We start from the raw sequence: 57,671 nt of genomic DNA on the forward strand, positions 1-57,671 counted from the left end.
CTGGTCGCCACCCGCCTCGTCGCCCACTGGACCGCGGTGGGCGACCTCGTGGACGACGGGCTGCCCAACGGCAGCCTCGACCCGACCGAGAAGACGGTGTCCGTGCCGGCCGCCGAGGGTCGGCACGCGTACACGCACTCGACGATCACGGCGTCGGACGGCTCTTCGGTCGTCGAGGCGTACCGCGTCCAGGGCATGGGGCACGCGTGGCCGGGACCGGACGGCGACGGCCGCTACACCGATCACGCCGGCCCCGACGCCAGCGCGATCGTGTGGGAGTTCGCCAAGCGCCACCCGATGCGATGAGCCCGGCCGCCCGGACGGTGCCCCTCGGCACCTTCTGGCCCGGAGCCGCGCACCCTTTCGCGCCACCGTGCTACGCCGAGCGGGCCGTTCCCGAACTGACCTGCCGCATCACCCACCTCGTCAACTCCGGCAACGCGGTGGTCCTCACCGGACACAGCCACGGCTCCGTCCTGCTCGCCGCGACCGTGCCGCAACTGCCGGCACGGGTCACCGACCGGATCGCACTGCTGACCCACGGTTCCCCGCTGCGCCGGTTGTACGCCCGGCTCTTCCCCGCCTGCATCAGCGACGAGGTCATTCACGAGATCGCCGACCGGGTCGGCTGGCGGTGGGTGAACCTGTGGCGCGACAACGACCTCCGCCGACGGGCGCTTGCACACCGAGGTCAGTCACCTGCTCTCAGGGCATTGAGCACGGCGGTCACCTCGGGGCGCGACGCGGCCGCTCGCCGGACCCCGGCGGTGATGCGCCGGGTCAGCGGCGGGTTCAGCGGTCGGGTCACCACCCGGTATCGCGGGTCCACCGCCAGCTTCGGCAGCATGGTGATCGAGCGGCCATTCTCCACGTGCCGCAGCGCCAGCATGTAGTTGTTGAACCGACAGATCACCACGGGCTCGAAGCCGGCCTCCCGGCACAGCCGGGTGGACAGCTCGGACATGTACGAGCCCGCGACGTCGAACGTCCAGCGCTGCTGCGCGCACGCCTCCAGGTCGACCGATTCGGCGCTGGCCAGCGGATGCTCCGGGGGCAGCACCAGCACCACCGGGTCGGTGGCGAGCGGCACCAGGTAAATCTCCGGGGAGAGCTCGGCGCCAGCGAAATCGGCGGTCGTGATGATCAGGTCGACGTCGCCGCGACGCAGCGCCGGCATGCTCTCGTGCGGCTCCAACTCCAGCAACACCACGCTCACGTCCGGGTGTCGGGTCGCAAGACGGGCAAGCGCCGGTTCGGCGAGGGCTTGCACGGCGCTCTGGAACGCGGCCACGGTGACCGTGCCGGCCGGCTCCTCGGCGAGGTGGCGCAGCTCTGCCTCGGCCGCGTCCATGGCCGCGAGGATCTCCCGAGCCCGGCCGGCAAGCAACATTCCAGCCGCGGTGAGCCGCACCCGCCGCCCGGTGCGTTCCAGCAACGCGGTGCGGGTCTCCCGTTCCAGCGTGGCCAGCTGCTGCGACACCGCCGACGGGCTCAGGTTGCCGCGCTGCGCAACGGCCCGAACAGTGCCGAACGTCGCCAGGTCGGCGAGCAGGCGCAGCCGCCAGGGATTCAGCGTCATGACCCCCGACTGTACGGCTCCGCTTAACAGCGACAGCGAAAATGTGCGATGGACGTACCTATCCGGGACTGCCTAGCGTCGGTCCATGGCTGATTCGTTCTGGTCCGACGCCGATCGTCACCTGGTCCGCTACAGCGGCGCTGGCACCTTCGTACGTGAGATCATCGACCGCGCCGAGGGCAGTTTCGTCTTCACCGCCGACGGCCGCCGCCTGCTCGACTTCACCTCGGGGCAGATGAGCGCGATCCTCGGCCACTCCCACCCGGCGGTCGTAGCCACGATCCAACGGCAGGCAGCCACCCTCGACCACCTGTTCAGTGGCATGCTGAGCCGGCCCGTGGTCGAACTGGCCCGCCGCCTCGCCGGCTCGCTGCCCGCGCCGCTGGAGAAGGTCCTCCTGCTCACCACCGGCGCGGAGTCCAACGAGGCGGCGATCCGAATGGCGAAGCTGGTCACCGGCCGGCACGAGATCATCTCGTTCGCCCGGTCGTGGCACGGGATGACCCAGGCTGCGGCGAGCGCCACCTACAGCTCGGGGCGCAAGGGGTACGGGCCCGCGGCGCCCGGCAACTTCGCGATCCCCACGCCGAACGCGTACCGGCCCGACTTCACCCTGCCCAGCGGCGAGCTGGACTGGCGGCATCAGTTGGAGTTCGCGTTCGAGCTGTTCGACGCCCAGTCGGTGGGCAGCCTGGCGGCGTGCATCGTCGAACCGATCCTCAGCTCCGGCGGGGTGATCGACCTGCCGCCGGGATACCTCGCGGCGCTGCGCGACAAGGTGCACGAGCGGGGCGGGCTGCTGATCCTCGACGAAGCGCAGACCGGCCTGTGCCGCACCGGAGAGTGGTACGCGTTCCAGCGTGACGGCGTCGTGCCGGACATCCTGACCCTGTCCAAGACGCTCGGCGCCGGCCTGCCGCTGGCCGCCGTGGTGACCAGCCCGGAGATCGAGCACACGGCGCACGAGCGCGGTTTCCTCTTCTTCACCACGCACGTCTCGGACCCGCTGGTGGCCGCGGTCGGCAACACGGTCCTGGACGTGCTGGAAGCCGACCGGCTCGACGAACAGGCGGCGCACCTGGGCTCGTACCTGCGCAAGGGCCTTGAGGAGATCAGCCAGCGCCACCCGGTGGTCGGCGACGTGCGCGGCCGCGGTCTGCTGGTCGGACTCGAACTGGTCAGCGACCGGGAGTCGAAACGACCGGCCGACGCGCTGGGCGCCGCAGTGACAGGACGTTGCCTGGAGCTGGGCCTGCACATGAACGTGGTGCAGCTGCCGGCCATGGGCGGCGTCTTCCGCATCGCGCCGGCGCTCACCTCCAGCCACGCGGAGCTGGACCTGGGCCTGGAAATCCTCGACCACGCGCTCGCCGACGTGGCGCCGCGGTTCACACCCTGACACTCCAGCCGGGGCTCGTGACGACGACAACGCGTCGCGCGTGCTGTTTCCGGTCAGGAATAGGCGCTGAGCTGCACAGATACGACCGAGCGATGATCGCCTCTTGTCACTGGTTGCCAACCGCAGGCATGGGGTTGGTGTCGGTGGGGGGAGGCGCGGCTAGACGGTCATCGGCGCGGCCTGCGGTTGCCCGTTGGATGGCGCCTGGTCGTATGCGTGGCGGCGAACGCCGCGCGTCAGTAGGTAGCCGATCATCCAGAACTCACCGATCGTCGCGGGAGCGACCAGAACGTCGGCGATGGCCTGTGCGTCAGGGGCGAGGTATCCGATGAATGCGCTCAGCAGGTATCCGATGCCGCCACCGACGAGGATCCAGCCGAGCGGGCGGGGCATCCAGTTCGAGCGGAGCACGCAGCGTCCCATGGGGATGAGCCAGAGGCCGAAGAACAACGCTCCGACGCCCCACAGGTTGCCGCTGGTCTGGTAAAGAAGTTGGACGGTGGCCGCCGCGTCGCCGACCGGATCGAGCGCGAGGTCGACGGCCGTGGCGAGCAGTGCCGCGCTGACGAGGACCACGACCGCGTTGATGAGACCGAAGGCGGCGATGGCGCTGGCGGCAAGCCGGTCCGCGGTGCGGAACAGTCGATAGAACCATGCGGCGGCGAGGGCCTGGCTGATGACGATGAGCAGCTCGAAGGCGACTCCGACGCGCGCCAGTGATTCGTGCTGGACCAGGTTGGCGAGCGTCGCGTTGGGGTCCTCGGCGCTGAAGAGTCGCGGCCGGATGAGCAGAAAGCCCAGTGCGCCAGCGAAGGCGAGGGCGAGGTAGAGCAGCCCGGTCACGCGGGCCGTACGGATAAGCGCGGGCATGGTGGCTCCTTCGGGGCCGTACCGCCGTGGTGGTGGTCGCGCTCCGACCATCAACCTTACGACGTAAGGCAACCATACGATGTAAGGTGCTGGCAAGAGGTGGTGGGGCAGGTGGCAGCGAAGGCAGTTCGGCAACCGCTCAGCCGCGAGCGCGTCCTGGCGGCGGCGGTTGCCCTTGCGGACGCTGAGGGGGTCAAGGCGCTGACGATGCGTCGGCTCGCTGCCGATCTCGGTGTCGAGGCCATGTCGCTCTACCACCATCTGCCCGCCAAGGAGGCGCTCCTCGACGGCGTCGTGGAGACCGTGGTCGCCGAGATCGGTGCGGCGGCGGTTGGTGGCAACGCCACGAACGGTGGGGACGAGGACTGGCGGACGCGGCTGCGCCGGCAGTTCCTCGCGGCGCGTCAGATCATGCTGCGTCACCCGTGGATGCCCGGGCTGTTGGGCTCGCGTCGCACCATCCCCGTCGGTCTGTACGCCTATTACGACGGGATCGTGGGCACCCTGCTCGGCGCAGGGTTCTCGCACCGCCTCGCGCATCGGGCGATGCACGCGTTCGGCAGCCTGCCGCTCGGGTTCGCGCAGGAGATCTTCAGCCCGTCGTCGGCTGGCGGGAGCATGGAGGACGACGTTGCGGAGGCGGACCTGGCCGCGATGGCCGAGGCGCTACCGCACCTGACGGCCATGGTGGCCACCGAGATCCACGACGTCACCGACCCCACCCTCGGTTGGTGCGACGGCCAGACCGAGTTCGAGTTCACCCTCGACCTGATCCTGGGCGGGCTGGAACGCCTCCGCGCCTGAGCACGAACCGCCGGCGGCCGAGGCGTGGAAGGCGAACCCGCCGCCACGACTCGGCTGCTCGCATGCTGCGGCGGACCGGCGACATCGGCCGGTGGCCCGATCAGTAGTCGTTGACGTTAACCGACCCGCGATGCTCGCTGGACCTCATGAAGAACGCCTACGCTACTCGACCACCGGTCGCGGTGAAGTCCGATACGGCTGCGGCGCCTCAGTTCGCCATGACCGCCGGAAATGGTCACGCACATCGTAATTGTTGGCGAAGTATCGCAAAAGCTCATCGTGACGGAACTGGTAGGCGATTCCAGCGACGCGAACAAATCCGAGCCCACACATTCGCTGCAGAAATCGAGCAGGGGCGAGCGGTAGCCGGAACGCCGAGGCGACGATCATAGCGACGTAGCGCCGCCATAGCGCGCAAGCAACCGTCTCGCCGACAACCGCGCAGTAGAGCAATGCCAGAGGGACACCCAACAGCACACCCCATTGCAGGCTGAAGCCCCATGCCAGGATCGGAAACATGACGGCGGCCGATAGTCGCGACACCGTCCGCTCCCGGCGCAGGACGCCCAACGGGCCGACGATTTCGGGTCTGGTGTCCGTCGCCAGAGTCTGGCCGAAGCCGACTGTCAAACCGATCGCAAGCCAGGCAGTGACGAAACTTATCAATGCTATCCACGGGCCTAGCACTAGCCATGCCGCCACCGCAATGACCAGTGCGGTGGCGGTCTGACGCAGCGAGAACCTCAGGTCGGTCAGCCGTGACCAGTCCGGCGTAGCGGCCGGCATCCACGGCTTCGTGCTTGTTCGTATGAGCATGGCCGACCAGACGGCGGCGCCGAACAGAAGTCCACCACGTGCTATCCAACCACGATCCCACAGAAACATGGCCGCCCAGACGAACCCTGGAACAGACAGCAGCACGCACAAGATGAAATCCGTGGCCAACGCTGCCCGCCCGGCGACCGGCCAAAGCCGGTGCAGAATAATGTCGCGCGCAGGCAACGTGCGCCCTGCCACGACCCTCTGCGAAGACCGATTTAGCTCTAGGTACTTAGCGTAATGCGACAACCACCACAGGTCGAGCACGTTTCGCAGTCGTATCGGAAGTGCTGCCCGGACGGTGCCGACGGATTCCACATAGTTCGCTACCAAGGACGCGGCATTGGCAGTCTCTCCCGTCGTGACCAACGTGCGGCCAGGGTCAGTGCGATGCGTAGCCAGGCGATTCCTGGCCAGTTCCGCGATGAGGCTCAACTGCCAGGGGCTGGCGAGCAGAGCTCCGCGGCCTTCATCCTGCAGTGACGTCGCCAGGTCGAGCGCCTGGGCGAAAACGTCCGCGCCGCCAATGGACCGGGACAGATACCTTGTCGCCTCGGCATAGCCGACGGGTCGGATGGTGTACACCTGCAGGGTGTAATGGTCGCGCAGATTCTGATCGAGGGCACTCCAAGTGGCTCGCCGGCAGGTGGCCAGAAAGCGGGCCGGCTCCTCGCGCAACCGCCACTCGGCGAGTTGGCGCAGCAGTCGCTCGGCAGGCTCAACGGTCGTCTCATCGATGCACAGCTCGTCAATGCCGTCGAGCACCGGGAAGATTCGGCCCGACTCGATGAGGTCTTGGGCTGAGCCACGGGATACGTTGAACTCGGTCGCAATGAACTTTGGAAGCCAGGCGTCGATCTCTTCGCCATCAATCCAGCGGCCAGCCGGGACTACCAGCGGCACGACCGCAGGATCCTGTTTCAGGATCTCCAGGGCAACCTGCAGCGCGGTGTACGACTTCCCGCGACCGGGATGGCCCAGAAGCACAGCACGCTGAGGTCCGCGTAGTGCCGCCTGCGCAAGCGCCTCCAGCTGCACATCCGATGACTCACCGGCGCTCCGGTAACTCAGTGCGATGTGTTCCGATGTACGTCGAAGCTGCCGGAGCCGGGCACTGAGTTCACGGAGGAGCTCCGATCTGAGCTGCTCGATCACGGCGGCTGGCTTATCCCGACGCACCAAGCCAATCAACTGCTGCACCAGAAAGGCGAGGAGGCTGACGGCGCCCAGAATTGTGCCAAGGTATCCAGCTTTGTTGCTCAACGTCTTGTCGGCCATGTAGGCAGGCACGAACGTCGCAGTCGTCACCACGACAATAGCGCTCAGCAGCGTGACCAGGGCACCAGCTGTCCAGCGCAAAACCCGACGCCGGCTACCCGGTCTCATCGACGTGCTCCTTCTGCTGGCCAGGACGGTGTGACCACAGCCAAGCGCATCAGAACAGCGACTTTGGTCGAGCAAAGCTCGCGTTGCTGGTCCTGATTAGAACGCGGAACAGACGTGGTCCGGTCACGACCGCTGCGAGACTCCCACCAGTCACGTCTTGACGGCGCAGAGGCGCTCCGACGCCGCAGCAGTCCCAGCCAAGCCCTCCGCCGCAACAGGGGAGATCGCCAAAGCCGCCACAGGCGAAAGCCGCCAATTCGCCTCGCCAGCCCAGTCCCAACCACCAGCACAGGCTACCGATAGCGATCAACCGACTACAGAGCCGAACGTCCACATCAGACATCCCTTCGTAGTCAGATACCGGGCCGATTCAGGGCGTCATCAAGGGCGACTACGGGCAGTTCCGTTGGATGAGCCGGTACGGGGTGGACGAGACCGACCGAGCGTTATCTGCGACAGAACAGTGCACTGGATCATGCGGTCGATCCTTCGTGTCGCGTGCTCGGTGAGCCGCTGTGCGACGATCGGTCCGTGGTCCGCCGGGAGAGCTCGCGAGAAGGCACCTTCGAGTGCCGGCTCTGTCGACTTCGATTCGGTCCCATCCGTCATGCCAATGCTGTCAGTGGCGCTACTGGCGGCCTGGACCGGAAGAAGGCGACATGTCCGACAACCTGCGGCTCAGCGCAGTCACTCTGGACAGTTCGGATGCCATCCGCTTGGCGAAGTTCTACGCCGACATCGCCGGCGGGACGATGACGCAGATCGGCGATGAGTGGGCATGCGTGCAGAGCCCGGCCGGGCGGCTCAATTTCCAGACCGTGCCTGGATACACGCCTCCAACCTGGCCCGACCCCACCGCGTCGATCATGATGCACCTCGACTTCATGGTCGAGGACCGAGACGCCGCCGAGGCGCGCGTGCTCGCCGCTGGCGCAACGAAATACGACTTCCAGCCCAATAGCGAACAATGCTTCGTCTACGCTGACCCGGCCGGCCACCCCTTCTGCCTGACCACCTGGGAAGCCCCGATGGTCTGACAAGAACCCTGCGCGCCGCGATTGCCGCAGTGTTGTCGACATCCGCACATCGACAGGTCCAAACACCCAACCGCGCGTCACTGGTTGGCCACCCGTTAGGCAGGTGCAGCACGCAGCGGTCGAGGCGGATGGTGACACGCCGGCCGGCGAGGTGGTAGCGCCGGCCAGACAATCCACGTTCGGCATCGGCCACGCCGCCGGGTTCCGTGGCAGCGTCTCGGGTCGTTCATGCTTGCCGCTAGGTTCTGGTTCTCAGACCAGGGCGGGTGATGACGTGAGCGACGTGCAAACCGTCTATCGTGCGATGCTGCGCGACGATATTGCCCCCGCTCTACGCGTCCTCGGCTTCAAGGGATCGGGCTCGCGGTACAGCCTGCCGGACCCGGGGTTGCCGGCAGCACCGGCGCGAGGAGCTCGAGTCCTCGGACCTGTTGCGGACTCCTCCGCTCCCGACGCCCTACGCCGAGGGTGACCCGACCCGTGCCGGCCGGCGGACCCGGGCCGGCGGGGCGGGCAGAGCCCTGCGGTCGACCTTGCCGTTGGCGGTGGCGGGCAACTCGGGCAGCACCACGTGGCGCAGCGGCACCATGTGGTCGGGAAGCTGCTCGGCCAGGAACGCCCGCAGCTCCGCCTCGCTCACGTCGCCCGCGTCGGCGTGCCGCTCGGTCACCACGTACGCCACCAGGGTCGGGGCCGCACCCAGGTCGTCGCGGAGCAGCACCACGCTGTTCGCGACGAGCGGGTGACTGTTCAGCACCGACTCGATCTCGCCGAGTTCCACCCGCTGCCCACGGATCTTCACCTGCGTGTCGATGCGCCCGCCGTAGTTCAGGTACCCCTGTGGTGACCACCAGGCCAGGTCGCCGGTGCGGTACACCCGCTGGGGACGCCCGGCGACGTGCACGGTGCCGAACCGCTCGGCGGTCAGGTCGGGCCGTCCGGCGTACCCCCGGGCCAGGCAGTCGCCGCCGACCATCAGTTCCCCGGGTACGCCGAGCGGGGCCAGCGCACCGTCGTCGTTCAGCACGTATGCCGTGACGTTGGTGATGGGCCTGCCGATCGGGACGGTGGGGTCCGGTTCGGGTCGGCGACACGGCCAGGCGGTGACGTCGATGGCGGCCTCGGTGGGGCCGTACAGGTTGTCCACCCGCACCGTCGGCAGGGTGGCGGTGAGCTTGTTGACGAGCTTCGGCGGCAGGGCCTCCCCGCTACAGATCACCCGGCGCAGGGCTGCGCACGCGGCGACCCCGGGCTCCTCGACGAACAGGGCGAGCATCGACGGCACGAAGTGCACTGTGGTCACCGCCTCGCGGGCGATGACGGCGGCCATCTCCTGCGGGTCGCGGTGCGCCTGGGCCTCGGCCGTGACCAGCGTCGCGCCGGCCAGGAAGGCCCAGAGCAGTTCCCACACCGACACGTCGAAGGTGTACGGCGTCTTCTGCAGCACCACGTCGCCGGGCCCGATGCGGTACTCCTCCTGCATCCACGCCAGCCGGTTGGCCAGCGACAGATGGGTCATCTGCACACCCTTCGGCGTCCCGGTCGACCCGGAGGTGAAGATGACGTACGACAGCCCGTCCACCACCTCCTCCGGCGCGCGGTAGCCACGCCAGTCGACGGGCAAGGCGGGTAGGTCGGCACCGGCCAGTGGTCGCACCGGAACGGCCGGGGCTCCGCCGGTGCCGAGCGCGGCCCGTCCCTCCTCGTCGGCGAGCGCCAGCGCGGCGTCGGCGGTGGTGAGCATCAGGTCCAGCCGGGCCCTCGGATGGGACGGGTCCAGCGGCAGGTACGCCGCTCCGGCCAGCAGGACACCGAGCACCGCGACGACCATCTCCGGGCTCCGCTCGGTGCACAGGGCGACGACCGAGCCGGGGCCCACGCCCTCGGTGCGCAGTCGCCCGGCCAGCGCCGCTGCCTCGTCGAGCAGGTCCCGGTAGCTGCGGTCGCGTCCCCCGCCGCGCAGCGCGACGGCGTCCGGGGTGCGCTCCGCCTGCCGGCAGATCGCCTCGTGCACGGGTGTCCGGGGGGCGGGCGTCGGCGCGGGGTTGAAGCCGAGCAGCGTGGCCCGCTCCCGGGGACCGACGAGCGCCGCCTCGCGCACCGGGCGGTCGGGATGGTCGGTGAGCCATCCGCTCAGGGTGTCCAGTCGTTCCTGGAGGTGGGTGGGGTGCCAGTGGTCGCCGGCGAGCCAGACCGGCACCGGGCCCACCGTTCCCACCGCCCCGCCCCGAGGGCCGGGTGTCACCAGCACCACGTCCACCGGGGACAGCTCGGGTGACGGTGTCCGCGTCTGCGCGCGTACCTCTGTCAGTGTGGTGTCCGGGTGCACGCGCAGCGTGTGGTCGCCGTGCGGGCCGCGCACCGTTACCGACGTCGCGCCGGAGAGGCGGTGGGCGAGCACGGCCGCCACTGCTGCGGCGTGTGCCAGGTCGGTGTGGTCGGTCATGCGGTCACCAGCTCGGCCAGGACGCGCGGCGTGGGTCGCGCGGACAGTTTCTCCATCGGGATGCGGACGGCGAAGCGGCGCTGCACCTGGTTGACCATGCGGATGAACAGCAGGGACTCACCGCCGACGGTGAAGAAGTCGGTGTCCGGCCCGATGTCGGGCGAGCCGAGCAACCGGCCCCACAGCTCCACGATCTCGCCCACCACCGTGCTCTCCCCGGTAGCCGCGGGAGGCGGCAACGGTTCGGCGGTGTCCGGGGCCGGTGGCGGTGTCGCCTCCAGCCAGTGGCGGGTACGGGCGAACGGGTACGTGGGCAGCGCCACCCGTCGCGCCGGGGTGTCGCCGCGCACCGCCGACCAGTCCACCGCCACCCCGGCCGTCCACAGCCCGCCGAGTGCGGCGAGGACATCGGCGGCGTCGGCCCGCGGCGTCGGTCGCGGCTGTATGGCGAACCCGGGCACCCGCCGCCCCTGCGGTGTCTGCCGGGCCATGCCGGTCAGCGCGGTGCCGGGACCGACCTCGACGAGCACGGGGTCGGGCAGCTCCAGCGCGGTCAGTAGGGCGTCGTGGTAGCGCACCGGGCTGCGCAACTGTGCCGCCCAGTAGCCCTCGGCACGCGCCTGGCCGCTGCCGAGCAGCGCGCCGTCGACGCTGCTGACCACCGGGAGGGTGCGGGGTCGGTGGGGCACCCGGTCGGCCGCCACGCCGAGCAGCCGGGCCGCGTCGGTCATCATCCGGCTGTGGAACGCGCGCTGCGCGGGCAGCGCCCGACAGGGCACCCCGGCCGCGTCCAGGCGTTCGCGGAACGCGGCGAGCGGGGCCGGCGGTCCGGCCACGACGGTGACCTCCGGCGCGTTGCGGGCGGCGATGTCGAGGGCGTCCAGGCCCGCGAGGTGTTCCTCCACGGTGCGTGGCCCCGCCAGCACGACCAGCAGGTGACCCTCCGGGGCGTCCTGCATGAGCCGGCCCCGGGTGGCGACCAGGCGCAGCATGTCGTCGTCGGCCAGCTCACCGGCGAGCGCGGCGGCCGGGAACTCACCGACCGAGTGACCGATCATCGCCGCCGGACGGACGCCCCACGACAGCAGCAGCCGGCCGAGCGCCACCTCGTACAGGGCCAGGGCCGGCTGGGTGACGTCCGTGCGGTGCACGACACTGTGCGGGTCTTCGTCGACAAGGACGTCCCGCAGGTCCAGCCCGAGGACCGGGGCCAGCAGTTCCGCCCCGTGGTCGAGGTCGGCCCGCGCCGACGGGTAGTGGTCGTAGAGGCCCCGCGCCATGGCGGGGAACTCGGCGCCCTGCCCCGGGAACAGGAAGACCACCCGGGGTCGGCGGGCCGCCGCGCGCACCCGCGCCCGGCGCAGGCCGGCGAGCGCCGCCGGGACGTCCCGTGCGGCCACCGCCAACCGGTGCGGGAAGTGCCGGCGGTACGTCTGCGCCGTCACCGCGACGTCCCGCAGGGACAGGTCGGGGCGCTGCCGGACGTACTCATGCACCTGATCGGCGGCCTCGCGGACCGCCTCCGGGGTCCGCGCGGACAGCACGATCAGCTCGGCGGGGCCGTCGGCAGCCGATGGCTCCGGCGGGATCGGGCCGTCGGCCTCCTCCAGCACCACGTGCGCGTTGGTGCCACCCAGACCGAAGGCGCTGACCGCCGCGCGGCGCGGACCGTCGGCGGCCTCCCACCGACGGGCGACGGTGTCCACCATGAACGGTGTCGACCCGTCCAGCAGCTCGGGCCGGGCCTGCTTCAGGCCGGCGAGCGGCGGGATCTGCCGGAAGTGCAGGGCCAGCGCTGCCTTGATGAGACCGGCGACACCGGCGGCGGCGTCGAGGTGCCCGACATTGGCCTTGACCGAGCCGATCGAGCACTGTCGCTCGCCGCGACGGAAGACCTCGGTCAGCGCGGCCAGCTCGATGGCGTCGCCGACCTCGGTCGCAGTGCCGTGCGCCTCGAGGTAGCCCACGGTCGCCGGGTCGACGGCGGCGGCGGCGTACGCGCGGGTCAGCACGTCGATCTGCCCGGCGATGCCCGGCGCGGTGTAGCCGACCTTCATCCCACCGTCGTTGTTCACCGCCGACCCCTTGATCACCGCGTACACGGTGTCCCCGTCCCGGCGGGCGTCCGCGACGCGTTTGAGCACCACCAGGGCGACCCCGTTGCCGGGCACGGTGCCGTCGGCCGTGGCGTCGAAGGGCCGGCACGTGCCGTCCGGCGACATGATGCCCTTCGTCTCGTAGAGGTACCCGGCCTGCTGCGGCACGGCCACGCAGGCGCCACCGGCGAGCGCGACGTCCGAGTCGCCGCCGCGCAGGCTCTGGCAGGCCAGGTGCACCGCCACCAGCGACGTCGAGCAGGCGGTCTGCACGGTGATGGCGGGTCCGCCCAGGTCCAGCCGGTACGCGATCTTCGCGGCCAGGTGGTCCTTCTCGTTGCCCAGCACCACCGACAGCAGCCCCTGCGACTCGACCACCTCGGGCTGGGCGAACACGTGGTGCAGCGCGTAGTAGTTGAACCCGGCCCCGGCGAAGACGCCGACCCGACCAAACGGCCGCTCGGTGGCGAGCCCCGCCGACTCCAACGCGGCCCACGCCGTCTGCATCAGCAGCCGGTGCTGCGGGTCCATCGTCTCCGCCTCCCTCGGAGTGATGCCGAAGAAGGCCGCATCGAACAGGTCCGGGTCGGCCAGGACGCCGCGCGCCGGCACGTACGCCGGGTCGTCGAGCCGGTCGGCGGGCACCCCGGCGGCCAGCAGCTCGCCCCGGGTCAGCGCACTGACAGTGGTCTTCCCGGCGACCAGGTTCGACCAGTACTCCGAGACGTCGGCGGCGCCGGGGAACCGACCGGCCAGGCCGACGATCGCGATGTCGTCGTTCATGAGGGTGCCCCTGCTCTCTCGGTCTGTGCGTGCAGATGCCGGGCCAGCGTCTGGACGGTCGGGAATCGGTAGAGGTCGGTGAGCGGGATGGTCCGGCCGGCCAGCCGCTCCTGGAGCAGCCGGCGCACGATCGCCAGGCGCAGTGACTCACCGCCGACGTCGAAGAACGCCTCGTCGACGTCGAAGTCGTCGGTGCCCAACGCCTCCACCCAGGCGTCCGTCACCAGATCCTCGAACTCGGCCAGCGACGCCGAGCGCTGGGCGGGAACCCGGGCCGGCGGGTCCGCCGGCGCGGCCGAGGTCTCCGGCGGCGCTGCCGGTTGGGCCAGCGCTCCCAACGCCCGCAGGTCGACCTTGCCGTTGCGGTCCAGCGGGAACTCCGCCACCGTCACCCACTGCTGCGGCCGGGCGTAGGGGGCCAGGTCGGGTTCCACCGCGCGGCGCACGGCGGCCACGTCGAGGCCGTCCGGGTCGGGCTTGAGCGCCGCGCAGAGGCGTACGCCGGTCGTCGGGTCACCGGTGGGGAACACCACGGCGTCGCGGACGCCCGGCTGGGCCCGCAACCGGCGCTCGACGTCGACCGGCTCCACTCGGTGTCCGGCGATCTTCACCTGGCGGTCGTTGCGGCCCAGGAAGCGCAGCTGCCCGTCCGCGCCCCAGCGCACCAGGTCGCCGGTGCGGTAACGGCGTGCCCCGTCGTGTCGCACGAAGGAGGCGTCCGTCCTGGTCAGGTCGCCCAGGTACCCGTCGGCCAGGCCGGTGCCGCCGGCCAGCAGTTCACCCAAGGCGCCCGGTGGAACGAGGCGACCCGACGCGTCCACGACGGACAGGTCGGTGCCGTGCACCGGGCCGCCGATCGGCAGCGGGTCCGGGGTCGCGTCGGCGTGCTCGACGGAGTACGTGGTGGTGAAGGTGGTGTTCTCGGTGGGGCCGTAACCGTTTGTCAGGCGCAGGCCCCGGCAGGCCCGCAACACCTGGCGCACGTGCGGTGGTGACACCACTCCCCCGCCGGTGAACAGCTGCCGCAGCCCGACGAACGCGTCCGGACGGTGGTCGGCGACCAGGTGGAACACGCCCGAGGTGAGCCAGGCGTGGGTGACCCCGGCGGTGCGCAGGACGTCGGCCAGCCCGCGTGGCGTCGGGTCCTCCGGCGGGAAGACCACCACCGTGTCGCCGGTGGCCAGGGGCACCAGCAATTCCAGGGTGGACGCGTCGAACGCCAGCGGGGACAGCCGCAGCATCCGCATGCCCGGCCGGTCGACGAACATCCCCGGGTCGTCCGCGAGTCGCAGCACCGCCCGGTGCGGCACGACGACGCCCTTGGGCACCCCGGTCGAGCCCGAGGTGAAGGAGACGTACACGGTCCGCGCCGGATCCCTCGGCGCGGCCTCGACCGCACCGGCCCCGACCGGCGTTCCCGGCTCGACGAGTGGACAGTCGACGACTCCCGGCCAGGGCTCGCCCACACCGAGGCGGGCCCGCGCCGCGACGGTCGCCGCCAGATGGGTACGCCACTCGGCGGTGGCGTGCCGGTCGACCGCGACGTAGTGCGCGCCGAGCCGCAGCACACCCAGCACCGCGACCGCCTCGGCGGCCGAGCGGGGCACCTCCACCAGAACCGCGTCGCCGGCACGCACCCCGTGGCCGTGCAGGAGACGGGACTGCTCGACCGCGGCGTCGTGCAGCTCACGGTAGGTGAGCGTCAGCCCGGTGTGCGCGTCGACGAGCGCGGACCGCGCGCCCGCCGACTCCGCGTACGCCGCGAACCGGTGCCACACGTCGTCGGAGGTGTCGTACGTCTCGCCCGAGCCCAGCTCGCGCAACCGGGCGCGCTGACCCGCCGAGAGCGTGGTGACGTCCCGCACCGTCGCGTCCGGGTCGGCGGCCAGCTCCCGCACCGCCGCCTGGAACGACTCGACCAGTTCCCCGGCGTCGGCGGCGGTGAGCAGGGCTGTCGCGTACTCCAGCGCGAACCGGGGGCGATCCGACCACGACTGGAGGTAGAGCAGGGCGTCGAACACCGCGCCGCCGCAGTGGCTCTCGTGCACCCGCCAGGTACGGTCGCCCACCACCAGCTCGTCGGGCACCAGCTCGTGGTGGGCGGCGAAGCCGAGCTGGGCCAGCGGGTTCCGTCCCGGGTCGGTGCCGGCGCCCAGCGCGGAGACGACCTTCTCGAACGGCACGTCGGCGTCGGCGACCGCCGCGGCCAGGGCGTCGGCGATCCCGCGGACGAACTCCCGGACGGTGCTGTCGTCGGTCGCCGCGCAGCGGACCGGGACGACCCGGGTGCAGAGGCCCACCAGGCGGTCCATGCCCGCCTCGAACCGGCCCGCCGCCGGCACCCCGAGCACCAGGTCGTCCAGACCGGCGCGGCGGGACACTGTCAACGCCCAGGCTGCCAGGGCCACCGACGTGACGGTCACCCCGCACTCCCGGGCCAACCCGGTCGTCGCCTCCGCCGCCGTCTCGTCCAGGTGGAAGCGCAGTCGGGCGCCCCGCCCGTCGGCTTCGGCGACCGGCGGCAGGTCGGTGGGGAGCGTCACCGTCCACGGTGCCCCGTCCAGCCGCGCGGTGACCCGGGTCAAAGCGGACTCCAGCGCGCCGGACGACTCCTGCGCGGCGAGCCGGGTGCCGACCCAGTCCGGCGACGGGGCCGCCTCGGCCGGGCCGTCCCCGGCGTAGAACTCGGCGAACTCCCGTGCGAACAGTCCGACGCTCCAGCCGTCGCTGACCGTGTGGTGCACCAGCATGGTGAGCAGGTCGCGCCGGCCGGTTCGGGTCAGTACGAACACCACGGGTGGCTGCGCGAAGGGGCGCAGCAGACGCGCGGCGGCCGGGCCGTACAGGTCGTGCACGGCACGTACCGCGTCGTCGTCGGGCAGCGTCTGGTGCAGTAGACGCGGCTCGTAGGGCGCGGGCAGCACGATCCGGGCCTGGCGGGGGTCGCGCACGAAGTGTGTCCGCAGCGCCTCGTGCCGGGTGGTCAGCTCGCGCAGCGCCCACCGGACCCGGGCCGGGTCGAGGGGCCCGTCCGCCTCCACCGTGAACATCAGGTGGTACGGCGCGTCCCGCTCCAGCAGGTGCGCGGCCAGCATGGACCGCTGCCCCGGAAGCAACTCCCGCTCTGCCGGCCGCCGCGCGACGACGGGTGGCGCGGTGTCGACGAAGTCCACGGCGCCGGCGAGGGCCTGGGCCAGCGGCAGCGCCGACAGCAGGCGGGCGCTGTCCACGTCCGCCCGCAGCTCGCGCTGGCCCAGCGAGACCAGGGCGATGGCCTGGAGCGAGGTGCCGCCCAGAGCGACGAACGATTCGGTGGCGGCCGCCGCGCTCACCTGTTCGGGGGTGCCGCCGAGCACCCGCGCGGCGAGCGGCGCCCAGGCGGCGAGGTCGGGGGCGATCATCAGGCGGTCTCCGCCGCCGGACGCTCCAGCGGCACCTCGCTCGCGACCTTGCGCAGGTCGGCGAAGCGGGGGTTCTCCAGCACGTGGCCGAACATCACCGCGAGGTTGAGTTCCTGGCGGATCAGGGTGCTCAGCCGCAGCGCGCTGAGCGAATGGCCGCCGAGGTCGAAGAAGTCGTCGTCGTCGTCGACGGTGTCGACGCCGAGAACCTCCATCCACAGCTCCTCGAACTCGGCCACCCAGGTCCGGTCGTGTACGTCGCGCATCAGTGTCGCCTCTCTGTGGTCGGGTCGGCTCCGGGTGCGTCCAGGTAGTGCCGGGTGGCCGCGAAGGGGTAGGTGGGGGCGGGCAGCCGGCGGCGGCCGGTGTCGTGCACGGGATCCCAGGCGTCGGTGAGACCCAGCTGCCACAGCGCGCCGACGGTCGCCAGCAGTCGGGCGTGCCGGTTGGCGGGAAGCGGCGGCTGGTCGGCGTCCAGGTGCGGGGTGACGCTGGTGCCGACCTCGATCCAGAGCACCGGGTCGGGCACGTCGGGGGGCGGCGTCGACGTCGGGGGACGGAGGGCCGCGGCCCGCCAGAAGGCGCCGTCGTCGGGCCGCCCGTCGATGAGCAGGGGCAGAGCGGCGGGGTGCAGGCGTACCCCGGGGTCGTCGGTGTCGCGCAGCAGCGCCAGCGCGTCCGCGAGCGACATCACCCCGGCCACGACGGCGGCGGCCACCGCGCCGACACCGTCACCGGCCAGAGCGCGCGGGGTGACGCCCCGGCTGCGCAGCGACCGGGTCAGGCCGACGCAGGCCAGCAGCCGGTCGCCGCGTTCCCGGACCGAATCGTCCAGGTCGTGGCCACGCAGCAGCGCGACGCCCTCGTCGACGGTCCGCCGGTACACCGGGTCGGCGTCGTAGTTGGGTCGGTTGCCGGTCACCGCACCGGCCCCGGTGAGGTGCAGCGCCACCCCGCGCGCCCGAGCCGTCGCGTCGACCTTGCGCAGCCGGGCGACCCCGTCGGTCACGCCGGTCAGGACGGCGGCCCGCCAGGGCAGCTCGGCGCGGCCGGTCCGCAGTGTGTACGCGAGGTCGGCCAGGTCCCCGGGCGCGGTTCCCGCCGCGAACGCGGTGACCCGGTCCAGGCTCTCCTGCGCCACCGCGGCGGTCTTCGCAGAGACCAGGACGAGCTGCGGGACGTGTCGGCGGGGTCGGGCCGCGATTGGCGGGGCCTCCTCCAGCACTACGTGGGCGTTGGTGCCGCCGATGCCGAAGGCGCTCACCCCGGCGCGGCGTACGCCGTCGACAGGCGCCCAGGGTCGGGCGGTCGTCGGCAGCTCGAACACCGAGCCGTCCAGTCGGATCGCCGGGTTGGGCGTACGGAGGTGCGCGATCGGAGGAATCGTCCGGTGCGTCAGGGCCAGGACCGTCTTGATCATGCCGACCACCCCGGCGGCGGTGTCCAGGTGTCCGACGACCGACTTGACGGCGCCCAGCGCGCAGGGCGCCCGGTCGGGCCGGGCGGAGTCGAACACCTGCCGCAGCGCCGCCACCTCGATCGGGTCGCCGAGCGCGGTGCCGGTGCCGTGCGTCTCGACCAGGCCCACGGTGTCCGGGTCGACGTCGGCCACCTCCAACGCCGCCGCGATGACGGCGGCCTGACCGGTCGGACCGGGCGCGGTGAAGCCGGCCTTGCGGGCGCCGTCGTTGTTGACCGCGGAGCCACGGATCACCGCGTGCACGGTGTCGCCGTCGCGCAGCGCGTCGGTGAGGCGCTTGAGCACCACCACGCCCGCTCCGTCGCCCGGTACCGTCCCGTCGGCGGCGGCGTCGAAGGCGCGGCAGCGACCGTCGGCGGAGAAGATGCCGCCGGGCTCGTGCAGGTGTCCGCGCCGGGTCGGCGGGGCGACGGTGGCAGCGCCGGCCAGTGCCACGTCGGCGTCGTAGGTGAGCAGCGCCTGCGTCGCCTGGTGCACCGCGACGAGCGACGTCGAGCAGGCGGTCTGCACAGTCAGCGCCGGCCCCTGAAGGTTCAGCTTGTAGGCGATCCGGGTGGCGGCGAAGTCCTTGTCGCTGCCGATGATCACGCCCAGGCCACCGGCCGCCTCGACCGCGCGCTCGTTGGGCCACACGTTGTCCAGCAGGTAGACGTTGAGCCCGGTGCCGACGTACACCCCGACCCGGTTGCCGTCGGCGGCGACCGGCGGGTGGCCGGCGTGCTCCAGGGCCGCCCAGGCGCACTCCAGCAGAATCCGCTGCTGGGGGTCCATCAGGGCGCTGTCCGACGGTGAGTAGCTGAACAGCCGGTGGTCGAAGCGGTCCGCGTCGGTGAGCACCGCGCGGGCCGGCACGAAGCCCGACCGTTCCACCAGATCCTTGGGTACGCCCCAACCGACGAGCTGCTCGGGCGTGAAGACGCTGACGGCGTCGACGCCGTCGTGGACGTGTCGCCAGAACCGGTCCAGGTCGCGTTCGGCGCCGGGGACCCGGATGGCCATGCCGACCACCGCCACCGCGGCGCTGTCGTCCAGCTCAGCCACGGCCGGCTCGCACGCTGCGCCGCCGGTCGGCCAGCAGGGCGCGGCCCTGGCGGCGCTGCGCCGTGTTGGGGTCCGCGACGACGGGCGCGGTGTGCTGGAGCGCCGCCGCGCAGCCGGCGATCGTGCCGCAGCGGAAGAGGTCGGTCACCGAGACGTCCAGACCCTCCTCGGACATCCGCTGCTGGAGCGCGATCAGCGCGAAACTGTGGCCGCCCAGGTCGAAGAAGTTGTCGTGCAGCCCGACGTCGGGCCGCCGCAGCACCTCGACCCAGCAGGCCCGGATCCGTTCCTCCAACCCGGTGCCGACCACTGAGGCCGGTGGCCGCGACGGCGCGGTGACCGTCCGTGCCGCCCGGCTGTCGGCCAGCAGGCGGGGAAGGTCCACCTTGCCGTGCGCGGTGAGCGGGATGGTCGCCACGGTCAGGATCCGCGACGGCACCATGTACGCCGGCAGTGTTTCGCGCAGGTGCGCCCGCAGGTCGTGCTCGGCGTCCGGGCCGATCCCGTGGACCACGAACGCGACGAGTTCGTCGTCCTCGGCGGCCACGGCACACGACTGCACCGCGGCGTGGGTGAGCAGGGCGCCCTCCACCTCGGCCAGCTCGACGCGGTAGCCGCGCACCTGCACCTGCGTGTCGTTGCGGCCGAGGTACACCATGCTCCCGTCGAGACCCCACTTCACCACGTCGCCGGTGCGGTACATGACCCCGCCGCCGTACGGGTCGGGCGGGAACCGCGCCTCGGTCAGCTCCCGGTTGTCCAGGTAGCCGTGCGCCACGAGCGCGCCGCCGCAGTACAGCTCGCCGGGCACGTTGAGGCCGGTCGGCCGCAGGTCCTCGTCGAGGACGTAGCAGCGCGCCGACGGCAACGGCACGCCGATGGCACCCTCGGGGACCCGGGGCACGTCGGCGGCCGACGCCTGGAAGATCGTGACGTGGATGGTGCCCTCGGTGATGCCGTACATGTTGACGAACACCGTTTGCAGACCCGGCGCGTCGGCGATCAGCGACGCCAGCCGCGACCAGCTCAGCGCCTCGCCGCCAAGGACGACGTAGCGGATGCGGGAGGTCTCGTCCTCCTCGAGCGCCCGCAGGTACGGCGGCAGCAACCGGTAGAGCGCGCCCGGGGTCTGGAACAGCACGGTGACGGCCTCGCGACGCACCAGCCGGGCCAGCCGTTCCCGGTCCACCAGGTCGACCCGCTCGGCGATGACCAGCCGGGCGCCGGTGGTCAGCGCGCCCCACATCTCCCACACCGACGCGTCGAACGAGAACGAGCTGGCCGCCAGCCACACGTCGGCGGCCGTGACGTCCAGGCCCGCCGGGGTCGGGCTGTTCAGCGCGTCCAGGCCGCCGTGCCCGACCAGGACCCCCTTGGGTACGCCGGTCGAGCCGGAGGTGTAGATGACGTACGCCGGGTCGTCCGGCCCCGGGAAGGTCTCCTCGATCACGGAGATTCCGTCGAGGGTGTGCGCGTCGGCCAGGGGCGTCCCGCTGTCGCGGGTGAGCGCCGCGGCCGCCTCTGCGGTCTCCGGGTCCACCACGAGCACCGCCATCCCGGCGTTCGCGGCGATCAGTTCGAGGCGCTGGCGCGGATAGTCCGGGTCCAGCGGCACGTAGACGCCGCCGAGCTTCCACACGCCCAGGATCGCCGCGACGACCGCCGGTGAACGGCCGAGCAGCAGCCCCACCCGGACGCCGGGGCGGACACCGCGGTCGGCCAGGCCCGCCGCGATCCGCCCGGCCCACCGGTCCAGCTCGGCGTAGGTGATCTCGACGTCCCGGTGGCGTACGGCCACCGCGTCCGGGGTCGCCGCCACGTGGTCGGCGAAGCGACGCAGCACCGACGGGTGCGTAACCGGCGCCGACGCGAGCGGCGGGTTCACCCCCTCGGTGAGCTGCGCCCGCTCGGCCTCGTCCACCATGGACGGCTCCCGCTGCTCCTCGTCGACGATCGACCGCAGGAACGTCAGGTAGTGCGTGAGCAGCGTGCCGACGGTCTCCGCCCTGAACAGCTCGGTGCTGTACTCGGCGCGCAGGAACGGCACGTCGGTGGAGACGTCGAGGGTCAGGCCCAGGTCGAACTTGGTGACGTCGATCTCGACGTCGACCTCGGTCAGCCGTACCCCGGCGAACTCGGGGAACGCGAACGGGAAGTTCTGCACCGTCAGCGAGGTCTGGAACAGTGGCGCGTGGCTGAGCTGCCGCTCCCCCACGGTGGCCCGCACGATCTGCTCGAACGGCACGTCCTGATTGGCGAAGGCCGCCATGCTGGTCCGTCGTGCCCGGTCCACCAGCTCGGTGAAGCTCGGCCGGCCGGACACGTCGAGCCGGATCGGCAGCGTGTTGACCAGACAGCCGACCAGGCGCTCCTCGGCGTCATCCATCCGGTTCGCCACCGGAACGCCGACCACCACCTCGTCCTGGCGCGCGTACCGGGACAGCACCGAGGCGTACGCGGCGAGCGTCACCGCGAACAGCGTCACGCCCCGCGCCCGCCCCCACTCCCCCAGCCGCCGCACCAGTTCCGGCTCGACCGGGCGGCGCAGCACCGCGCCGGTGGTGCCGAGCACGCTCGGGCGGGGGAAGTCGGTGGGCAGCGCCAGTTGCGGCACGTCGACCAGCGCCGCACGCCAAAAGTCGAGGCCCGAGCTGTCCCGTCGCCACGTCTCGTGCTGCCGTTCGGCGTACGCCAGGTAGGACTCGGCGGGCTCCTCGTAGGCGGCCACCGACCCGTCGACAGCGGCGTCGTACTCGGCGGCCAGGTCGCGCAGGAGCAGACCCACCGACCACCCGTCGCAGGCGATGTGGTGCACGAGCACCGCGAGGCCGTGCTCGTCCGGGCCCCAGGAGCGCAGGTAGGCCCGCACCACCGGCCCGTTGGCGAGGTCGAAGGGCTGCCGAGCCTGCTCGGCGACGAGCGTCCGCAGGTGGGCCTCCTGGGTGGCGCGATCGACCCACCCGTCGGCGGTGATGTCGACGTCCACAGCGGGCGTCGACGACACCCGCTGGGTGAGGACACCGTCGACCACCGCGAACGTGGTGCGCAGCGCGTCGTGCCGGGCGACCACCCGGGTCAGGGCCGCGCGAAGGGCCTCGGGTCGCAGCGCACCGCGCAGGTGCACCGCGAAGGCCACCACGTACGCCGGGTTTCCGGGCTGGAGCTGATCGAGGAAATAGAGGCGTTCCTGGGCGAAGGAAGCACGACCGGTACGAACCATGCACCGATCGTGCGGCCCGGCACGTCCCGCGCGGCAGAGCACGTTCTCCTGCCCCACCAGGAAAAGCTCCCGGTCGCGTCGGCGACACGTCGCCTCGGTCCCCGGGCACGGCGCGGCCCCGGCCCGACGCGGGTTGCCGTCAGACCGGGGCGGTGGTCGGCCGGTCAGTACTCGCCGCGCCCGAAGGCCGCCAGCTCGGCGGAGTGCAAGGGATTGCTGACGTACGTGGCGCCGATCGGGGCCGTCACCCGGCACCAGGCGTCGAGCCGGCCCACGTCGATGCCGGCGGCGCTCGCCAGCTCGTCGCGGCGGCGCACCATCTCCGCGCGGTCCAGACCCTCCAGCACGTAGTCCACGGCGTCGAAGCAGGGGTCACCGGCGCACGCCATCGGGTCGATCGCCACCAGGCCCCTGCCTCCGCCATTGAGCACGTTGCCGAGGTGCAGGTCCCCGTGCAGCAGCACGGTGTCGGTGGGCACCGCGAAAAGGTCGTCACGCAGCCGCTTGGACCCGCTCAGGTCGGCACCCCGGCGCGTCGCCGAGTTGAACAGCACGTCGATCCAGTCCGCCAGTTGACGGGGAGCGGCAGCCGGGTCGCCCGCGCCGTGCAGATCGGTGAGGAAGGCGGCGTACTCCCGCGGTGAGGGCGGCTGCGGCATCTTCTCCACGAGGGTGCCGGGGTGGATCGCTTCGAGCAGGACGGCGCCCTTGGCCGACTCCCGCACCGCCGGCACCCGTCCGCTGGAGGCGAACTGGCGCAGCATGTCTACCTCCTCCCGCACGGCGTAGCTGTCCGGGGACAGCTTGAGCACCGCGTCGCCGAGCGGGCCCACGCACCGGAACACCACCGAGGAGTTGCCGGACTTGAGCGGGTCACCGAGAGTTAACTCCCACTGCTCGACGAGGTCGTCGAGCCGCTGGCGCAGCGTGCCCACCCAGCGGTGCGCGGCCCGGCCGAACCGTGGCTCCAGTCGGTTGGCGATCGCGTCCAGGTCCAGGCTCATCCCGCTCACCCCCGCACCGACCGCGTGCCGGCGTACGCGGCCGCGCCCGGCGCCACGACACCACGCCTGCCGGTCAGCAGAACGCTGCCACCACGCACCACTGGTGAATGGGAGCCGGGCGGCCCGGGGCGCCCCAACCGCGCCCGGCGGGCGACCTCGATCGCCTCGTACCGGTCAGAAACGTTCAATTTGCTGAAGATGATGGAAATATGATTGCTGACCGTTTTCGGGGACAGATTCAGCTTCGCGGCGATCGCCACGTTGCGCATACCCGAGGCAATCAATTCCAGCACCTCCCGCTCGCGGGCTGTCAGCTCCGGGAAGAGCTGCTGATTGCGGGGCTCCAGGCTCAGTTGCCCGATGAGCTTGTCGGCCACCCGGGGGCCGAGGATGACCTCACCCGTCGCGAGGCCCCGGATCGTCCGGACGATGCCGTCGCCCGGGCAGCTCTTGAGCACGTAGCCCCGGGCGCCCGCCCACATGGCCGCGAGTATCGCGTGTTCGTCCTCGACCGCGGTGAAGACCAGCACCGCTGTCGAGGGCGACACCCGGTTGATCTCCTGGATCGTCACCCCCGCCTGGAACCCCGGCAGCTCGACGTCGAGAACGAGCACGTCGGGACGTGTGGCGGTGGCCAGCGCCAACGCCTCCCGCGCGGACGCCGCCTCACCTGTCACGGCGACCTCAGCCGACGGCGACAGCAGGGCGTGCAGGCCCCTGCGCACCACCGGCTGAGCGTCGGCCAGGACCACCGTCACCGCGTCGGGTTGTGTCTCCGCCGCGACTTCCTCCGGACACCGCCTCATGTTCCGAGTCAGTTCCGAGACCGAGCCAACGCTGACCATCTATCCACCTCACCCCGTCCGAACGGCCCGCGGTGTCTTAGTCGCGCGGGGAAACGCCGCGGTAGCGCCGACCCCGCGTCGTGATGAACATCTACTCACGGCCAACAGAACAACACAAGAAGTGATCCCGGGAACGGGCTCGGTCAGCCTTTTGACGCATCGAAAAACCGAACCAGACTTTCCATCTTGGCCCTGACGAAGCCGTCCACAGCGGACCTTTCACAGACGGTCGACGTGCCGCCGGCCCCGGGAGTCCACGGGAGAATTTCCCGGCCGATCCGGGACGTCGTCCCGTACGCACTACACCTGTCGCCCTGTCCGCCGGACACCGCCGTCGCCAGGATTGACCCATGCCCTTGTCACGAGTGACGGACGTTGTCGCCGGCCTGGTACCGACCGACCCGCTCCGCAGGAAGCTGATCGCGATCCGACTGGCCGAATCCATCGGCAAGGGAGTCTTCCTCAGCGGCAGCATCGTCTACTTCACGCTGCGTGTCGGACTCGACGCCCGGCAGGTGGGCCTGGGCCTGTCGGCCGCCGGCCTGTCCGCCTTCCTCTCCTCGGTCCTGTTCGGTGTGATCGCCGACCGGGTGGGCGCCCGCCGCCTGCTCGTCATCCTGTTCGCCGCGCTGGCGGTCGGATTCGGGCTCTACAGCCTCGTCGACAGCGCGACCGCCTTCTTCGCGCTGGTGGTCACCGTCGGCTTCCTCGAGTACGGCACCGGCCCGACCAACGGGGCCCTCATCGGCAACCTCGTGCCCGCCGAGGAGCGGGTGAAGCTCAAGGCCATGATGCGGTCGGTGTTCAACATTGGATTCAGCATCGGTATCGGCGTGGCGGCCGTCGCCGCCCTCAGCCAACGGCTGCTCGTGCTGATCCCCCTCACCACTGCCGCGTTGATGGCCGGCGCCGCGCTCCTCGTCACCCGCCTGCCCGACGTGCCGCCGCGTCCCGCACCGGTGGGCTTCAGGCGTTTCGCCGCAGTCCGCGACCCACGCTTCCTCGCGGTGATCGGCGTCTCGACGATCCTCGCCTCGCACGTCAGCATCATCCTGGTGACGATGCCGCTCTGGGCGCTCAACCGCACCGACCTGCCGCACTTCCTGATTCCTCTGCTGCTGATCGTCAACACCGCGTTCGTCATCCTGTTCCAGGTACGGGCCAGCCGGGGCGCGGACACCGTGCACGGCGCCGGTCGGCTCGCCCGGCGCTCCGGCTACTGGCTGGCCGGCGGCTGCGCGGTCCTGGCGGTGACCGCGCTCGACGACAACGTGGTCCTGGCGTCCGTGGCGATCGTCGCCGCCGTGCTGATCCTCTCCGTGGCCGAGGTGATGCAGGCCGCCTCCGGTTGGGGGCTCGCGTTCGGCCTCGCCCCCGAGCACGCTCAGGGCGAGTACCTGGGGGCGTTCGACCTGCACGTGATCACGCAGAACATCATCGGCCCGGCGGCGCTCTCCGGCCTGGTCATCGCCTTCGGCTTCTGGGGATGGCTGGGCATCGCCGTCGCCGCGCTCGTCGCCTCGGCGCTGATCATTCCGGCCGCCAACCACAGCGCTGTCACGCTGGTCCGCGAGACGGCCCCGGCCTCCACGACCTGAGAGGGTGGTTCGGGAGGTGCCGTTCGGTGTGAAGAGCCCGGCGAGGTCCTGCCAACGGTGATGGTCGGCGTAGCGGACGTACCGGGCCATGACGCCCGACACCTGCGGCTCGCGCCCGAGCAGGAGGGCACCTCACCGCGCACCAGCACGTCCGCAACCCGTTTGCCGGTCGACGAGCGGGCCCCCAGAAGCCGGCCCGGTCGGAGACAGTCGCGAGCCGGTCCTTGAGAGCCTTGTGCTTGTCCGACTCGACGCCGGGTGGTCCCTCGCGGCGGAGCGGTTGAGGTGTACGGCCTGGCGAAGCCCCGGTCCCGTCCGGACTCCCCTGCATCCCCCCGTTCACCTTCGTCGCCGGTATCGGGCCGGCCCTGATCTTCGTTCGCGCCCGGTCACGAACGACCGCGCGCGGGCCGCCGTGTGATGCAGTCCGGGACAAGGCCACCTCGGCTTTCGCCCGAGCGCTGGCCCATGGCGGGAGGAGTTGCCGGAGTAGCCCTCTACACGGATCGGATCCAGGTAACGGACCGGGACGCGATCGTGCACCGTGATTGTGCTGGTGCGGGCGCAGGAAACGCGGGTGCCCAGGAGCAGGATGTCGAAAAGGTCGCTGATGGCATTGACGCGGAACTTGCCGTCGCCGGTGCCGACGAGGCCGGAATGGCAGTGGACGCAGCGGTACGCGAGCAGGGCAGGGGGCGTGCGCCGATGGGTCCAGGACGAGACGATATGAGGATGCGTAGACATGATCCCTCTGAAGACCTGACGGAAGGCATGGGAGAGGAGCCGACGGCGACGTCGGCGACCGATGCACGGGGAAGGTGTCAGGGCTAAAGAGCAGGCGGCGTCACGCGGGGTGAAGTCCCTCCGTGAGTGGGTCGGAGAAGAAGGATCCACGTGCAAAGTAGGGCGGGACGGGCCGGCGAGCCACCCTTTTTCATGATGACCAGCACTGCGGGTCGGAGTCGGCGAAAAGGCGAACTTCGCCTGGGACTTCCAGTCGCCGCCCGTTCGCCAAAAGGGACCACAAGAACATCGTGTCCTGGCACGTGGACGACAAGGGACCCTCCGGGAAGGCCACCCGTGCAAACCCTGACCCGCCGCGCCCTCAACCGCGCCACCCTCGACCGGCAGTTGCTCCTGCGCCGCGCCGACCTCACTCCGCTGCAGGCCATCGAGCACCTCGTCGGCCTGCAGGCCCAGACCCCGCACACCTGGTACGTGGGGCTGTGGAACCGGCTCACCGAGTGCCGACCCGAGGACATCGGGGCGCTGCTCACGCAAGGACGGGTAGTGCGGATCGCTCTCATGCGCTCGACGGTCCATCTCGTCAGCGCGTCCGACGCGCTGGCGCTACGCCCGCTCGTACAGCCGGCGTTGGACCGCGACCTGTTCGCCAACCACACACACGGCCGGTCCATGCGCGGACTGGATACCGCAGAACTCGTCGCTGCAGGCCGGGAACTCCTCGACGAGCAGCCGCGCACCCCGGGCGAACTGGGCCGGTTGCTGGCTCAGCGGTGGCCAGATCGGAACCCCGCCAGCCTCGCCTACGCGGTTCGCAACCTGCTGCCGGTCGTGCAAACCCCGCCGCGCGGCGTGTGGGGCGCCAGTGGCCGAACCGTCCACGCGCCGCTCGAATCGTGGGTCGGCGCGCCGCTGCGCACCGACCAGCCGATCGACCAGATGCTCCTGCGATACCTGGCCGCGTTCGGCCCGGCGACCGTACGCGACGCGCAGACCTGGTGCGGTCTCACCCGGCTGGCGGAGGTGCTCGACCGGCTCCGGCCCCGCCTGGCCACGTTCCGCGACGAGAACGGCGTCGAACTGTTCGACCTACCCGACGCACCCCGACCCGACCCCCAGGTCAGCGCGCCTGCCCGGTACCTGTACGACTTCGACAACCTGCTGCTGTCTCACCACGACCGGTCCAGGGTGGTCACCGACGGCCTCCGCCAGCAGAACTTCGTCCCGCACGGTCCCGTCCCCCGCCTGGTACTCCTCGACGGCTTCACCGCAGCAACCTGGACGTTCACCACGGCACGAGGCGCGGCGTCCCTGACCGTGCACCCATTCGAACCACTGTCCGCAGCCGACCGCGAGGCATTGACCACCGAGGGCAGCGAGCTGCTGGACCTACTCGCCCCCAAAGCGTCACACGAAATCCGTTTCGCCGCACCGACCTGAGGACCGCACTGCCGACAATGGAGGACACGCTGCCGCGAAATGCGGCAACCCGGGCGGGCAAAGCCGTGCACGGGTCATGGGTCGTTCCTGAGACCGGGGCGCCGAGGCCGACGCCTTCGCGCGCAGGACGCTGCACACACTCTGACCTGTGGAAACCTGGATCTGCGGCAAGGGTGGGTGCGGTTGAGTGCAGCCCGATGCCGTTGGCCGATTCTCAAGGCCGTTCAGGGCACCCGGCTGCTCCCAACCTGCTCCCCCGAATCGCGGGGACCACCGACCGCCGAAGGGTCGTGAGCTGCCGAACGTCCAGGGCTGGACGTCGGTGGAAAGGTTGATCCGGATCCCCGTGTTGCGGACAGTGCCTGGCGGAACGTCAACGCGGTGACACGGTTCAGCTTTCCCACACAGTGCGAGCTCATCACCGCGATGGAAGCTGGCTGGCCACGCGGAGGAGTCAGACGCGACGCGCTCGACGCCGAGCTTGCTGATCGCTACGGCGCCACGCGTACTCCCAGTTTCTGGGTGGCAAGAATGCTCGCTGCGGTCGAGCCGTACCGTCATCCGTCTTGATTGCGCCCAGCGCGCTGAGGTGTCGTGGCCGCGGACTAGGCAGTCGCGGCCGGGGCATACTCGGGCTCGCGACCGTCGCTCGCATTTGTGGCGTTGTTGCGGTCCGCTGTGGAACGCCGTACCACCAGCGCCAGCCCGGCGAGGACGGTCGCGGCTGCGACCAGCTCCGTCGGTCCGACGGGCTCGTCGAGCAGCAGCCACGCCGCGCTGAGCCCGAAGACCGGCACCAGGAGGCTGAACGGCGCCACTCTCGCGATCGAGTACTGGGCGATCAGCCGGTTCCAGATACCGAAGCCGACGAGGGTCGACACGTACGCGACGTACGCCACGGCTAGCAAGCCGCGCCACGACAGACCGGTGATCGCACCCAGCACCGCCTGTCCGCCGTCGACAACGCCGGCCAGGCCGAGCAGCGGCAACGGCGGCACCAGGCTCGACCAGACCAGCAGCGAGAGCGGTCGCGTCTCGTCGCTGGCCCGCATGACCAGGTTTGCCAGGGCCCAACTGGCCGCCGCGAACAGCGTCAGCACGAAGCCGATCACGGAAGCGTGGCCGCCGCTGTGGACCGCCAGCAAGCCGATCCCGACCGATCCGACCAGCACGCCGGCCACCTGCGCCCGCGCCGGCCGCTCGCCCAGCACCGCCGCCGCCAGCAGCACCGACATCAGGGCCTGCGCCTGCAGCACCAGCGAGGCCAGACCGGCCGACATGCCAGCCGCGAGCGCCGTGAACAGCGCGCCGAACTTCAGGACGCCGAGCACCAGCCCGTAGGCGACCACGTAGCGGAGCCGGGCGCTGGGGCGCGGCACCAGGAACACCAGCGGCACCGCCGCCGCGACGAAGCGCAGCGCGGTCAGCACGAGCGGCGGCAGGTCGCGCAGGCCCAGCTCGATGGCGACGAAGTTGACGCCCCAGATCGCGGCGACGAGCAGGGCGAGAAGTCGGTGTGATGCTTTCATGCCGGCTACGCTGCCCGAGGCAACGCTTAAGGACCAGTTCAACGTTCTTCATTGCTGCTGTAGCGTGGCTACATGGATCTTGATGTACGCCGGCTCCGCGTGCTGCACGAAGTCGCGCTGCGCGGCAGCGTCACCGCCGCCGCCGCGGCGCTGCACGTCACTCCGTCGGCGGTCTCTCAGCAGCTCGTCCAGCTTTCCCGAGAGGCCGGGCACGAGCTTGTCGAGCGGGCCGGGCGCGGGATCGTCCTCACCCCGGCCGGCCAGGTTCTGGCCAGCCACGCGAAGGACGTGCTGGGCGCGGTGGAGCAGGCGGTGGCCGGACTCGCCGCGCTCCGCCACGGCGTCAACGGTACGGTGCGGGTCGGCGCGTTCGCGTCCGCAGCCGGCGCGCTGGTGGCTCCCTCCGCCGCCCGCCTACGGGCGAAGCACCCGGAGCTGGATGTGCGGGTGATCGAGGCCGAAGACCAACAGAGCCGCCTCGACCTGCGCTCCGGCACCCTCGATGTGGCGGTGCTGCAGGAATACGACCACGTGCCCGCGCCGCTGGTCGACGACCTGGACCGGCATCCGGTCACCACAGACCCGATGCACCTGATCACCCCGGTCCGGTGGCGTCGTCACACCGGCCGGCTGACCGAGCTGAGCGACGTGCCATGGATCGCCAGCGCCGAGCACACGCCGTGCCTGCGGTCCACATTGCACGCTTGCCGGCTCGCCGGCTTCGAGCCGGACATCCGGCACCGTGCCGTCGACTTCGCGCTCACGCTGGACCTCGTCGCGGCCGGGCTGGGCGCCGCGCTGGTGCCGGAGCTGGCGCTGCGCCACGTGCCACTCGGGGTGCACGTGGAGCCACTGGTCGAGCCGGTCACCGAGCGACGGATCTTCGCAGTCACTCGCGCCCTCGGCGGCACGCCGCAACGGCCCGCGGTGGACGCCCTCCTGGCGGAGCTATGCGGCTCGGCCGGCGTCCCCCGTGGACAGCGCCGGCCGATCATCGCCTGATGTACGGCTGATCTTGGTTCCCAGAACGGCGAAAGGGTCGACCCGATTTGGCGCTCATCACTCCCTGTCACCCTTCGTCAAGGATTGGGCGGGGTTTTCGGTGTAAACGGGGGTGCCACACAGAATCCCGCCAGGTCTGTTCGCCCCCGCTGGCCCTGCCGCCGTGTGGCGCCTGCCTCACGGCATGGGTGCTGACCGAGTCTGTGGCAGCCCTTCCTCGGTCAGCGCAACCGTCAGCCGCCTTCACCGACCCGACCACCGCCTGCCTGGTTTAGTGCGGTCAGCAGGTGCACCTGGGTCCCGGTCGGCCCACTGCCGCGCAGTGACTTGCCGTCGACCGCGATCACTCGCCTGCCGGCCCCGGTCAGAACCGCCCGGCTGAGCAGCCAGCGGCACACCGCAGTATCGAGGGCGCCGGCGTCGATACCGGTCAGTACCCGGGACAGGGTGCTGTCGTCAGGCACCCGCCGGGCAACGGTGAACGCGTCGCGGGTTGCACCGAGACGATCCCACGCCGCGTCCGGCAGGTCGGCGGCCCATTCGACGATCTCCGCGACGCGGCTCGATCTCGAAACCACCGCCGCGATCGCGATCGTGAGCAGTCCCGGCAGCGGATGGATCCGGCCGCCGGCGTCCCGCGGGTCCGGAACCCGGGCGAGGGCCTGCAGCAACCCTGGCCTGTCCTGTTTCGGAAGCGGCGAGATGCGCCGCTACACCGATCGCGACTCCTGCGTGACAAGACGCCTTGATAAACAGCGTAAGTCCCGGCTACCAGAACGGCATTGATCGAGGTCTTGACTCTATGCGCCGCCCTGCTCATGATTTACTGCGGCGGTTCAACAGTGAGGGTCAATGTGATGACGCAGGTAGAGCCACCGGCAGGAGGCCCCACATCAGCCGCCACTCTCAGCGAGCTTGGAAAAAATGGCCGACTCGCGCGTGCCGGTTCAGGCACGAGGAATTGGCTGACACGTGGGGCCCATCGGCGGGAACTGAGCATCGCGGGCCTCGGTTCAGTGCTCCTCGCTGTCGCGATGATCTGGCTGATTCCGCCGTACGCGGTTCGCGCGATGACTGCCGGCGCCAGGACTGCGCCGATCGCCGACCCGGCCCACACCATCGTCGGTGACGCGGGTGACCCGACGGCCCAAGCATGGCTGGTGGGATGGGGTGGCCACGCTCTCACCCACGGCCTGCGTGGCCTGTGGGATACCAACGCTTTCTATCCCGACAAGTACGGTCTGGCCCTGAACGACAGCCTGCTCGGCTATGCCCCGGCAGGGCTGATAGGCAGCGGTGTAGTCGGCGCCGTGCTGCGCTACAACATCCTGTTCGTGCTGGCTTTCGCGCTCGCCTTCCTCGGCGGCTACGCGCTCCTGCGCCAACTTGGCGCGAATCAGGTCGCCGCCGCGGTAGCCGGGGCCGCCCTCGCCTACGCGCCTTGGCGCTACGGCCACGCCGGCCATCTGAATATTCTCTCCACCGGTGGCATCACTCTGGCCCTGGCGATGCTGGCGCGCGGCCACGGACTCTCGTTCACCCGCGGCTACCTTCCCGAACGAGTCCGACCGGGATGGGCGTTCGCTGGCTGGCTGGTCGCGGCCTGGCAGGTCAGCCTAGGCTTCGGCGTGGGGCTGGGATTCGTATACGTCCTCGCCGCCCTCTCCCTGATCACACTGACAGCCTGGCTGATCCACCGCCCACGCCTTGGCCTCCGGCTGATCGTCAGTGATCTGATCGGGGGGCTGGTCTTCACCGCGGTGACCGGATACTTCGCTTACGCGTACCAACAAGTCCGCGAGCTCAACCCCACTGTCACCCGGGACTGGGACTACGTCGCGTACTTCTCTCCGACACTGCGCGGACTTCTCGTGGCGCCGCAGTCCTCCCTGCCCTGGGGCACCCTGCACAACGACGCCCGCATCGCTCTTGGTGGGGCACCGACTGAGAAGGTGCTGCTGTGCGGGTACGCACTGTATCTACTGGCCTTCGCCGGCCTCTTCCTGTCCCGCTGGTCACCGACGCAACGGCTTCTGCTGCTGCTTGGGACGGTCGTCGGAGTGCTGCTCGCGCTGGGCACGAACGGGCCGATCTACCGCCTGCTCTATCTTTACGTGCCCGGGTTCGATGGATCCCGTACACCAGGCCGGTTGATCTTGTGGCCCACTCTCTGCCTGGCCATCCTCGCGGCCGGCCTGGTTACCCACCTGGCCGACGTGGCTCGCAGGGGCGCCAAGCCGAAATGGTCGGTGGGAGAGGCACGGCTACTGACCGTTCCGTTGCTGGTCCTCGTGCTCGCTGAGGGCCTGCCTGACCTGGACCACCCCCAAACCCCAGCCAAACCGGCCGCGATGGCGCTAGCCTCCGCGCACGCCCCGATCATGGTATTGCCATCCAACGACGGCATCGACCTCCACGTCCTACTGTGGTCGACCGACGGTTTTCCCGCCATGGTCAACGGTGCGGCCAGCTACACCACACCCAACCGTCAGGCGATCCGCGACGTCATGACGACCTTCCCCAGCCAGCCGGCCTTGGATCAGCTGCACCAGCTCGGCATCCGCAGCGTCGTCCTGCTGCGCGACCGGGTCCAAGGCACCCCATACGAACCACTGCTCAACATCCCCGACGTACCCGGCATCACCCGCCATGACGTCGGGCCAGACGTGGTTTACACCATCGACACCAACACGAAGTGATGTTGGGCGTGCCCTCGCCGTGGGCTTCGGCCTGGCCGGCATCCAGGACGAAGACCTGATCCGTATCACCGGGACCCGGCGGACGATCGAGGAGTGCTTCCAGGCCGCCCAGACCGAGGTCGGCCTGGACCACTACCAGGTGCGTCGATACGACGCTGGTACCGCCACATGACGCTCGCTCTGTGCGCCCACGCCTACCTCGCCGTCACCGCCGCCCACGCCAAAAACGGGGCGCCGAATCCAATCACGGCCTCATACCCCTCCCCCTCGGCGAGGTCCGACGTATCCTGGCACACCTGATCACCACCAACCGACCCATCGACCACACAGATCGATGGCCATGAGGGCGACGCCGTCACCAATACCGCGCCAAACCCGCCCACTACCAGCGAAGACTCCAACTCCACCAGGTACGGCTGGAGTATTACGGCAAGGACCAGGGGCCAACTGGCGGTCCTGCCGCAAATCGAAGGCTCATCCGGCCGCCCGATGCAGCGACATCTGCAGCGCTTGACGCGCAATCAAGAGCAGACCTGCCGGTGCGTGCCAAGGACTCGTGGAGTGTCGAGTCGTATCGCAGTGCCGCAGCCCGCTGCACGACTACTCGATCGAACGCCGTCATGCCCCATGGGTGACGTCCGCCGACGTCCAGGCGCTGAACCAGGTCGCGGCGGCGGTGGTATCCCAACAACCCGGACTACCGGATGTGGCGAACGGATCTGCCACGACGGAACCACCCACCGCACTGCTGGAGATCACCTCAATCGGGCCACGAAACGACTGGTTCTTCCCACCCCGGGAATCGGTGGAACGGCTTCTGCTCGCCTTAGCCCTGCACGGGCACGAAGTCGGCGCAAGCGTCGCCACCGAGGCAGGGGTGCCCGCCTGGAACGGCTCGGGACGGTGGAGCGGCCCGATCCAGGCCCCGGCCGGATCGCATCACCCGGTGACTTTGACGGTCGAGTCACTCACCGTCGCCGTCACCACGGCCCGTCGCCTCGCCGCTCGCTGCCACGAGAGCAGGCATGACGGGGTGAACGGCAACTACAGGACCCGTTCGAGCACGAGACCCGCCGCACCGACCCGCGCTGCGACGGGGCAAGACGCAGCATGTGACAGGCCCAGCTATGCACACGTAGCGCGCGTCTGTTCATAGGAACAGGCTGGTGCTGTGAAGCGACGTTGGGGATGGGAAAATAGGAGGGCGCAGTAGCCTCAGGTAGCGCGGATCGGGAGGGAACTGAGAGTGGATGTGAACGTGCCGGAGTCGATGACGCCTTGGCTCCGGGGTCAGACCGATGAGGCAGCGCTTGAGCAGGTGTCGCAGGAACTGACGGTCGGTGATGTGGCGTCACTTGTCGGCGTTACCGTGCGGACCTTGCATCATTGGGATGCAGTGGGTCTGGTTCAGCCCCGAGGCCGCACGCCGGGAGGGTATCGGGCATATTCAGCCGTAGACGTAGGGCGCATCCATCGAGTGCTCGTCTACCAGGAACTCGGGTTCGCCCTGACGAAGATTGCCGCGCTTCTAGACGATCCCGCTGTGGACGAGACGGAACAGCTTCAGCAGCAACGGCGACTGCTCGAAGAGCGGATCACGAGGCTTCGGCAGATGGCTGACGCCGTCGATCAGGTCTTGGCATCGAGCACGGCGGGAGCCACGCTCACCGCGCAGCAGCAGGCGGAGATCTTCGGTCAGGGCTGGCGTGAGGATTGGGCGGAAGAAGCACGCGAACGCTGGGGAGACTCCGACGAGTGGGCGCAGTTCGAGCGGAACGCGGCGGTGTTCTCGGAGGACGACCGGAGACGGATGCAGGCCAATGGTGATGCCCTGTATTCGGAACTCGCGGCAGCGAAACGCTCTGGTGTCGCACCCGGCAGCGATGAGGCCAACGACCTAGCGGAGCAGCATCGAGAGATGATCGGTCAACTCTTCGCCTGCACCCATTCGATGCAGGTGTGCCTTGGACAGCGCTACGTCCAGGACGCACGATTCAGCGCCTACTTCGACGCGCGAGAACCAGAGCTTTCCTCGTGGCTTTCCGAAGTCATCGATGCGAACGCGCTGCGCCACGGCGTCGATCCTGCCAACGCTCGGTGGGAGTAGGCGCGCGCCCTCCCGCATCTTGACCCCGACGTCGCGTGAGGGCCCACGCTTCTGCGCATGGAGGCAGCGACGATTGCGAGCGAGACGCGTGAACCGGCGACGGTGCAAACGATCGACAGCACACGCCACCCGGTCGTTCGGCGCATCGCCGACGTGCTGCGCAACCGCTCCGAGAGACCGAGCATCTTCGTCCTCGACGATCTGGAGAACATCGAGCAGGCCATCGCCTGCGGGGTCGAGGTGGACACCCTGTACCTCTCGGCCTCCGCCGACCCTTCTACGTTCGTCGGCATCGACGCAGACGTGCCGCGCTACGTCCTTGACGACAGTGTGGCGCGAACGCTGTTCGGGGAGCAGAAGCGTTCGCGCGCCTTTGCGCTGGCGCGTGCACCGAGACGTCCCAGACTCCGCGACCTGATCGGAACGACGGGTGACATCATCATCCTCGACGGGGTGCGGATCGTCGGCAACATCGGAGCGATCACGCGGACGGCCTGCGCGCTCGCCGCGGCGGGCATCGTGCTGGTCGACAGCGGCCTGCGCACGATATGGGATCGCCGCCTGATCCGCGCCAGTCGCGGATTGGTGTTCGCGACCCCTGTCGTGCTCGCGACTCGCGCGGAATGCGCCGAGTTCATTCGGCAGGAGGGGCTCGTGCTCGCCGCGCTCTCGGCCGATGCTGTCGAACCGCTGAGCTCGATCCGCACGGCGCGAGAACGTCTCGCGCTCGCGATGGGCAGTGAGCGCGAGGGAGTGTCGCGTGAACTGGATGCGCTGACCACATACCGATACTCGATCCCTATGGCTTCGAACGTGGAGTCCTTGAACGTCTCGGTCACCGCAGGTATCGCCCTCTTCGAGCACAGAACCGGGGAGCACCAGGACTCCCGATTGCGCGAGGTCGGTGGTCGTCTGTGACGGGTCGATGGTCCTTGAGAGCAGTGATCGCGGCTCACCAGGATGTCAGCGACCTCCCGCTCAGGCCTCCGGGGTCAAGGCAGCACATTCCCGAACCCAGCCCGTCCCCGCCCGCATGAGCAAACTAGTCGAAGAGGCCCAGCTCCCGATGGTGGGCGCGAGCCCTCGCATCCCCAAGCCGCACGATGACGCGGTAGTCGGCTTTCGGGATGCTCCACAGGATGCTCTCCGCTGTCGTCGTCATGTTGCGCGCCGCCCTGTCGCTCAGCTCCGGCGCGTGAGCACGGCGATCCGCGAACTCGTGTCATGGGGATTGGTCCGCACGATCCCACAGCCGGGCAGTCGTCGCTTCCTCGTCGAGGCGGCCGACGGATTCGAGCAGCTCCTCGCCGCCAGCCATCAGCGCACTCGTACCTTCACCCGCACGCTGCGTGCTGTCGAGGAACTCACCGAGAACGCTCAAGCGGCGGACCGCCCTCGCGACATCACGGACCTGTTCACGTCCTACGTCGACGCCGGCGAACAAGTCCTCCGCCAACGTCCGCAACGGCACACGAACACACAGGGAAGCTCATGCTGATCTTCATCACCGCCGCCGTTCTTCTCCTCATCGTCGGGGGCGTCGCCTTCGCTGCCCGGCGGACGATGCATCCGCCCGTCCCGCGCCCGGCAACCGGCAAGATCACCGTCGCGGCGATCGGCGACAGCAACACCTATGGCGCAGGTGTGCTGCTCAAGGGCCGCAACAGATGGTCCTATCCGGCCCAGCTCGCCCAGATGCTCGGCGACCGGTACCAGGTGCTCAACTACGGACTGAATCGGCGCACACTTCAGCGCAACGGTGATTGGCCCTATGCCGCGAACCGATTCGCCGAGGCGTCTCTAGGAGCGCGCGCCGACATCGTCCTCATCATGCTGGGAACGAATGACGCACGAGGCGACAATTGGAACGCGAAGGCGTACGAGTCGGAACTCGCCGACTTCGCCGCCCGCTACAGCGCCGACGGCACGTCGACCGTCTACCTCCTGACGCCGCCGGTCGCGTTCTCCAATCGCCGCGCCGTTTCCGAACGCATCGTCGCGGAAGAGGTCGCGCCGATCGTGCGTCGCGTCGCCGAGCAGCACAGCCTCCCGCTCATCGACATCTTCGATGTCACCGAACGAGGCGTCACAACTCACCGCGACGGCATCCACCTTGACGCCGCCGCAAGCAGACTCGTCGCGGAAACGATCGCGGCTACCATCGGTCCCGAACAGGACCGCACGAGCGGATGACTCATCAAGCCTCCCGAGAAATGGTGCGTATGCCTGCTTGGTTGTTCACCCTGCTCGCCGCCGCGTTCGTGCTCTACACCGACGACTACGTGATCGCCGGAGTCCTGCCCGAACTCGCCGCCGATCTGGAAGTCAACGAAGGCCAGGCCGGGCAACTGATCACCGTGTTTTCCCTGAGCGTCGCCATCGCAGCACCGGTCACAGCCGTCGTCCTCGCGGACGTGCCTCGCCGAAGACTGTTCACGACCGCGTTACTGGTCTTCATCGCCGCGAACATCGGCGCAGCGACCACGGAGTCGTTCGCGGTCTTGACGACGCTGCGCGTGGCTGCTGCGCTCGCGGCCGCGGCGATGACCCCGGCGCTGTTCGCGTTCACCGCACGCCACGCACCACCGCAGAAGGTTGGCAGGTACATCGCCATCGTCTCGCTCGGCGTCACCGGATCGATCGCCGCCGGGGTGCCGTTCGGCACCTGGATCGGCGGCACCCTCGGATGGAGAGCCACCTTCGCGACGATGGCCCTCGCCGGTACTCTCGTCCTCATCCTCTTGCTCGATACCCTGCCCCGCTGCGAGGAAACCGACGGCGCGCCACGGCTGGCCGATCAGTTCCGCATCCTGCTGCGGGCTCAGATCTCACTCGGATTGCTGGCGAACTGCCTGCTCATGACCGGCTCGATGATGATGCTCACCTACCTCGCCCCATATCTGTCCGCGACCACGACAGCAGGCATTGAGCAACGCGCACTCGCATTCAGCCTCTCCGGAATCGCAGGCATCGCGGGCATCTGGCTCGGTGGAATCGCCACCGACCGCCTCGGCGCAGACCGAACCCTGTTGATCGGTATCGGTACGATCGTCGCCGCGATGGTCGTGCTCTGGGTGCTCTGGACAGCCAGGCCCGCTCCACTGCCGCTCGTGCTGGTCACGGCGACGCTGTGGGGCGGTATGGCGTTCTGGAACTCGCCAGCAATCCAAGCCCGCCTGCACCACCTCGCCGGTCCTGTCTCCGGGCAAGCCTTGGCGCTGAACACTTCCGGCACTTACCTCGGGGTATCCATCGGAGCCGCGACAGGAGGCACCATCCTCACCACCGCCGGAGTGAGCGCCCTCCCGCTCACGGCAGCAGGCTTCGCGATCGCTGCACTTCTTGTGCTCACCCTCGCCCGCAGCGCTACTCGAATCCCCGCGACTGGCTGATCGTGAGCAAGCCACCTCGTGCGCGAACGACAGCCGCCACCCGTCAAACGCGCAGACCGCTGGTTGACGACCTCGAAGCCAGCGAGACGGCGGCGTTCACCAAGCCGATCCGGGCGCTCAGGTAGTGGAATCCAGGCGTCAAGAATTCCTATTGCCGCGAGAATCCGCACGGTTCCGACTCGTAGCCCATGAAGTCCCCCTTTCCCGCAACACCACGACGGTTGCGTCGGCCTCACGTCCCTTCGTCTGGTAAAGGTTCATCAGCTGGACCTCGCGCGGGTTGAGCGACCTGCGGGAACTGAGTGCGCTTCACCTGCACTGGCTGTCCGCATACGACCCCGAGCAGAACGGCTCCGCGCCGCCGGGCTGGCATCGCGACTTCGCTGACGCCGGCAGCGGCTCCGTGACTGGGTCGCGGCCTCGGGGACCCGGCGCCCCGGCACAGACCCGACCGGCCGGCTGCGGGGCATCGCCGACACCCTCGCCTCGGCGTTCGCCATCCACACGGGCCGCAACCGGCTCACCCACCGCGCCCGAATGCCCGCCCCGGTGGCAGTCCTCGCCGCCCGCCGCCTCGGCCCCGGATTCCTGACCTCCGCCCCGGAACTCGCCGCCCTCGCCGCCCTGCCGCAGGACCTCGCCGTGCCCGGCCTCGACCGGGCGCGGGCCGCGTCCATGCCGGCACCGGTCGCCGTCCCCGGGCTCCGGCAAGACCACTCTGCTGGTCAACATGGCCCTCGACGACATCAAGGCAGGCCGCGGCACCGTCGTCATCGACCCGCACGGCGACCTCGTCCTGGACATCCTCGACCGGCTCCCCGCAGGCATCGCCGACCGCGTCGTGCTCTTCGACCCCGACCAGGACAACCCGCCGACGCTGAATCTCCTCGAAGGCGACGACCCCGACCTGGTCGTCGACAACCTCGTGTCGATCTTCGGGAACATCTTCGCCAAGGCGTGGGGGCCGCGGATGGACGACGTCATGCGAGTGGCCTGCCTGACTCTGCTGCGCCACAACAACGTCACCCTGCAGCACATCCCCCCGCTGCTCAACAGCCCCCAATTCCGCTCGGCGATGACGGTGGACCTCGACGACCCGGCCGGGCTCAGCGGCTTCTGGCAGTGGTACGACAGCCTCGACGACAGCCTCCGCTCGCAGGTCATCGAACCGGTCCTCGCCCGGCTGCGCGCGTTCCTACTGCGCGATTTCGTCAAACGCACCATGCGCTACCCGAAGTCGAGCTTCGACATGGGCCGCGTCCTCGACGGCGGAGTGCTGCTCATCCGCATCCCCAAGGGCGTGCTCGGCGAGGACACCAGCCGGCTGCTCGATGCTGCTGCGCGAGGTGATGACCCCGACGCCGCTGCGCGACGAGTGGAGCGAGGACACACGGTGGTGCTATCCGGGGATCCGCGCACAGGTCGTGGTGACGTGGCTGCGAAAGAACTGGCGGGTATGCAGTACCTGTTGGCCACGAGACCCTGGCCTCGGCCCTGGGTCCTCCACGGGTAAGGCCGGGAACGGTAGACCGAATCGGCCGGAGAGCAATGACCTCCGAGATGCGCGCGGAACACCGCCTCCGGCCGTTCGGGTCGGCGTGGCCTTCCGATGTCAGATCCGGGTCATGGTGGAGGCGTATCCGCCTCCACCGGGGTAGGTCCATGCGCCGGTAACCGTGGTGTCGTCGGCGCTGAACGTGCCCTCGTAGTAGGCGGGACCGCCCTTCGCGCCAGCCCAGATGGTCAGCTTGTCGCCGACGAGTTCGTAGACGTAGTCGAAAGTGTTGCCGGCCGCGTCGTAGAACCGCGACACCACGTCCGCACCGACCGGCTCGCCGAACGGGTGTAGGTGTCCGATGACCTCCAAGCCGGTGACCGGCTGCCCGAACTGGCTGAGTTCCACGTGCTGGAGCAAGAAGAACCGGCCGGCCATCCACTCGTACCGCACGGTTCCCTCGGCGCCGCCGGTCACCGACCAGGTGCCGACCAGACGGTCCAGGGCCTGCAGTTCGACGCTCGGCTCGGTGTTCTCAGACATCGTGTCCTCCTTGGTGAATGCTTGCCGGTACCTCGAAGGCGGCACCCACGCTTTGACACCCACTGGGCGTAACTCAGGTCACATCGTGGTCGTGTCGGAATCCCCGGATCGGCCACGAGGTAGCGGCAGGAACTCACCAAGGAGGAAGTCATGGCCCCCGTCGCCGCCACCGTTCCCGCCGTCCGCCGCTCGTCTGACCGGCTGCTCCTCGCCGGAGCCCTTGCCGGGCCGGTCTTCTTCGCCTCGGCCGTGACGCAGATGCTCACTCGTGAGGGCTACAACATCACGCGGCACCCGATCAGCCAGCTCGCCACCGGTAGCCTCGGCTGGATCCAGATCACCACGTTCGTGCTCGCCGGTCTCGGCGGCCTGGCGCTCGCCGCCGGTATCCGGCGCACGCTCACCGAGGGAACCGGCCGGCGTGTGCTGCCGATCTTCGTCGGGATCTTCGGTGCCGGTCTCGTCGCGGCCGGCGTGTTCACCATGGATCCGGAGCGCGGCTTCCCGGTCGGGACCCCCGACGGGCCGGTCGACCAGATGTCCTGGCACAGCATCGCGCATTCGGCCGCGGCCGCCATCGCCTTCACCGCACTGGCCATCGCCGCCATCGTGCTGACCGTCCGCCACGTCCGTCGTCGGGCCGCGCTGCCGGCGGTGCTGAACGGCGTCGCCGCGCTCATCCTGCTGCTGCCCATGTCGCCGAGCCACATGAGCATCCAGATCGCCGTGAACGGCCTGGTCGCCTTCACCTGGACGACGGTCCTCGCCCTCTCCCTGCACCGTTCGTCCTGACCGGCGTAACGTGATCTCCCGCGCAACAACAAGGATGACCATGAAGTATCTGCTGCTCAGCTACACGCCGGCCGCCGCCTGGGACGCCGCGACCGCCGACACCCCGTCCAAGGAGGCGCTGGCCGCGTTCGCCGCGTACCAGCAGTTCGAACAGGAACTGATCAAGACCGGCGAGTTCGTCAGCAGCGAGGGTCTTGGCCACCCGGCCATCAGCACGACGGTCCGCAAGAGCCCGGCCGGCGTGGTGGCGACCGACGGGCCATTCATCGAGCTCAAGGAGGTCCTGGCCAGCTTCGCGGTGATCGACGTGGCCAGCCAGGAACGCGCCGTCGAGATCGTCTCGAGGATGGTCGAGGTGCTGGGAGAACCAGTGGAGATCCGGCCGATCATGGGCACGGACTTCGCGGCATGACCGATTCAGCTGAATGCTGCCATCCGGAAGCGACAAACCGGGAGGGCACAAGAACGGCAGACCCGGCGTGACGCCGGACGTCGAGCACCTGCTGCGCACGGAGGCGCCGCAGGTGCTCGGCGCGTTGGTGCGGCGCTTCGGCCACTTCGACATCGCCGAGGATGCGGTACAGGAAGCACTGCTCGTCGCGAGCCGGACGTGGCCGACCAACGGCGTGCCGGAGAACCCGCGCAGCTGGCTGATCCGGATCGGCTACCGGCGAATGGTCGATCTGCTCCGCACCGACCAGGCCCGACGCCGGCGCGAGCAGCACGCGGGCATGACCGAGCTGGCGATGCAGGACCCGGCCCGCCAGGCGCACCCTCCGCTGGAGACCGACGACAGTCTCACGCTCCTGCTGCTGTGCTGCCATCCTGCGCTGAGCCCCAGCTCCCAGGTGGCGCTCACTCTGCGCGCGGTCGGCGGCCTGACGACCGCGGAGATCGCACACGCCCACGGGACGACCGAGAGCACCATGGGTGCGCGGATCAGCCGCGCCAAGCAGCAACTGGCCCGTGCCGGCGCCCGCTTCACCCCGCCCACCGACGCCGATCGGGACAGTCGGATGAACGCCGTGATGCAGGTGCTGTACCTGATCTTCAATGAGGGCTACACGGCCTCCACCGGCGACGAGCTCGCCCGCATCGACCTGACCCGCGAAGCGATCCGGCTGACCCGCATGCTCCGCGACTCTCTGCCGGACGACCCCGAGGTGATCGGTCTGCTCGCACTGATGCTGCTCACCGAGTCGCGGCGCACTGCCCGTACCGACGGCGACGAGCTGGTGCGGCTCGACGAGCAGGATCGGACACAGTGGAATACCGCTCTGATCCGCGAGGGCACGGAACTGATCGACAGCGTCTGGCACCGACGCGAGATCGGCACGTACCAGTTACAGGCGGCGATCGCCGCCGTGCATGCCGCGACCACGTCGCCGGAACAGACGGACTGGCCACAGATCGCGGCACTGTACCTGTGGCTCGAAAGGCTCAACCCGACCGCGCCGGTACGTCTGAGCCGGGTGGTCGCGGTCGCCCACGCCTACGGGCCGGCCCGAGGACTGGCGCTGCTCGACGACCTCAACCGGCGCTACCAGCTCGATCAGGAACCCCTGACCCGACAACGGGAACGCGCCGTGCGCGCCCACCTGCTCGAGATGACCGGCAACCCGAGCAGCGCGGCGGCACGGTACCGCGAAGCAGCGGCCCTGACGGAGAACCAGGTCGAACGGCGATACCTCCTCGGCCGGGCCCATCGCCTCGGCTGACCGGTCATCGGCCCCGGGCTGCGACGGTGGGAAACATCGGCAACCCTCTCCCCGCCACCTCCGCAACGGCCGCCGGAAATGCGGCGTCCGGGAAGCGACGTTCACTGACACAGTGTCTGCAACGTCCATGCCACCGGCAGACAATCGCGGGGCGGATGGTCGTCCTACCCCGGTTCGCCGTCGGCATGATCATGGCCCGCAAGCTCGTCGCCGCCGACAACCCCCACGACGCGATCTTCGCTTCCCGGCGCGGCACCTGTCTGTCGCCCAACAGCGTCCGCCGTCAGTGGCGTGAGGCCCGCGCCGACACCGACCTCGCCTGGGTCAGCCCCCACACCTTCCGCAAGACCGTCGCCACCCTCATCAAAAAAGAGACCGACACGAAAAGCGCCGCAGCACAGCTCGGACACTCCAGCGAGGAGGTCACCGCCACGTACTACATCGCCAAACCCGCCCAAGCCCCGGACGTCTCGGACATCCTCGAGCGACTCGGCAGCGACCGCAGGCGCCGCCCCACACCCGCACTGCCCAACGATGCGCAGGGGATGACGAATCCGGTTCCCGACCCCGGCAAATGGGGGGTTTTCGGGGGGGCGGTTCAAAACCCCATAGACAAACTTAAAGCCCTGACCAGCATTTCCGCTGGTCAGGGCCTTCTTGTCTGTCGGGACGGCCGGATTCGAACCGACGACCCCTTGACCCCCAGTCAAGTGCGCTACCAAGCTGCGCCACGTCCCGCCCCCGCGTGGTTTCCCCCGCGGCAGCCGGTACAGCTTAGCGCAGCGGTTGCGGGTCCCCCACACAGGCCCCACCAGTGTTGCGGGGCAGGCGAACCACCCCACAACCCCTAAAGCTTCCTAGGAGGGTGGGGTGGTGGATGGGCAGGAAAATGCCGGATGGCGGGAGGCCATCCGGCATCTTTCAGGGAGAACTGGACGGGGTCAGCCGTGCGCCTTGCCTCGGCCGCCGGGGCCGAGCTTCTTGCGCGGGCGGACCGAGATCTCGATCGGGCTGCCCTCGTACCCGAATTCCTCGCGGAGCTTGCGCTCGACGAACCGCTGGTAGCCGGCGTCCAGCGGGCCGGTGGTGAAGAGCACGAACCGTGGCGGTGCCACACCGGCCTGCGTCGCGAACAGGATCCGCGGTGCCCGTCCACCACGCACCGGGTGGGGGGTGGCCTGCACCAGCGCGGTCAGCCACTGGTTGAGGTGCGCGGTCGGTACGCGGGTTTCCCAGCTGGCCAACGCCTTGTTCAGGGCGGGGGCCAGCTTGTCCACGGCACGGCCGGTCATCGCCGACAGGTTCAACCGGATCGCCCAGGGGATGCGGCGCAACTCCCGGTCGATCTCCTTGTCCAGGTAGTACCGACGGTCGGCGTCGACCAGGTCCCACTTGTTGAACGCGATGACCAACGCCCGGCCCGACTCGGTCACCATCGACAGGATCCGCTGGTCCTGCTCGCTGATGGGTTCGCTGGAGTCCAGCAGTACCACGGCCACCTCGGCGGCCTCGATCGCGCCGGCGGTACGCAGGCTGGCGTAGTACTCGGTGCCGCTGGCCTTGCCGACCCGCTTGCGCAGCCCGGCGGTGTCCACCAGTTGCCAGGTCTGACCGCCGATCTCGACCAGGCTGTCCACCGGGTCCACAGTGGTGCCGGCCACCGAGTCGACGACCGCCCGCTCCTCACCGGAGAACCGGTTGAGCAGGCTGGACTTGCCCACGTTCGGCCGACCGACCAGCGCCACCCGGCGCGGCCCCCGCGGACGGTTCTCCACGATCGCCGGTGCCTCCGGCAGCGCGGCGAGGATGGCGTCCAGCAGGTCGCCGGAGCCGCGTCCGTGCAGCGCGGACACCGGGAACGGCTCACCGAGACCCAGCGACCACAGCGAGGTGGCCTCCATCTCGATGGAGTTGTTGTCGGCCTTGTTGGCCACCAGGATCACCGGCTTGGCGCTGCGCCGCAGCATCTTCACCGCGGCCTCGTCCACGTCGGTGGAGCCCACCATCGCGTCGACCACGAAGAGCACCACGTCGGCGGTGACGACAGCCGTCTCGGCCTGCGCCGCGATGGCCGCCGCCCGATCCTTGGCGTCCGGCTCCCAACCGCCGGTGTCCACCACCGTGAACGCCCGGCCGTTCCACTGCGCGTCGTACGGGACCCGGTCGCGGGTCACGCCGGGAACGTCCTCGACGACCGCCTGCCGGCGGCCGATGATCCGGTTGACCAGCGTCGACTTACCCACGTTGGGGCGGCCGACCACGGCCACCACCGGCTGCGGGCCGCTCGGCTCCTCGACGGCGACGTCGGGCTCACGCAGCTCCACCCAGGAACCCTCGCTCATGCCACTCCTCCGCTTCGCTCCGGAGCGTCATGAGACACGACCGCGCTACTCATGCCACGCCCCGCTCGGTGAGCAGGTCGCGCATCCGCGCCACGACCTCGTCGATGCCCAGCTCGGTGGTGTCCAGCACCACCGCGTCGGGCGCCTGGGCCAGCGGGTTGACCTTGCGGGTCGAGTCGAGGCGGTCCCGCCGCGCCAGGTCGGCGGCCGTGGCCGCCACGTCGGCGGCGTCCTCGGCGCTGCGCCGGGCCGCACGGGCCGCCTCGGACGCGGTCAGGAAGACCTTCAGGTCGGCGTCCGGGGCCACGACCGAGCCGATGTCGCGGCCCTCGACCACCATCCGACCGGCGTTGGCGATCATCTCGCGCTGCCGGCCGACGAGCAGCTCACGAACAGCCGGTACGGCGGCGACGGCGGAGACCGCTCCGGTCACCTCGGCGCCACGGATCTCCGCGTCCACGCCGACCCCGTCGACGGTCACGCCGTACCCCTGCGGGTCGGTGCCGATGCGCAGGTCGACCTCGCCGGCGACCTTCGCCACCGACGCGGCGTCGGTGAGGTCCACGCCGGAGCGCAGCACGGCCCACGTGATCGCCCGGTACATCGCCCCGGTGTCCAGGTAGCGCGCACCGAGGGCGGCGGCGAGCCGCCGCGACACGGTTGACTTCCCCGAACCGGACGGCCCATCCACAGCGACCACACATCGCCCGAACCGTACGTTTTCCTCCACCGTGTCCTCCTCAGCCCGTACCTCACGGATCGCCCGGTGAGCTGGCGCCGCAAGCGGTTGTTCAATCGTCATCAATCATGCCCGGGTCGTCTGGCGAACCCGCGCGCGACGCCGCCGGAGGCGACCCACGCCACCCGGGCGACCGCGTCTCGGCCGTCGGTGGAGCCTACCGGCTGCCGTACCCCGAACTCGGGGGTCAGTCACCCACCGCGTGGAACAGGGCCGCGACCTCCGCGTTGGTCAGGCGCCGCAGCCGCCCGGTGCGCAGGTCGCCCAACCGGATCGGACCGATGGAGGTACGCACCAGACGGGTGACCGGGTGCCCGACCTCGTCCATCAACCGCCGGACGATGTGCTTGCGCCCTTCGTGCAGGCTCAGCTCCACCTGGGCGCTCTTGCCCAGGGTGCCGACCACCTTGAACGAGTCGACAGTGACCGGCCCGTCCTCCAGCTCGACGCCCGCGAGGAGCCGCTTGCTCAGGTTGCGCGGGATCGGGCCGACCACCTCGGCGAGGTAGGTCTTCAGCACCTGGTACGAGGGGTGCATGAGCTTGTGCGCGAGGGTGCCGTCGTTGGTGAGCAGCAGCAGGCCCTCGCTGTCCGCGTCGAGCCGCCCGACGTGGTACACCCGCTGATCCAGCCGCCTGCCGATGAAGTCGGCCAGCTCGTTGCGGCCCTTGTCGTCCGCCATGGTGGTGACCACCCCGCGCGGCTTGTTCATCGCCACGTAGACCAGTCGGGTGTCGACCTGGAGGCGCTCTCCGTCGACGTGGATCACGGCCTTGGCCGGGTCGACCTTGTCGCCGAGCTTGGCGACCCGCCCGTCCACCGTGACCCGGCGGCGGAAGATCAGGTCTTCGCAGGCGCGCCGGGAACCCACGCCGGCGGCGGCGAGCACCTTCTGCAGGCGCTCAGCCCCCTCGAACACGGGGGCGTCGGGTTTGGGGACACGGTTATCGGGTCGCATCAGCAAGCTCTTCTACGTCGTCGGGCAGGAAGGGTGCGAGGGGCGGCAGCTCGTCGACGGTGTTCAGCCCGAGCTTCTCCAGGAACAACGTGGTGGTCCGGTAGAGGAACGCCCCGCTGTCCTGTTCGGTGCCGCACTCCTCGACGAGGCCACGGGTGACCAGCGTACGGATCACCCCGTCGCAGTTCACACCCCGGATGGCTGAGATTCGCGAACGGGTCACCGGCTGCTTGTAGGCGACCACGGCGAGCGTCTCCAGCGCCGCCTGGGTCAGCCGCACGGACTGCCCGTCCAGCACGAACCGCTCAACGTACGTAGCGTATTCCGGCCGGGTGTACAGCCGCCACCCGCCGGCCGCCCGGCGCAGCTCGAACCCGTGCCCGGCCGTGGTGTAGCCGGCGGCGATCTCGTCGAGCATCGGCCCGACCCGCTCGGCGGGCTGGTCCAGCACCTGGGCCAGCACCAGCTCGCTGACCGGCTCGTCGACGACCAGCAGGATCGCCTCCAACGCGCCGCGCAGCTCGGCGTCGGACAGCTCGGGCGCGGGCTCCGGCGCGGCCGTCGCCCGCCGCCGCCCCGCCGACTGCCGCCGGGGTACGTCCCCCGCCGCGCCCGAATCCCCCGCCGTGTCCTCCGTCACCGCGTCGAGGTCCGGCGCCGTCAGGTCCACCTTGTTGGAGGCCCCGTCCGGGTCTGGCTCAGTCGGACGCGGGTCGTCGGGGCCGCGCTCATGCGGATCGCCCGGCGCCGGGGCCGAGCCGACCGCATCCGACTCGCCGGGACCGGCGGCGGCTTCGGCCTCGGGTCGGGGCTGTGCCGCTCCGGGTTCGCCGGCGTCCGCGGCCGGCTCGTCCGGCGGCGCGGGCGCGTCAGTGGCGGGCGGGCGCGGGCGGGCCCACGGGGGCACCCAGGCGGCGGCCTGGTCGGCCAGCGAGTCCCGGCGTTCCTCGTCACTCATCCCGCGCACCCTCCGTCGTCTCCGTCCCGTCCGGCCCGCCGGCCTCCCCCACCGACCCGGGCCCAACGCCCGCCGACTCAGGCGCGGCCAGCACCGGCGCGGACCCACCCGCCGCCGGCGCAACCGCAATCCCCGCCGGCTCCGCGTCGTCCGCCGGGGTGCCGGCGTACTCGTCGACGTGCAGCTCGGTGTCGCCGTCGGCCGGGCCGGTCCAGCGCACTGTCAGCTCCTCCAGGGCCTGCTCCTGCACGAACGACACCAGGCCCTCCCGGTACAGCTCCAGCAGCGCGAGGAACCGAGCCACCACCTCGAGGGTGGCCTCGCAGTCGGCGCAGAGCAGCGAGAAGGTGGCCGTGCCGGCCCGGCGCAGTCGCGCGGTGAGGATGGCCGCGTGTTCCCGGACGCTGACCCGGACCATGTGCACGTGGGCGATGGACACCTCCGGCACCGGCTTCGGGGTCATCGCCTTCACGGCCAGCTTCAGCAGCCGCTGCGGGCCGATGCCGAGCACCAGGTCGGGCAACGCCTCGGCGTAGCGGGGTTCCAGGCTGACCGCGCGCGGATACCGTCGGCCGCCGACGGCCTCCAGCTCGGCGATGTGGGCCGCCGCCTCCTTGTACGCCTTGTACTGCAACAGTCGGGCGAAGAGCAGGTCCCGGGCTTCCAGCAGGGCGAGGTCGTCCTCGTCCTCGACCTCGGCGGCGGGCAACAGGCGGGCCGCCTTCAGGTCGAGCAGGGTCGCGGCGATGAGCAGGAACTCGCTGGCCTCGTCCAGGTCCCAGTTGTCGCCCATCGCCCTGATGTAGGCGATGAACTCGTCGGTGACCGTGTGCAGGGCCACCTCGGTGACGTCGAGCTTGTGCTTGCCGATCAGTTGCAGCAGCAGGTCGAACGGGCCGGTGAAGTTGGCCAGCCGCACCGTGAAGCCGGTGGCGGCCGGGTCGGCGGGCTGCCCACCGTCGACCACGGCCGCGGTGGCGGTCTCGGGTGGGTCGATGGGTGGCGCGGTCACCGGACGACCGTAGTCCACGAGGCGGGCACCGGGCGTTCCGGCTACCGCTCCGACTGGGCGGCGATCACCTCGCGGGCCAGCTGACGGTAGTTACGTGCCCCGGAGGATGCCGGGTCCATCGTCGTGATGGGGGCACCGGCCACGGTGGACTCGGGGAACTTCACCGTCTTGGTGATGACCGTCTGGTAGACCTTGTCGCCGAACGCCTCCACCACCCGCTGCAGGACCTGGCGGCAGTGCGTGGTGCGGCTGTCGTACATCGTGGCGAGGATGCCTTCGAGCTCCAGGTCGAAGTTGAGCCGCTCGCGCACCTTGTCGATCGTGTCCAGCAGCAGTGCCACACCGCGCAGGCTGAAGAACTCGCATTCGAGCGGGATGAGCACACCGTGCGCGACGGTCAGCGCGTTGATCGCCAGCAGGCCGAGCGACGGCTGGCAGTCGATCAGGATGTAGTCGTACTCCTTGCGGACCGTGCGCAGGACCCGGGCCAGGGCCATTTCCCGGGCGACCTCGTTGACGAGCTGGATCTCGGCGGCGGAGAGGTCGATGTTGGCCGGCAGCAGGTGCAGGCCCGCCACGTCGGTCTTGATCAGGACGTCCTCGGCGGTCACGTCGTCCTGCATGAGCAGGTTGTAGACGGACAGGTCGAGGTTGTGCGGGTTGACGCCCAGGCCCACCGAGAGGGCGCCCTGCGGGTCGAAGTCGACCAGCAGGACCTTGCGGCCGTATTCCGCGAGGGCCGCGCCCAGGTTGATGGTGGTGGTCGTCTTGCCGACGCCACCCTTCTGGTTGGCCATCGCGATGATGCGCGCGGGGCCGTGCCGGTCGGTCGGCATCGGCTCGGGGATGGGCTTGCGCATCGTGTAGGCAGCCGGGTCCGCAGGACCGAGATCCGCGCCGAGCGTGGCCTGCTGCTCGCGGAGCTCCGACGTCCAGGTCTCGGCACGGTCACCGTTGCCAGCCATGTGCTCGTTGCCCCCTCCCGACGACCCACCCGGCGTCGGAGCCGTCCGACGTCCTTCGCGGCGCCGCTGCGCACCCCGGTCGTGTCGCTCCAGGAGGTCCGCGCCGATGCCGACTGTACGCCACCGACCAGCAGGGGGTTCGGCACCGGCCCGGCGTGTCGGCGCCGACCGCGACCGGTTCAGTCCCGGGCGCGGGGATGGGCGGTGGCGTACACCTCGCGCAACCGCTCCACGGTGACCAACGTGTAGACCTGGGTGGTGGTCACCGAGGCGTGCCCGAGCAGTTCCTGGACCACGCGGACGTCGGCGCCGCCGTCGAGCAGGTGGGTGGCGTACGAGTGGCGCAGGGTGTGCGGGGAGACGGCGGCGGGCCCGTCGACGGGCAGCCCGGCCCGGTCGGCGGCGCGGCGCAGGATGCCCCAGGCGCCCTGGCGCGACAGCGCGCCGCCGCGGGCGTTGAGGAACACCGCCGGGGTGCCCCGGCCGACGGCGGCCAGGCCGGGGCGGGCCCGGACCAGGTAGGCGCGGACCGCGTCGACGGCGTACCCGCCGATGGGCACCAGCCGTACCCGGCCGCCCTTGCCGCGCAGCAGCACCGTGCCCTCGTCGGTGTCGAGGTCGTCCACGGCGGCGCCGACCGCCTCGGAGATGCGCGCGCCGGTGCCGTACAGGAATTCCAGCAACGCCCGGTCGCGCAGCGCCAGGGGCGCGTCGTCGCCGGTCGCGGTGATCGGTCCGGCGGTTTCCAGCAGCCGGACCACGTCGTCGACCGGCAGCGCCCGGGGCAGCCGCCGCGGCGGCGTGGGCGGGCGGACGTCGCGGCTCGGATCGGCCCCGGTCAGGCCCTCACGCAGCGCGAAGCGGTGCAGGCCGCGGACCGCGCTGGCGGCGCGGGCGGCGGAGGAGACAGCGAGGGGCGGGTGCGCGTCGTCGCCGGCCCGCAGCCGCGCCAGGTGCGTCTCGACGAGGCCGGCGCCGACCGACGCGAGGTCGGTGACGCCGGCGTCGACCAGGGTGGCGAGATAACGGTCCAGATCCCGCCGGTACGAGGCGAGCGTGTTCGCGGAGAGGCCACGTTCGACGGTCAGGTGGTCGAGGTAGCCGCGAACGGCACGGCGCAGCGCCGGCGTGGGTGCGGTGCTCACGCCGGCGCCGGCTAAGTCGTCGGTCAGTGCCATGCTCCTCGGCTCGCTACCGCTCGGCCGCCACCGTTCAGGCCAGCGCGTCGGCCAGCGGCAGCACGTCCATGCCGTGCGCCTCGGCGACCGGGCCGTAGGTGACCTGACCGGCGTGGGTGTTCAGGCCCAGGGCCAGCGCCGGGTCGTTGCGCAGCGCCTCGCGCCAGCCCTGGTTGGCCAGCTCCAGGGCGTACGGCAGGGTGACGTTGGTCAGCGCGTAGGTGCTGGTGTTCGGCACCGCGCCGGGCATGTTCGCGACGCAGTAGAAGATCGACTCGTGCACCTTGTAGACCGGGTCGGCGTGCGTGGTGGGGCGCGAGTCCTCGAAGCAGCCACCCTGGTCGATGGCGATGTCGACGAGCACGCTGCCCGGCTTCATCCGGGACACCAGCTCGTTGGAGATCAGCGTCGGGGCCTTCGCGCCGGGCACCAGCACCGCGCCGATGACCAGGTCGGCGTCGAGCACGGCCCGCTCCACCTCGTACGCGTTGGACGCGACGGTCTGCAGGTGGCCCCGGTAGATCGCGTCGGCCTGCCGCAGCCGGGCGACGTTCTTGTCCAGCAGCAGCACCTCGGACTGCAGGCCCAGCGCGATGGCGGCGGCGTTCATGCCGGAGACGCCGGCGCCGATGACGACGGTCTTGGCCGCGTACACGCCGGAGACACCGCCGGGCAGCACACCGCGCCCACCGCCGGTGCGCATCATGTAGAAGGCGCCCACCTGCGGGGCGAGCCGGCCGGCGACCTCGGACATCGGGGCGAGCAACGGCAGCGACCGGTCGGGCAGCTCGACGGTCTCGTACGCGATGCCGGTGACCTTGCGGTCGATCAGCGCGTCGGTGCACTCCTTGGAGGCGGCCAGGTGCAGGTAGGTGAAGAGCACCTGCCCCTCGCGCATCCGGTGGTACTCCTCGGCGATCGGCTCCTTGACCTTGAGCACCAGCTCGGCGGTCTCCCAGACCTCGTCGGCGGTGGCGAGGATCTTCGCGCCGGCGGCGGCGAACTCCTCGTCGGTGATGCTGGAGCCAACCCCGGCGCCGGACTCGACGAAGACCTGGTGGCCGCTGCGGGTGAACTCGTTGACGCCCGCTGGCGTGATCGCCACGCGGTACTCGTGGTTCTTGACCTCGCGTGGGATTCCGACCTTCACGATGCAGACACCTCTCTTCGGGGCTGCTCTCCCCCGACTGCTCGGTGCCGCGGCGGCCCCTTTGCCACCGCGGTACACCGGTCCCGCGGCGGCAGTCTAGGCGCGCCCGACGCCGCCGAGAGCCAGCACAGTGGCATCCGGTGCGCGGGTGTCCTGACGAAGTGTCAGGGCACCGCCCGGATCGAGCGGTCGAGCGTCACCTCAGCCGACAGGACAGTGTTCCACCATTATCGTCCCATCTGCCGGGTGGCGGTGCGGACAGCCGGCGAGTGGATCACTAAGGTGTCCCGCCATGACCACTCCTCCTTATCAGCCCGGCTACCCCCAGCCGGGGTACCCCCAGGGCGTTTCCGACAAGAGCAAGATCGTCGCGGGCGTCCTCGGCATCCTGCTCGGCTTCTTCGGGGCCGGCCGGTTCTACATCGGTGACGTCAAGACCGGCGTGCTGCAGCTCGTCGTGAGCGTGGTGACCTGCGGCGTCGGCAGCATCTGGGGCCTCATCGACGGCATCCTCATCCTGGTCAACGGCGGCACGGACGCGCAGGGTCGTCCGCTGCGCGACTGACGGACCGGACAGCGACAAGGGGCCCCGCGGTCAGCCGCGGGGCCCCTTTCGCGCGTACTCCCCCGCCGGCTGGACCGGCGGGGGACGCCTCAGCGTGGCAGCGGCGCTTCCGCCCGACGCAGCAGCGTGAAGCCGGTGTCCCGGGCGCGGGCGGCGGCCAGCAGCCCGGCCACGGCGGCGGCGTTGGTGACCTCACCGGCCAGGACCATGGCGACCGCCTCGTCCAGGTCGATCCGGACGACCTGGAGGTCGGCCTCCTCGTCGTGGCGCTCGTGCCGCTCGTCGGCCGGCACGTCGGCGAGGTCCCGGGCCAGGAACACCCGGACGATCTCGTTGGTGAACCCCGGCGAGCTGTGCAGGTCGACCAGCACGTCGACCCGCCCGGCGGTCAGGTCGGCCTCCTCGGCCAGCTCCCGCAGCGCCGCCGCCGGCAACTCCTCGCCGGAGACGTCCATCAGACCGGCCGGCAGCTCCCACAGGTGCCGCCCGACCGGGTGCCGGTACTGGCGGATCAGCACCACCTGGCCGGCGTCGTCGAGCGCCACCACGGCCACCGCCCCGACGTGCCGGACCAGGTCCCGCAGCGCCGTCCCACCGCCCGGCATGCTCACCTCGTCGGTGACCACGTCGAAGATGCGCCCCTGGTACCGCTCCTGCCGGGACCGCACCTCGTAGCGGTGCTCAAGCCCGCTCACGCCGCCGCCCCGCTGCGCGCGGCGCCGGCGTGCCGCACCCGGCTGAGCCTGCTGGTTCGCTCGCTGCGCCCGCTCATGACGGGGACGCCGCCTTCGTCGCGGCGCCGTTGCGGGCGGCCTTGCGCGTCGTCGGAGCCTCCGCCGCCGCGTCCAGGTCCACCGGCAGCTGGTCGGCCTGCGAGTACGCCACAGCGGCCTTGACGAACGAGGCGAACAGCGGGTGCGGGCGGGTCGGGCGGCTCTTCAACTCGGGGTGCGCCTGGGTGGCCACGAAGAACGGGTGCAGGCCGCGGTCCAGCTCGATGAACTCGACCAGCCGGCCGTCCGGGGAGGTGCCGGAGATGTGCAGGCCCGCCTTGGTCAGCGCGTCCCGGTAGGCGTTGTTCACCTCGTACCGGTGCCGGTGCCGCTCGCTGATCTCGGTGCTGCCGTACGCCTCGGCGACGATCGAACCCTCGGTCAGCGTCGCCGGGTACGCGCCCAGCCGCATGGTGCCGCCCAGGTCACCCCGGCCGGCGACGATGTCCTCCTGGTCGGCCATCGTGGCGATGACCGGGTGGGTCGCCTGCTCGTCGAACTCCACCGAGTTGGCGCCGTCCAGACCGGCCAGGTGCCGGGCCACCTCGATGGTCATGCACTGCAGACCGAGGCAGAGGCCGAGCAGCGGGATGCCTGCCTCCCGGGCGTACCGGGCGGTGCCGATCTTGCCCTCGATGCCGCGGACGCCGAAGCCGCCCGGGATGAGGATGCCGTCCACGCCGGCCAGGGCCGCCGCCGCGCCGGCCGGGGTGACGCACTCGTCGCTGGGCACCCACTTGATCTGCACCCTCGACCGGTTACCGAACCCGGCCGCCCGGATCGCCTCACTCACCGACAGGTACGCGTCGGGCAGGTCGACGTACTTGCCGACCACCGCGACGGTGACCGTGTGCCGGGGGCGGTGCACCCGCTCCAGCAGGTCGTCCCAGCTGGTCCAGTCCACGTCCCGGAAGGACAGGCCGAGCCGGCGCACCACGTACGCGTCGAGCCCCTCCCGGTGCAGCACCTTCGGGATGTCGTAGATGCTCGGTGCGTCCGGGGCGGCGACGACCGCCTCGGCGTCCACGTCGCAGTACAGCGACAGCTTCTCCTTGAGCTTCACCGGGATCTCCCGGTCGCAGCGGAGCACGATCGCGTCCGGTTGGATACCGATGTTGCGCAGCTGCGCCACCGAGTGCTGGGTCGGCTTGGTCTTCAGCTCGCCCGACGGCGCCAGGTACGGCACCAGCGAGACGTGCAGGTAGAAGCAGTTGTCGCGGCCCAGGTCGTGGCGGACCTGGCGGATCGCCTCCAGGAACGGCAGCGACTCGATGTCGCCGACGGTGCCGCCGACCTCGGTGATCACCACATCGGGGAGCTGGCCGTCCTCGTCCGGGTCACCCATCCCCACGATCCGGGACTTGATCTCGTTGGTGATGTGCGGGATGACCTGGACGGTGTCGCCCAGGTACTCGCCGCGGCGCTCCTTGGCGATCACGTCGGAGTAGATCTGGCCGGTGGTGACGTTCGCCTTGCCGGACAGCGCCCGGTCGAGGAAGCGCTCGTAGTGCCCGACGTCGAGGTCGGTCTCGGCGCCGTCCTCGGTGACGAAGACCTCACCGTGCTGGAACGGGTTCATCGTCCCCGGGTCGACGTTCAGGTAGGGGTCGAGCTTCTGCATCACCACGCGCAGCCCGCGCGCGGTCAGCAGGTTGCCGAGGCTGGAGGCGGTGAGGCCCTTACCCAGCGAGGAGGCGACGCCCCCGGTGACGAAAATGTGCCTGGTCGTCCGTGCTGATGGGGCCAAGGCCTGCTCCCGTGTCGTCTGTCGCGGTCATGCAGACCGCCGTGCTTGATCAGCAAAGTGATCACGCGATCCACGGGATTCGACGGTAACACCTCCCGGGCGGGTACCCGCAGGCCGCACCCCGGCTGCGACACCTGCGGGGCATCCGGACGAGGCCCGGCGCTCAGGACGCGGCAACCTCCGTCGATGAGCGGGAGACCTGCCGGGGCGGCACGGGCACCGGCGGCGTGCCGTCCGGCGTCGACCCGCTCGCGGTCGGCCCGGCCGGGTCGTCGGCGTCCCCACCGTGCTCCCCCGGAGCGTCCGAGCCCGCTCGGGTGACGGTCGCCGGCGTGCCCGTCGGCGGGTCGCCGATCGGCGCGGGGTGCGCGGCACCCAGGGGTCCGCCACCGCCGGTCGGGCCGTCGCCCCCGTCGACCGGGCCCACCCCACCCGGCCCCGACTCGTCCTCGGCGCCGTTGGCCCGGGAACGGGCCGGTGCCGGGCGGGTCCGGTCCGCGGCGTGCCCGAGCACCCGCAGCGACGCCAGGGCCGCCATCGGCACCACCAGGGCGGCGGCAGCACCCATCACATCCAGTGCCGCGCCGTCGAGCACCCCACCGAGCACCGCGGCGACCACAGTGCCGGCCAGCGCCGCCCGGACCGCCGGGTAGATGCCGAACAGCCGCATCAGCCCACCCCACGGCTGCAACAGGGCGAACCACACCAACAACCCGCCGGCCAGCGCCAGCACCGTCAGCGGGCTGTTGACCAACGTCTCGAAGTTCTCCGTGCTGGACCGGTGCACGGCGAACCCGCCGGTGCCGTCGCCGAGCGCGGAGAGGAACCGGCCCAGGCTGCCCCGCTCCCCCGCCGGACGCCGCAGGTCCACCACGGCGAACCCGATACCGACCGCCAGCGCGGCCATGGTGGCCCAGGCCAACCGGCTGATCGTCAACCAGCCGCCGGCGCTGATCACGGCGGCGACGCTCACCCCGGCCGTGAGCGCGATCGCGCCGACCGGGTCGGCACCCAGGTACGGACTGCCGACCACCACCACGGCGAGACCACCCACCGCGACCATCACCGCCGGCCGCCAACCCCGGTGCACCCGTTGAGCGAGCCAGCCGCCGGTGACCAACGCGCCGGCGAGGAACACCCCCAGCCCCACGGTGCTCAGCCCGGCGTAGCGGCCACCCTGCAACGCCGAGTAGCCGACCACGCCGTTGAGCTGGAGTCGAGCCCCGGTGAGCACGTCCAGCCCGACCACGAGCGTGGTGAGGCCGGCCACCGCGCCGACCGGCCCGAGGGTGTTCGCGTACCCGGGGGCGAACCGCACCGCCGCGGTGCCGGCGGCCACCAGCAACGCCGTCACCCCGGCGAAGATCCACCCGGGGTGCTCGCCGCGCCACCAGGGCACCGCGTCGGCCAGCAGCGCCGCCGGCACCGTCAACGCCGCGGCGACCAGCAGCAGCTCGACCACCGCCACGATCCGTCCGGAGACGGGCGTCGGACCGGCCGGGCCGGCATGCGGACGGGCCCGGCGCAGCAGCGGCAGGATCGCGAGCGCCAGCAGCACCTGCACCCCGGCGAGCAGCGCGAAGAACCCACCGGAGACCGCACGCTGGGCGGCGGCCTCCCGGTCGGCGTTCGCCGGCGCGGCGATGGCCTCGGCCAGGTCGGTCGGACGGTCACCGGTGCTGATCGCCGGGCGGCCGAGGAAGAGCCGCTCCGGCATCGGCCGGCCCAACGCGGCGAGGGCGGTCGGCGCGAGGTCGACAAGTTGCAGGTACCCGTCGCGGCCGGTGCTGGCCGAGGTGAGCCACCCCCGCTCCCAGCCCGGCCCGTCGGCGACCGCCACGTGCAGCCGCGACGGCTGGGTGGTGTCGGAGATCCCGGCGACCAGCACCAACGACCGTGGGGGTCGCGCCGCCAGCACCCGGGCCAGCTCGGCGTCCGCCGCACGGGCCTCAGCGGCGCGGGTCGCCGGGTCGGCTCCCCCGACCGTGCCGAGGTCGACGATGCTCAGCACACAG

42 protein-coding genes, 1 tRNA gene and 5 pseudogenes (2 of these 48 cut by a window edge) are annotated in these 57,671 nt (G+C 70.6%); 21 read left to right on the plus strand and 27 right to left on the minus strand.

What is annotated here, in order from left to right:
• Positions 1–306 carry the final stretch of an extracellular catalytic domain type 1 short-chain-length polyhydroxyalkanoate depolymerase gene (locus AB0C03_RS27850; RefSeq protein WP_357639877.1) on the plus strand. The gene continues 738 nt to the left of window position 1, outside the view, so 306 of the gene's 1,044 nt are visible here — the last part of the coding sequence; its start codon lies beyond the left edge, outside the window; the stop codon is at positions 304–306.
• A gap of 23 nt (positions 307–329) precedes the next feature.
• A pseudogene (locus tag AB0C03_RS27855) lies at positions 330–662 on the plus strand (hypothetical protein); the annotation flags it as partial.
• 29 nt (positions 663–691) lie between these two features.
• Here AB0C03_RS27855 and AB0C03_RS27860 read toward each other — a convergent pair.
• Positions 692–1,579 carry a LysR family transcriptional regulator gene (locus AB0C03_RS27860; protein ID WP_030330966.1) on the minus strand — a complete coding sequence of 296 codons (888 nt, stop codon included), beginning with the start codon at positions 1,577–1,579 and terminating at the stop codon, positions 692–694.
• A gap of 85 nt (positions 1,580–1,664) precedes the next feature.
• On the opposite strand from AB0C03_RS27860, the gene AB0C03_RS27865 reads away from it, so the two are divergent.
• Entirely contained in the window at positions 1,665–2,978 is a 1,314-nt protein-coding gene (locus tag AB0C03_RS27865) for an aspartate aminotransferase family protein (protein WP_357639880.1), read from the plus strand.
• A gap of 159 nt (positions 2,979–3,137) precedes the next feature.
• On the opposite strand, the gene AB0C03_RS27870 is transcribed toward AB0C03_RS27865, so the two are convergent.
• Positions 3,138–3,821 (minus strand): DUF4386 domain-containing protein, encoded by a 684-nt coding sequence (locus AB0C03_RS27870; protein WP_357639883.1) that lies wholly within the window; start codon positions 3,819–3,821, stop codon positions 3,138–3,140.
• Between the two features lie 138 nt (positions 3,822–3,959).
• On the opposite strand from AB0C03_RS27870, the gene AB0C03_RS27875 reads away from it, so the two are divergent.
• On the plus strand, positions 3,960–4,652 hold the full coding sequence (locus AB0C03_RS27875) for a TetR/AcrR family transcriptional regulator (RefSeq protein WP_307857737.1): 693 nt from the start codon (positions 3,960–3,962) through the stop codon (positions 4,650–4,652).
• Positions 4,653–4,814: 162 nt separating this feature from the next.
• Here AB0C03_RS27875 and AB0C03_RS27880 read toward each other — a convergent pair whose 3' ends face one another.
• Complete coding sequence (locus AB0C03_RS27880; RefSeq protein WP_357639886.1) at positions 4,815–6,857, minus strand: NACHT domain-containing protein; 2,043 nt, start codon at positions 6,855–6,857, stop codon at positions 4,815–4,817.
• Positions 6,858–7,516: 659 nt separating this feature from the next.
• On the opposite strand from AB0C03_RS27880, the gene AB0C03_RS27885 reads away from it, so the two are divergent.
• On the plus strand, positions 7,517–7,894 hold the full coding sequence (locus AB0C03_RS27885) for a VOC family protein (RefSeq protein WP_357639888.1): 378 nt from the start codon (positions 7,517–7,519) through the stop codon (positions 7,892–7,894).
• 457 nt (positions 7,895–8,351) lie between these two features.
• On the opposite strand, the gene AB0C03_RS27890 is transcribed toward AB0C03_RS27885, so the two are convergent.
• From AB0C03_RS27890 to AB0C03_RS27925, 8 genes are all read right to left on the minus strand, one after another.
• Positions 8,352–10,340 carry an amino acid adenylation domain-containing protein gene (locus AB0C03_RS27890; protein WP_357639891.1) on the minus strand — a complete coding sequence of 663 codons (1,989 nt, stop codon included), beginning with the start codon at positions 10,338–10,340 and terminating at the stop codon, positions 8,352–8,354.
• Positions 10,337–13,219, minus strand: coding sequence for a type I polyketide synthase (locus AB0C03_RS27895; protein WP_357639893.1), 2,883 nt, complete (start codon positions 13,217–13,219; stop codon positions 10,337–10,339). Before AB0C03_RS27895 ends, AB0C03_RS27890 begins: the two co-directional genes overlap by 4 nt.
• Positions 13,216–16,620 (minus strand): non-ribosomal peptide synthetase, encoded by a 3,405-nt coding sequence (locus AB0C03_RS27900; RefSeq protein WP_357639896.1) that lies wholly within the window; start codon positions 16,618–16,620, stop codon positions 13,216–13,218. Before AB0C03_RS27900 ends, AB0C03_RS27895 begins: the two co-directional genes overlap by 4 nt.
• Positions 16,620–16,886, minus strand: coding sequence for a phosphopantetheine-binding protein (locus AB0C03_RS27905; RefSeq protein ID WP_030330983.1), 267 nt, complete (start codon positions 16,884–16,886; stop codon positions 16,620–16,622). Before AB0C03_RS27905 ends, AB0C03_RS27900 begins: the two co-directional genes overlap by 1 nt.
• A complete protein-coding gene (locus AB0C03_RS27910; RefSeq protein ID WP_357639900.1) occupies positions 16,886–19,141 on the minus strand; it encodes a beta-ketoacyl synthase N-terminal-like domain-containing protein in 2,256 nt (751 codons plus the stop codon). The genes AB0C03_RS27905 and AB0C03_RS27910 overlap by 1 nt, the downstream gene beginning before the upstream one ends.
• Positions 19,134–22,361 (minus strand): non-ribosomal peptide synthetase, encoded by a 3,228-nt coding sequence (locus AB0C03_RS27915; protein WP_357639904.1) that lies wholly within the window; start codon positions 22,359–22,361, stop codon positions 19,134–19,136. Before AB0C03_RS27915 ends, AB0C03_RS27910 begins: the two co-directional genes overlap by 8 nt.
• A 164-nt stretch (positions 22,362–22,525) precedes the next feature.
• Positions 22,526–23,365 carry an aminoglycoside phosphotransferase family protein gene (locus AB0C03_RS27920; protein ID WP_357639907.1) on the minus strand — a complete coding sequence of 280 codons (840 nt, stop codon included), beginning with the start codon at positions 23,363–23,365 and terminating at the stop codon, positions 22,526–22,528.
• 5 nt (positions 23,366–23,370) lie between these two features.
• Positions 23,371–24,171, minus strand: a complete 801-nt coding sequence (locus AB0C03_RS27925) for a LuxR C-terminal-related transcriptional regulator (RefSeq protein ID WP_357639910.1) — start codon at positions 24,169–24,171, stop codon at positions 23,371–23,373.
• A 389-nt stretch (positions 24,172–24,560) separates the two neighbouring features.
• Between AB0C03_RS27925 and AB0C03_RS27930 the strand changes: the two genes are divergently transcribed.
• Positions 24,561–25,808 (plus strand): MFS transporter, encoded by a 1,248-nt coding sequence (locus AB0C03_RS27930; RefSeq protein WP_210858771.1) that lies wholly within the window; start codon positions 24,561–24,563, stop codon positions 25,806–25,808.
• A gap of 9 nt (positions 25,809–25,817) precedes the next feature.
• On the opposite strand, the pseudogene AB0C03_RS27935 reads toward AB0C03_RS27930, so the two are convergent.
• Positions 25,818–25,898 (minus strand): annotated as a pseudogene (locus AB0C03_RS27935) (nuclear transport factor 2 family protein); the annotation flags it as partial.
• A 990-nt stretch (positions 25,899–26,888) separates the two neighbouring features.
• Between AB0C03_RS27935 and AB0C03_RS27940 the strand changes: the two are divergent.
• On the plus strand, positions 26,889–27,992 hold the full coding sequence (locus AB0C03_RS27940) for a winged helix DNA-binding domain-containing protein (RefSeq protein WP_357639913.1): 1,104 nt from the start codon (positions 26,889–26,891) through the stop codon (positions 27,990–27,992).
• Positions 27,993–28,597: 605 nt separating this feature from the next.
• Here AB0C03_RS27940 and AB0C03_RS27945 read toward each other — a convergent pair.
• Entirely contained in the window at positions 28,598–29,521 is a 924-nt protein-coding gene (locus tag AB0C03_RS27945; RefSeq protein WP_357639916.1) for an EamA family transporter, read from the minus strand.
• Between the two features lie 72 nt (positions 29,522–29,593).
• On the opposite strand from AB0C03_RS27945, the gene AB0C03_RS27950 reads away from it, so the two are divergent.
• On the plus strand, positions 29,594–30,523 hold the full coding sequence (locus tag AB0C03_RS27950; RefSeq protein ID WP_030331001.1) for a LysR family transcriptional regulator: 930 nt from the start codon (positions 29,594–29,596) through the stop codon (positions 30,521–30,523).
• Positions 30,524–30,756: 233 nt separating this feature from the next.
• Here the strand turns inward: AB0C03_RS27950 and AB0C03_RS27955 are convergent, their stop codons facing one another.
• Complete coding sequence (locus AB0C03_RS27955; RefSeq protein WP_357639919.1) at positions 30,757–31,194, minus strand: transposase family protein; 438 nt, start codon at positions 31,192–31,194, stop codon at positions 30,757–30,759.
• A gap of 363 nt (positions 31,195–31,557) precedes the next feature.
• On the opposite strand from AB0C03_RS27955, the gene AB0C03_RS27960 reads away from it, so the two are divergent.
• The 8 genes and pseudogenes from AB0C03_RS27960 to AB0C03_RS27995 all read left to right on the plus strand — a co-directional run.
• Positions 31,558–33,222, plus strand: a complete 1,665-nt coding sequence (locus AB0C03_RS27960) for a hypothetical protein (protein ID WP_247675116.1) — start codon at positions 31,558–31,560, stop codon at positions 33,220–33,222.
• A gap of 52 nt (positions 33,223–33,274) precedes the next feature.
• Positions 33,275–33,522: pseudogene (locus tag AB0C03_RS27965) on the plus strand (IS701 family transposase); the annotation flags it as partial.
• A 946-nt stretch (positions 33,523–34,468) separates the two neighbouring features.
• Positions 34,469–35,329: a MerR family transcriptional regulator gene (locus tag AB0C03_RS27970; RefSeq protein ID WP_209444534.1), complete on the plus strand. Its 861-nt coding sequence runs from the start codon at positions 34,469–34,471 to the stop codon at positions 35,327–35,329.
• 57 nt (positions 35,330–35,386) lie between these two features.
• Positions 35,387–36,247: a TrmH family RNA methyltransferase gene (locus AB0C03_RS27975; protein WP_210857942.1), complete on the plus strand. Its 861-nt coding sequence runs from the start codon at positions 35,387–35,389 to the stop codon at positions 36,245–36,247.
• Between the two features lie 277 nt (positions 36,248–36,524).
• On the plus strand, positions 36,525–36,827 hold the full coding sequence (locus tag AB0C03_RS27980) for a hypothetical protein (RefSeq protein WP_209444535.1): 303 nt from the start codon (positions 36,525–36,527) through the stop codon (positions 36,825–36,827).
• Positions 36,821–37,522, plus strand: a complete 702-nt coding sequence (locus AB0C03_RS27985) for a GDSL-type esterase/lipase family protein (protein ID WP_030331011.1) — start codon at positions 36,821–36,823, stop codon at positions 37,520–37,522. Before AB0C03_RS27980 ends, AB0C03_RS27985 begins: the two co-directional genes overlap by 7 nt.
• A gap of 41 nt (positions 37,523–37,563) precedes the next feature.
• The gene (locus AB0C03_RS27990; RefSeq protein ID WP_209444536.1) at positions 37,564–38,721 is read left to right on the plus strand and encodes an MFS transporter; all 1,158 of its coding nucleotides are present in this window, start codon (positions 37,564–37,566) and stop codon (positions 38,719–38,721) included.
• 408 nt (positions 38,722–39,129) lie between these two features.
• A pseudogene (locus tag AB0C03_RS27995) lies at positions 39,130–40,096 on the plus strand (type IV secretory system conjugative DNA transfer family protein); the annotation flags it as partial.
• Positions 40,097–40,333: 237 nt separating this feature from the next.
• On the opposite strand, the gene AB0C03_RS28000 reads toward AB0C03_RS27995, so the two are convergent.
• Complete coding sequence (locus AB0C03_RS28000) at positions 40,334–40,759, minus strand: hypothetical protein (RefSeq protein WP_030331017.1); 426 nt, start codon at positions 40,757–40,759, stop codon at positions 40,334–40,336.
• A gap of 150 nt (positions 40,760–40,909) precedes the next feature.
• On the opposite strand from AB0C03_RS28000, the gene AB0C03_RS28005 reads away from it, so the two are divergent.
• The 4 genes and pseudogenes from AB0C03_RS28005 to AB0C03_RS28020 all read left to right on the plus strand — a co-directional run.
• A complete protein-coding gene (locus AB0C03_RS28005) occupies positions 40,910–41,551 on the plus strand; it encodes a DUF998 domain-containing protein (RefSeq protein WP_030331020.1) in 642 nt (213 codons plus the stop codon).
• A 40-nt stretch (positions 41,552–41,591) separates the two neighbouring features.
• Positions 41,592–41,963 carry a YciI family protein gene (locus tag AB0C03_RS28010; protein ID WP_030331021.1) on the plus strand — a complete coding sequence of 124 codons (372 nt, stop codon included), beginning with the start codon at positions 41,592–41,594 and terminating at the stop codon, positions 41,961–41,963.
• 67 nt (positions 41,964–42,030) lie between these two features.
• Positions 42,031–43,269, plus strand: a complete 1,239-nt coding sequence (locus tag AB0C03_RS28015) for an RNA polymerase sigma factor (RefSeq protein WP_210864601.1) — start codon at positions 42,031–42,033, stop codon at positions 43,267–43,269.
• Positions 43,270–43,460: 191 nt separating this feature from the next.
• Positions 43,461–43,649 (plus strand): annotated as a pseudogene (locus AB0C03_RS28020) (tyrosine-type recombinase/integrase); the annotation flags it as partial.
• Between the two features lie 284 nt (positions 43,650–43,933).
• Here AB0C03_RS28020 and AB0C03_RS28025 read toward each other — a convergent pair.
• The 9 genes from AB0C03_RS28025 to ald form a co-directional block, all read right to left on the minus strand.
• Positions 43,934–44,007 (minus strand) — tRNA-Pro (locus AB0C03_RS28025).
• Positions 44,008–44,210: 203 nt separating this feature from the next.
• Positions 44,211–45,611, minus strand: coding sequence for a ribosome biogenesis GTPase Der (der, locus tag AB0C03_RS28030; protein WP_030334870.1), 1,401 nt, complete (start codon positions 45,609–45,611; stop codon positions 44,211–44,213).
• A gap of 49 nt (positions 45,612–45,660) precedes the next feature.
• Positions 45,661–46,341: a (d)CMP kinase gene (gene cmk, locus AB0C03_RS28035; RefSeq protein WP_030334872.1), complete on the minus strand. Its 681-nt coding sequence runs from the start codon at positions 46,339–46,341 to the stop codon at positions 45,661–45,663.
• 196 nt (positions 46,342–46,537) lie between these two features.
• Positions 46,538–47,308: a pseudouridine synthase gene (locus AB0C03_RS28040; RefSeq protein ID WP_030334874.1), complete on the minus strand. Its 771-nt coding sequence runs from the start codon at positions 47,306–47,308 to the stop codon at positions 46,538–46,540.
• Positions 47,295–48,266, minus strand: a complete 972-nt coding sequence (scpB, locus tag AB0C03_RS28045; protein ID WP_357639928.1) for an SMC-Scp complex subunit ScpB — start codon at positions 48,264–48,266, stop codon at positions 47,295–47,297. Before scpB ends, AB0C03_RS28040 begins: the two co-directional genes overlap by 14 nt.
• Positions 48,259–49,278 carry a segregation and condensation protein A gene (locus AB0C03_RS28050; RefSeq protein WP_435823385.1) on the minus strand — a complete coding sequence of 340 codons (1,020 nt, stop codon included), beginning with the start codon at positions 49,276–49,278 and terminating at the stop codon, positions 48,259–48,261. The genes scpB and AB0C03_RS28050 overlap by 8 nt, the downstream gene beginning before the upstream one ends.
• A 41-nt stretch (positions 49,279–49,319) precedes the next feature.
• On the minus strand, positions 49,320–50,243 hold the full coding sequence (locus AB0C03_RS28055) for a ParA family protein (protein WP_030334877.1): 924 nt from the start codon (positions 50,241–50,243) through the stop codon (positions 49,320–49,322).
• 179 nt (positions 50,244–50,422) lie between these two features.
• The gene (locus tag AB0C03_RS28060) at positions 50,423–51,421 is read right to left on the minus strand and encodes a site-specific tyrosine recombinase XerD (protein WP_357639934.1); all 999 of its coding nucleotides are present in this window, start codon (positions 51,419–51,421) and stop codon (positions 50,423–50,425) included.
• 34 nt (positions 51,422–51,455) lie between these two features.
• The gene (ald, locus tag AB0C03_RS28065; RefSeq protein WP_030334880.1) at positions 51,456–52,571 is read right to left on the minus strand and encodes an alanine dehydrogenase; all 1,116 of its coding nucleotides are present in this window, start codon (positions 52,569–52,571) and stop codon (positions 51,456–51,458) included.
• A gap of 226 nt (positions 52,572–52,797) precedes the next feature.
• On the opposite strand from ald, the gene AB0C03_RS28070 reads away from it, so the two are divergent.
• Entirely contained in the window at positions 52,798–53,136 is a 339-nt protein-coding gene (locus AB0C03_RS28070; RefSeq protein ID WP_051708703.1) for a TM2 domain-containing protein, read from the plus strand.
• An 89-nt stretch (positions 53,137–53,225) separates the two neighbouring features.
• On the opposite strand, the gene AB0C03_RS28075 is transcribed toward AB0C03_RS28070, so the two are convergent.
• The 3 genes from AB0C03_RS28075 to AB0C03_RS28085 all read right to left on the minus strand — a co-directional run.
• A complete protein-coding gene (locus AB0C03_RS28075; protein WP_030334884.1) occupies positions 53,226–53,831 on the minus strand; it encodes an NUDIX domain-containing protein in 606 nt (201 codons plus the stop codon).
• A gap of 73 nt (positions 53,832–53,904) precedes the next feature.
• The gene (gene pyrG / locus AB0C03_RS28080) at positions 53,905–55,656 is read right to left on the minus strand and encodes a CTP synthase (RefSeq protein ID WP_030334886.1); all 1,752 of its coding nucleotides are present in this window, start codon (positions 55,654–55,656) and stop codon (positions 53,905–53,907) included.
• A 163-nt stretch (positions 55,657–55,819) separates the two neighbouring features.
• Positions 55,820–57,671 carry the 3' portion of a hypothetical protein gene (locus AB0C03_RS28085; RefSeq protein ID WP_357639938.1) on the minus strand. The gene runs 563 nt beyond the window's last position, so 1,852 of the gene's 2,415 nt are visible here — the last part of the coding sequence; its start codon lies beyond the right edge, outside the window; it ends in the stop codon at positions 55,820–55,822.

The sequence above is a fragment of the Micromonospora parva genome (genome assembly GCF_040649675.1).
In the GTDB taxonomy this organism is placed as follows: Bacteria; Actinomycetota; Actinomycetes; order Mycobacteriales; family Micromonosporaceae; genus Micromonospora; species Micromonospora parva.

Coding starts and splice junctions, on each gene's coding strand:
- AB0C03_RS27860 (WP_030330966.1), bottom strand. CDS start 1,579: ATGACGCTGAATCCCTGGCGGCTGCGCCTGCTCGCCGACCTGGCGACG.
- AB0C03_RS27865 (WP_357639880.1), top strand. CDS start 1,665: ATGGCTGATTCGTTCTGGTCCGACGCCGATCGTCACCTGGTCCGCTAC.
- AB0C03_RS27880 (WP_357639886.1), bottom strand. CDS start 6,857: ATGAGACCGGGTAGCCGGCGTCGGGTTTTGCGCTGGACAGCTGGTGCC.
- AB0C03_RS27885 (WP_357639888.1), top strand. CDS start 7,517: ATGTCCGACAACCTGCGGCTCAGCGCAGTCACTCTGGACAGTTCGGAT.
- AB0C03_RS27890 (WP_357639891.1), bottom strand. CDS start 10,340: ATGACCGACCACACCGACCTGGCACACGCCGCAGCAGTGGCGGCCGTG.
- AB0C03_RS27895 (WP_357639893.1), bottom strand. CDS start 13,219: ATGAACGACGACATCGCGATCGTCGGCCTGGCCGGTCGGTTCCCCGGC.
- AB0C03_RS27900 (WP_357639896.1), bottom strand. CDS start 16,620: ATGATCGCCCCCGACCTCGCCGCCTGGGCGCCGCTCGCCGCGCGGGTG.
- AB0C03_RS27905 (WP_030330983.1), bottom strand. CDS start 16,886: ATGCGCGACGTACACGACCGGACCTGGGTGGCCGAGTTCGAGGAGCTG.
- AB0C03_RS27915 (WP_357639904.1), bottom strand. CDS start 22,361: ATGGTTCGTACCGGTCGTGCTTCCTTCGCCCAGGAACGCCTCTATTTC.
- AB0C03_RS27920 (WP_357639907.1), bottom strand. CDS start 23,365: ATGAGCCTGGACCTGGACGCGATCGCCAACCGACTGGAGCCACGGTTC.
- AB0C03_RS27925 (WP_357639910.1), bottom strand. CDS start 24,171: ATGAGGCGGTGTCCGGAGGAAGTCGCGGCGGAGACACAACCCGACGCG.
- AB0C03_RS27930 (WP_210858771.1), top strand. CDS start 24,561: ATGCCCTTGTCACGAGTGACGGACGTTGTCGCCGGCCTGGTACCGACC.
- AB0C03_RS27945 (WP_357639916.1), bottom strand. CDS start 29,521: ATGAAAGCATCACACCGACTTCTCGCCCTGCTCGTCGCCGCGATCTGG.
- AB0C03_RS27950 (WP_030331001.1), top strand. CDS start 29,594: ATGGATCTTGATGTACGCCGGCTCCGCGTGCTGCACGAAGTCGCGCTG.
- AB0C03_RS27960 (WP_247675116.1), top strand. CDS start 31,558: ATGATCTGGCTGATTCCGCCGTACGCGGTTCGCGCGATGACTGCCGGC.
- AB0C03_RS27975 (WP_210857942.1), top strand. CDS start 35,387: ATGGAGGCAGCGACGATTGCGAGCGAGACGCGTGAACCGGCGACGGTG.
- AB0C03_RS27985 (WP_030331011.1), top strand. CDS start 36,821: ATGCTGATCTTCATCACCGCCGCCGTTCTTCTCCTCATCGTCGGGGGC.
- AB0C03_RS28000 (WP_030331017.1), bottom strand. CDS start 40,759: ATGTCTGAGAACACCGAGCCGAGCGTCGAACTGCAGGCCCTGGACCGT.
- AB0C03_RS28005 (WP_030331020.1), top strand. CDS start 40,910: ATGGCCCCCGTCGCCGCCACCGTTCCCGCCGTCCGCCGCTCGTCTGAC.
- AB0C03_RS28010 (WP_030331021.1), top strand. CDS start 41,592: ATGAAGTATCTGCTGCTCAGCTACACGCCGGCCGCCGCCTGGGACGCC.
- der (WP_030334870.1), bottom strand. CDS start 45,611: ATGAGCGAGGGTTCCTGGGTGGAGCTGCGTGAGCCCGACGTCGCCGTC.
- AB0C03_RS28040 (WP_030334874.1), bottom strand. CDS start 47,308: ATGCGACCCGATAACCGTGTCCCCAAACCCGACGCCCCCGTGTTCGAG.
- scpB (WP_357639928.1), bottom strand. CDS start 48,266: ATGAGTGACGAGGAACGCCGGGACTCGCTGGCCGACCAGGCCGCCGCC.
- AB0C03_RS28055 (WP_030334877.1), bottom strand. CDS start 50,243: ATGGCTGGCAACGGTGACCGTGCCGAGACCTGGACGTCGGAGCTCCGC.
- AB0C03_RS28060 (WP_357639934.1), bottom strand. CDS start 51,421: ATGGCACTGACCGACGACTTAGCCGGCGCCGGCGTGAGCACCGCACCC.